Origin of the sequence: Pantoea sp. C2G6, from assembly GCF_051336815.1 — a bacterium.
GTDB lineage: Bacteria > Pseudomonadota > Gammaproteobacteria > Enterobacterales > Enterobacteriaceae > Pantoea.
Window position 1 is genome coordinate 1 of the sequence record NZ_JBGMNJ010000002.1, and the last position, 57671, is coordinate 57671.

The window sequence follows — 57671 nt, forward strand, 5'->3', positions numbered from 1 at the left end:
CGGTGCCGCACTTCCAGGTGGAAGGGATGGACGTCAACCTGTCGCTGGTTTCCCAGATGCCGAAGGCGAAATCATAAGGTGAGGGGAAATCAGGGATGAAAATTTATCGTCCGCTATGGAACGAGGGGGCTTTGCTCTCTCCTCAGCAGTTCCAGCAGCAGGCTGAATGGGAGTCTTTTCGCAGTGCAGGTGGATCGGCACTGGTATCTCCTTTTCCATGGGGAGTGGAAAAAATTGCGTTTAACGACGCTCTTCTTTCATCGGGTCTGATCCAGATTTCACAGTTACGTCTCTGGCTGGAAGATGGTTCGCTGATTGATGCTCAAAGAAGCGATTTACCTCCCCCTCCTCGTGAGCTAGATCCCGAAATGCTGGCTGGCATTGATGCGGTAACGGTTGTTATCGCACTACCTCATATGCAGCCGGGAGTAAACAATCTTGAACAGGAAGGCATGGTCGCTGATCGTCCGCTTCGCTACCGGGAGGAGTGGGTAACCCTGCCTGATGCCTTTGGCTCTGAAGAAGAGTCCATCGCCGTGGCTCGCTTCAATTACACCATCCGGTTTGCTCATGAAAGTAATGACGCCTGGAGTGTTTGCCCTGTAGCGAGATTGATTCGGGATGGTCAAAATGCATGGCGACAGGATCCGTTTTTCATTCCTCCTGTCGCGTCATTTGCTGCCAGCCCGCTTCTTCGTGAACGTCTGATGCTGCTTAATCGCCAGCTGCGCTCCCGACGTCAGCGGCTGATGACCATGCGCCGTGAAAGTAACGAAAGACTGGCCGATTTTGCGGTGGCCGATGTCTCGCTGTTCTGGCTACTGAATGCGCTTAATTCTCATGCCAGCGTCCTGACGGAATACGAACGATTTCCGGCTCGACCGCCTGAACAGGTATGGGCTGAACTCGCTCGCCTGGCGGGTAGCATGCTGACCTTTTCACTGGATCATGACCTTGACGCGATACCGGGTTATAACCACGCGGAACCGGCCAATGCTTTCCTTGCGCTCTTTGACCTGGTCACAGCGCTGCTGGAAGCAAGTCTGCCATCCCGCGTAATTGCACTGGAAATGTCCCGTCCGGATGGGCAGACCTGGAAGGCAAATCTTCACGATATTCGGTTGCGTGAAGAGGCCGACCTTTACCTTTCTGTTCGCTCAGATGTCCCTGCCTGGCAGATCGCCGAAAAATTCCCTTCACTCTGCCAGGCCGGTTCCCCTGATGAGGTCAGTACCATTTATGGTGCAGCACTCAAAGGTATTCCGTTGATCCCGGTAAGCAGGGTCCCTGCCGCATTGCCGGTACGTATGGAAAACCAGTATTTCGCCCTTGATATGGAGAGCGCTGCTGCGCATGAAATGCAGGAGCAGGGAGTATGTATGTTCTACGTACCGGAGTTGCTTGGTGCCCTGGAGCTTGAACTGTTTGCGGTATTGCGCTCATGAGACAGGAAATCGATATTGACCAGCTGATGGCGGAAACGTGGCTTACCGTCACTATGCTGAAGAAAGGTGCCGTTACCCACAATGGCAGCGCACTTTATGACAAATGTGTTAAGCAGGTCGAACAGGTGCGTGAAGCACTGGAGCGTGCCGGATACGACGACGCTAGTGTGGCGCATATCTCTTACGCCCAGTGTGCATTACTGGACGAGACGGTGATGAGCCGTAAAGCTGAAAAACCCGAAGATGGTGAAGAGGTTTCTTTTGATGAAGGACAGGCGGCCTGGCGCAGAGCACCGCTCCAGGCCCGCTTCTTTGGCTCACTTCGGGCAGGAGAGGCTATCTGGGATCGCATTGCAGAAGTTCTGCGTCAGCCTTCACCAAATATAGCGGTCCTGACCTGCTACCACCGCATGATTGCCCTGGGTTTCCAGGGATTGTATAGCCTGAAAGCGGTCAATCAGACACAGCGAGATGAAGTGGTCAGTGCCCTTTCTGAGCGTGTTTCCCCGCCTGATGGAGGACTGTCTCTGATTGTCTGCCGGTTGGGTAAACACCGGTGGAGTCTGATACGGTCTGTCTGGTTCTGGGTGTTACTGGCAGTGATCATCACGGGCGTAGTCTGGTGGGGAGGGCACTTGTGGCTTCAGTCCCTGCTGTCAGCACAAATACCGGAGCTGCATGGCTAATGCGTAAATCCGTCATTTTCCCGGTTGCTCTGCATACACTGGTGGGTGTCGTCACGCTGGGGTTGTTGCTCTGGTATTTCATCCCGGCTGGAAACGTGTTTAAGGGGCTGGCCACACTGCTGATTGCAATCCTGGCCTGTTGGACTGTATTGAAAAGCTGCCGCAGAGGGAAGACTGAGCACAATACCACGGCTGCTACGGTTGATCTGTCGTTACTGGACAACATGGGCCCCGTGGTTCTCGTGTGTGGTGATCGTCTGAATGCGCTGTTTCACGGAGAGCCTTTACGTAAAACAGGGCAGGGATGGTGGCTAAATACAGGAGATGTCAGTCGACTGACAGAGGTTGTCCGCAGTATCCAGGCGCAGTTTCCTCAGCAGGTTGGGCAGCTCTCGGTGATGTACGTTTGCAGGCCTGATATTCATCAGGATAAAGCCGTCCTGCGCTCCACGCTGAAAACGCTTCGACAGCAGAGTCAGCAGCTAAATTCGCTGGCGGGATTTGTGCTGCCGGTTGTGGTAAGTGCAGAGTTTTCCGGGCCTGAAACGCCATGGGTGATCGTTCGCGGTGACAAACCGATAGTGTGCCCGGAAAACAGTTCGCCACAGGCATGTATCGACTGGCAGCAGGAAAGTCAGAATATCGTGGTGCTCCCGGTGCTCAGCCAGGCATTTTCATTTATCCGCAGTATCCTGCTTGATGAGCTGGAGAAAACCGACCGGTTAACGCCGCCTGTAAGCGTATTTGCCGTGGGATTGCGTCTTGGCACTGTTAATCCTGAAGCCCATTCCCTCTGGACAGACTGGCTCTGTTCCCGTACCTGTTTGCAGTTTTCCCGACAAAATGTTCCGTCTGCTCCTGCCAGCCATTTCCCGGATGCTGTTCTGCCGCTGCTGGCACCATTTGCCTCCCCTGTACAGGGTGGTCATCGCACCCGTTGTCTGGTTCTGCTGATGTGCCTTTGTGCCCTGACAGCATTGGGAATATCTGCACTCAACAACCGTGCTCTGATCCGCCAGGTGGGTGCTGATTTACAGCGCTGGAACGCTATCCCAATGAATCACTACCGCCCTAAAGCAGAATCGCTGGCTGCACTGAAGCAGGATGCCCTGCTGCTGGAACGCTGGCAAAGGCAAGGCGAACCCGTCCGTTACAGCCTGGGTTATTACCCGGGACAACGTCTGTGGCTGGCGCTGCAACAGGCCATTGATACCTGGGTTCCTCCGCCCGCTTCCAGACCGCCGTCGATGCCGAAAATTGTGCGACTTGACAGCATGTCACTGTTTGATTCCGGTAGGGCGGCACTCAGAGAGGGGTCGACCAAAATACTTGTCAATGCTCTGGTGGGAATTAAAGCCAGACCGGATTGGCTGATCGTGGTCAGTGGGCATACCGACAACACCGGCAGCGTGCAGCTCAATCAGACACTCTCTTTGCAAAGGGCGGAAGCCGTTCGCAACTGGATGCGTGATACCGGAGACGTCCCGGAAAGTTGTTTTGCCGTTCAGGGGTACGGCGACAGCCGACCGATTGCATCAAACGATACGCCCGAGGGCCGTGCGCACAACCGGCGTGTGGAGATCACTCTGGTACCGCAGGCTGATGCCTGCCGTCTGCCAGGCACAAAACCAGCGTCACAGGATAAAAGTGACGTTTTAACTCAAGAAATGGAGAAGTAAACATGGCAATCCCCGTTTATCTGTGGCTAAAGGATGATGGCGGCGCGGACATTAAAGGGTCCGTGGACGTTCAGGATCGTGAAGGCAGTATCGAAATCGTTGCTCAGGAACACAACCTCTACATCCCGACCGATAACAACACCGGCAAGCTGACCGGCACGCGCATCCACACGCCGTTCCTGTTTACCAAGGAGATCGACTCCTCCAGCCCCTATCTCTACAAGGCGGTCACCACCGGCCAGACCCTGAAGTCTGCGGAATTCAAGTGGTACAGAATCAACGACGCGGGTCAGGAGGTGGAGTACTTCAATACCAAACTGGAGAACGTGAAGGTGGTGAAAGTGAATCCGGTGATGCACGACGTCAAGGATCCCGCTTTCGAGAAGCATAACCACCTGGAACAGATCGAACTGCGTTACGAAAAAATCACCTGGACTTACAAAGACGGCAACATCATTCATTCCGACTCCTGGAACGAACGCACCACTGCGTAATGTCCAAACGGGCTGGTATATGCCAGCCCGTCAGGTGATTTTTGCTGTCATTTCTCAGGGTGACCACAAAAGTTACTTTAAAACCAGACTCCTGACCTCGTGCGCTTTGGTCCCCTGATTACAGGGAAACAGCGAGGGGCGGTAGCGTGTCCTGAATCTGAATACAATCGTAAAGAGAGTGCCGACATGGAAAGTCAGTCTGCCGTTCTGCTACGCCGCTTAAATCACTTTTGTAAGAAACACCCTGAAGGTACCCCTGAAAACGGCCCGCAAGGTCTCTTTTTACGGACAGGCATTAGCGGGGGTAATAATGATTTGTGCAATACCGTGATTCTCATGACCTCCAGCCTGGGGCGTGATCTGCTGAGGCCATTGTTAAACCAACGACTGGTGGCGGCTGAAGCCGATCTGCATGAGTGGCTGCGTCCTATCCTGTCGGCCCTGAACCAGCAGCAACTAAGCCAAATGGCCGCAAAACAAAAACCATCTTCCGTCCGGCTTACCTGGGAAGAGGGAATGGTGCTGACATTTGGCGGGCAGTCAGAAGGAGTAATGCAATGAATAGATCTTTAATAAATAAAGGAGTCAGTCTGGTACAAAACCTGATTGGCCAGTCACGCTATCGCGTTGATGTACATGACTCTGCTGAATTTCTGGATGTGCTGCGTTACAGCGCGGTGGAGTCCCTTAGTCAACCCTGGCGGTATGACGTGGCTGTGACCTCTTCTTCGGCAGATATTGCCTGCGACACGTTACTGCTGAAACCGGCGTCATTTACCTTCCAGATCCCGATGTTTGACGGGACACCCGCGCTGCCGGTCCGAACCGTTTTCGGTGTGGTGGATTCATTTCGCCGTATATCGACATCAAATGACGATACCCACTACGCGCTGACCATTGTTCCCCGCATTGCGCTTCTCGGCTTTACGAAAGGCAACCAGATTTACCTCAACCAGTCAGTCACGGAAGTAGTTGAACAGGTACTGCGTAAACATGGGCTCGAAGAATCAGACTTTGATTTTCGACTGTCACGCGAATATCCGTCCCGTGAGCTTATCATTCAGTGGCGGGAAACTGACCTCGAATTTATTCAGCGACTGCTGGCTGAAGTCGGCATTTACTGGCGCTTTGAGATGGACAGCCGACTTGAGAAGGATGTGGTGATTTTTCAGGACAGCCAGCAGCAGTATGAATTTGGTGTCACTCTGCCATTACGGAACCAGGCTGGTATGAGTGACAGCGGTAAGGAGAGTATCTGGGATATTCAGATCGCATACAACGTGGTGAGCCGGAGTGTGACAGCCCGTGACTACAACTACCGCGAAGCGCAGACGCCGCAGGACAGCACTAAAAGTATTACAGGCAAGGAAGGGATCACCATCGGCGAAACGTACCATTATGCTGAACCTTTCCTGACTGAAGGAGACACCGAAAGTCCCGAAACGGGCGCATACTTTGCCCGCTTGCGTCATGAACGTATTCTGAACGCGCAGTATCGCGTCAGCGGGCACTCCTCCAGCCCTCATCTGGCTCCAGGCCAGGTTCTGGAAACGGATGGAACATTGCCCGAAGCGGTGAAGGAAGGGATTGTTATTACCACCATTCGCACCAGCGGTTCTCGTAAAAGTAGCTTTACGCTGTTATTTGAGGGGATCCCTTATAGTGAAACCGTCTGCTACCGCCCTGCATTGCTTCCTCGTCCGGTTATCTCCGGTTCGCTTCCCGCGCGGGTGGAAAGTACCCAGAAAGGTGATACGTACTCATGGCTTGACGCGCAGGGGCGCTACCGGGTAAAGCTCGATTTCGACCGCAACAGTACTGGGCAAGGCTACGCCTGTATGTGGCTGCGACTGGCAAAACCGTATGCCGGTGACACTTATGGCTGGCATGCCCCGTTACTCGATGGCACTGAAGTCGCGGTGATGTTTGACAGCGGTGATCCTGACCGCCCGTATATCGCTTACGCCCTGCATGACTCTGAACACCCTGACCCTGTCACCAGCGATAATCATACGCGAAACGTGTGGCGCACTCCGGCGAACAATAAGCTGCGGATGGAGGATAAACGTCAGGAAGAGCATATTAAGCTCGCGACGGAATATGGCAAGACGCAGCTCAATATGGGCCATTTGGTCAACGGTCAGCGTGAAAAACGTGGTGCCGGTTTTGAACTGCGAACCGACGAATTTGGCGCGGTTCGGGCGGCAAAAGGCCTTTTTCTGACAGCGGATGCCCAGGCAAAAGCCCAGGGGCCGGTACTGGAAATGACCCCTGCCATTAATCAGATTAACCAGGCCAACAGCCAGATGCAGGCGCTGAATAACGCCGCAGAAGCCGCCGGCGCTCTGGTCTGTGACATTAATAGTCAGATTAGTCTTGTGACTGAGAGAATAAGAGATCTTCAGTCTGCGGTTCTGCTGGGAAGTGCTCCGCAGGGAGTGGCATTGACTTCAGGTGAACACCTTCAGCTCAGCAGCACCCGCAACACGATGATCAATGCAGGCCAGCATCTTGATATTGGGGTGATGAAAAATCTGTCTGTATCGGTAGAAAAAGCCCTTGGGCTGTTTGTGCATAAAGAGGGGGCAAAGCTGGTCGCCAATCAGGGAGACATCGAAATTCAGGCTCAGCACAACACACTGTCTCTGTTTTCAGAAAAGCAGCTAACGGTAACCAGTAGTGAAGATGAAATCATTATCAGCACGCCGGAAACGCTGACGCTGAACGGTGGCGGGTCTTACCTGAGGCTAAGTAAGAACGGAATTGAACATGGCTCCGCAGGTGAGTTCATTATGAAGGCCTCTGACTATCTGGTACCGGGTACTGGCGCAAATCTGCCCAACGAAGCACCAAACTTCAGCCTGACGGATATTGTTCAGGAAAACAAAATCAGCAGCAAGTCTTTTAATGACTGAGAACAGAAAATGAAATTATTAACGCATAAATTGCTCCATGCTTTTATTTCTATATCCCTGTTTTTTTGTTCAAATTTAGCGTTTTCTACTGACTCAACAAGTCCGGAGGATATAGTGCATGACTTTTATTCACAATATCTAAAAGATGATTCAGGAAATGATGAGGCGTTAGTCAAAAAATACGTTTCTGACCAATTATCGAATAGCATCGAAGATTCTACAATGTGTAACTATGACTCTAGTGATTCGGTAACAGCATCAGAATCAGAATCAGAAAAAAAATGCTTACAGAAACGCGAGTGTAAGCAATATAAAGGAAATTACATTTGTGATTGGGGCGGTTTTTGGATTGAGTCCGACGTTAATTATTTTACGAAGTCTCAGGATGTTTACCCCTCCTGGAATTTGAATATTAAGACCAGAGCTATTATGAACGATGGAAGCAAATCCGTGATTGGGATTGTTCTGGGGAATGATTCTGATCTGAAAAAATCACTGAGAGTTTCCCTGGTAAAAATGAAGACTGGCTGGAAAATCATCAGCGTAACGGAATGAAAAGGCTGAATCCATGTGGAATAATAGTGCATCAGTTAGCTATATAAATAGACAAGTTGAATCAAAGAGTCTTGGGAAATGTGCTGCATATGTCAGAAGGGCCGTAGAGGCCGGTGGAGTCAAAATTAAGATTCCGCCACCAAGAATTGGAAAGTCCGCGTCGCTATCTGGCAGCCGTTCCTGAATGCGCTGAAGAAAGAAGCGCCCGAATGGAAGAAGTACAGCGAAGATTTTCTGGACAGGATGGCCTGGATGCAGGATGTCACGACGGAAAAGCCGGGGCCTTCATTGTGGCATATGCATCCAATTATGTTTTTAGGTTTGTTGAGGCCGCGAGCCAAAAAAATCGGAAAAATCACAGGAAAAGAATTTGTAAAATATGTTTTTGCAGAGGCTAAAGAAAATAAAGAAACGTCGCGCGTGCCCGCAGCAATAACAACAGCACAGGCTATATTAGAAACAGGCTATGGAATGTCGGCCCCTACTGACATCATGTCTAAAAAATATAGCTACAACATTTTTGGAATTAAAGCTCATGGTAACCCAGGCTATGTTGAAGACTATACTCATGAAGTGGAAAATGGGAAGCGAGTTAGGATAATAGATAAATTTCAAGCTTACGACTCTTATTCTGATAGTATTGATGGGAGAGTCGATTTCTTTAAAAAGAACCCTAGATGTCATTTCTTATTTAACAGTTCAGATCCTATTGAATGGGCGAAAGGTTTACAAAAGCCGGATATGCTACAGATCCAAATTATGCAAATTAATTGATTAGTGTTATGAAAAGCCAAGGACTCATAAAATGAAAGCTTTTATTATATTGTTGTTCTCTATTTCACCATTAATTTCCCACGCCGAGGATTTTTGTTCAAGTGTGGCTGCCAAGGCAGATTCAGAAAGAATAATTATTCCAAGTGGTGATTCTGGTTGTAAAGTGTCAGGGAAAGGACGTGCTTATTTCTATTCAGCCCCGAATGAAAAATGTAAAATAAAAAATTTATTTATAATTCCAGGGGATCTTGTTAACGCATCGGCAGATTATAATGACTATACATATATAATATATTTTAAAAAAGATGGTGACGGCGTGGAGGGGTGGGTGAAATCAAATCGGCTAGCACCAACGGGAACCGGTATTGGACCATCAGTAAATAATTAAAAATTCATAATCATTAAATTTCTCACACACATAAAGAGAACGGATTTAATGGGTTGAGTTTTAATGAACTACAATGCTAGCTTATATTAAAAGATAGGTGAGTTTTAACTATCATGCGAAGAGCTTTATGGTGCATTTCTCACAAATTGAATCTCGGCACATGCAGAATGTCCATTGAAAACCAAAAGGAAAATTTAAATGCGATCAGGGAGTTATTTTTGATATGTCTTCATTCATAAGAAGTAAATTAAAAAAGCATATTAAAATGTGGCTGGTTTTTTTAGTGTCACTATTTCCATTCAGTTCTATTGCTGCTATCAATTGCAGTGCAGGATGGGGGGATTATCCTTACAACTTACATCAAGAACCAGCACCTAAAAAAGCTCAGTCAAAGGGGCGGATTTACTTTTACTCTTTACCAAAAATCGATTGCAAGACGAGCACCTTCATAATTAATAATGATGAGGTGCTCAAATATAGAGAAAGCAATGGTTATTCCTACGTAAACTTTGTGAATAAAAATGGCGCTGTTGTTGATGGATGGGTAAAAATGAGTACATCATCCCAGCCAATAAAAAGAAAAATGAGTTAACATACAGTGGTTTTTCATGGAAATTAAATGGAAAGGAAATTAATATTTTAGGGAAGGCTATTCCCGAGTTAAATAAATGGGTCAAAGAGTCTGGACTTGAAGTGAATGAACATGATAACCACAGTTTCAATAATGGGTTTGAGTCCTGGACGTTAACGATTGAAAAAGAAGTTGTGACAATATCTCAGGCTAATGAAGTAATAAAAAAAAGATTAGGCTTTGATGATGCTTATGTTTCAGCAATCACTTTTATTGATAGTAAATACAAAACCTTCCGAGGCATAAAAGTCGGAGACAGCTGGGGTATGGTCACGGCGAAATATGGAAATGATAGCCAAAAAGATGCTGAAAGCAATTGCCGATTTTATCAATACTTTGATATGAAGATAAGCTTTTGTCTTGACCCATCTGGTGTTGTGCAGTCTATTTTATTTGAAAACTATCCCAGGAATTCATAGAAAGCCACTTTTGGCTCTTGATCAACAAAGCACCAGACGTCGGTCTGACGACATTCACTCTGAAAAAAACACTGCCACATTCAATCATTAGGAATTGAAGGTGAATTCGATAATTACTTGACAAGCACTCAATATTTCGACAGGTTCTGGGTCTAAGGTTGAGGTTAAGGTATTGCTTGAAATAATTGATAATAAATGGAAATAACCAGCGTATCGGAACAATAAGAACGTGGCCAATTTTAAAAGCACACGTCAACAGTTTATATAAATATCTATGGAGAGGTTTTATGTTGAAGAGGTTTTTTTTTATTTGCTGCTTGTTATTCGTGTCTGATATGGTCTTAGCTTCAGCGAATAATAGTTTGACACCTACACAAGTTGTCACGGGGTTTTATCATGATTATCTGGTCGCCTCTGAGATGTCTGATATGGAATTAGCTGATAAACTAACCCAAAAAGCCATTTTTGACTACACAACTGAACATCTCAGAACGCTGCGGGATGATGATGAATCAGGTGCTGATTATTTTGTAGATGCTCAGGATATATGTGAAGAATGGAAGCACAGTATTAATGTGGAAACTGTTTCAGAGAGCGACCATGTCGCACAGGTTAAGCTAACATTAGGATATGGTAAGGGCGTGTCCCTGTATGCCGTTAACCTGACAAAAGAAAAAGATAAGTGGTTAATAGATTCCGTTAAGCCTATATCCAAAAGTAGCATTTATTGTCCTCGACAAGCAGAGGGAGGCGAATAAATGCTGGATAAGAAAATCGCAGTTAGTGTTTTAAATACTCAAGCCCTGGTCAGGGCAAAAATTAACGCTGAGAATTTCAAAAATGGCATAGATAAAAAGCTTAAATATGGCGAGTCAAAATGTGCCCGTTATGTTAAAAAAGCATTGATTGCTGGAGGGGTATCTGCAAAAAACTCAGGAATTGAATCAGCTAAAAATTATGGCCCCTGGTTGATTGAAAATAACTTTAGAGTGGTGGATAACGTCACTACAGTGCGTAGTGGCGGTGTATTCACAATATCTGATCAGCAAGCGGGAGATGTTGTCGTAATCCAGGCAGCACCACATCATGTGCATGGCCATATGGCAATGTTTAATGGTACACACTGGGTCTCTGATTTTTTCCAGGAAAAGGGGTTTTATCCTGCTCAGGTATACCGAGACCAAAACATAGCCTATAAATTATACCGTTATTCAGACAATAATAGTGCAACCCAAAGCTCTCCCAAAACCCAAAAAGGGAAGATCAACATTGTCTGGCCAATTCACTCCAACAAACGGGGAGGCGAGTTTAAAAATCAGGAAGATATTCTCTCACATCTGGATGGTGAATCCACCGGACAATATATAATAGGCCGCAGCGGGATGTGGCATGGCGGGATCCATATCACCGAAGCTACGACGCCGTGGTGTGCGCTGAGCGGTAAATCTCCCTTTGAAGCGATAGATTTCCCGGTCCCCTTTAAAGGTGAACAGGCTATACGTTGCATGGCAGATGGGGAAATCGTTGCTTATCGTGTCTGCAAGGATTATCTGTCGCTTGCCTGGGAAGCCGGCCCGCTGAGTTTTTCCGGTTCATTCGTGCTCGTAAAACACTATATTCAACCGGGTGAAACGGAATCCAGCGGCCTGCATTTCTATACCCTTTATATGCATCTGGCCCCGTATTCTGCTTATGAGTCAGGCTCGGAAGTTCAGTGGATTACTCAGGATACACTTAAAGCCTTTTCCGAAATGGACTGGCTCACGGCAAAACTGACTTCAGATAAAACTTCTCCACAAATTGCCGGGCGCATGCCTAAAGGGGCAAGAGTGGAGTGGAACCCGGCAGACAGTAATCTTAACGCTACAGGAAATAACCATCGAAAATATGGACTTGTGACGCTGAAAGGTTTACCCGAAGAAACCAGCAGTACTCTCACGCTTGGTCAGCGCTATTGGGTTGTTGTTGATAACCACAACGTTAAGCCAGCGCCGGGAGCCGGTCCATGCTGGTGGCGACACTTGCTTCCCCCCGCAAAGGAAGGCATGGTATTCGATAAAACGGTAAGTCTCAGTTTACCATTCGCTATTAAGGCCGGTGACCCGATTGGGCACATGGGCTACTATCAGGCACCAAAGGAAGGCGGATATGAGGCCCGATACCAGGTTCATATCGAATGTACCAGCATGGATGAGAATCTGGAAAAATTCCTGACCAACCCAGAAAAAGTGGGAGAACAGAATCCTCTCTGGCTGAAGTATTCTCCTGGTCTTGCTCTGTACACAAAAGATGTTTCCACAGGAACATTCGCAAAGGATACGAGGGTGACAACCAGGACCGGGATCCTGCCACTGAAAAAGGTGCAAACGGAAGTCGATAAGTTGACCAGACAGGAATACTGGCAGCTGCGACCAGAAAATGCCTATGCGTTAAAAGGCCAGGCTGAGCCTCAACTTCTGTCACAGTATGATCTGGCAAAGCTGGGTTTCAGAACGGAAACCGCAGAGCCTGTCAGCTTTGATTACCTGGATGGAAAAAACCAGCCGACCGGATTTTTTCGGAGCCTTATTGACTCACTTTATCAGGCTGCCACAGCGGATACCCGAACCAGTCATGCCCTGGTGAAGCATAATTATCAGCGGCTGATGGATAAAATCGACAGCGGAAGCGACCGCTATTCACCAATGGAATACTGGCGTGCGCTGCATAATCCTGACTATCGAGACGTTATTCAGAAAACTATCGTAAAACATCCCAGCGACTGGTACTTCAAAAAGGGCGATGCTATCTGGCAGCCGTTCCTGAATGCGCTGAAGAAAGAAGCTCCCGAATGGAAGAAGTACAGCGAAGATTTTCTGGACAGGATGGCCTGGATGCAGGATGTCACGACGGAAAGGCTGGGGCCTTCATTGTGGCATATGCATGCAATTATGTTTTTAGGGACAATGATTAGCATAAAAAAACGACATTCGGGACTTTTCACTGTGCAGGATGGGAAAGAAGCTTTACGTAAAATATATGATAAATACGGTAAAGACATGTCTGTAATAGTTGAAAGAATGTTTCGTATCGAGACCAAACACTTTACTTCTGGTCAATATCAATATTGTGGTGCTCCTGGTATGGAGGTACATGGTGCTCCCCCAGCATACGGATGGAGTTCTGACTTTTTCTTGCAACATCCAGAATATCAACCGATTGGGATTTGGAGTAAAAAAGAAGGAAGAGGGTTAAGTGGACAGGGAGGGAATTCCCAAGTCACAGATAAGCCAAAGCAATTTGTAGTATTCGATTCTGTTGAGAGTTCGATGGAATATATTGTGTACTATATTAATAAGCACGGCGGAAACTATGCCCGATGGTACTCAACCCAAGACTCAGCCCAAAAACTATATAGAGAAGAGTGTGGTGCGATCAAACCCAGATTCACTAATGAATTTTCTGAGGTAAAGTCATGATCAAATTTAAAGCACTTTCTTTTGTTTTATTGACTTACTCTATCTCAGCATTTTCTAGCGTTACTAATGATGATTTTGATAGATGCTCACAATTTCTAGATAAAATAGTGGCTTCCAGTAATGCAACTTTGATAAAAGAGTTGAAAGTGGATAGGAGTCTCATTAAAGCAGATATTGATAGCGTCAATGGCAATGATATAAATGCTAAAGTTCAATTTAATAAAATGCAGTCAACTGATACTCCAGGCGAAGGCTTTCTTTTATGGGTGAAATATGATTACATCAAATTCAACTTGGAGGATGTTACTATTGATCCAGATAATCCGGAAAAATTAAAGTTTGATAATAGATACGCTTCAGTATACCTCAACTGCCTAAACAAAAAAGTAATTTACAGAGTCAATGGTGTTTCCAGATTACAGTTTTATAAAGATAATAAATTATCAATCCCAGAAGCTGGTGTTTTTATTTTGCCAGGAGAATATGTGGAAGTTGAAAGAAGCTCACGGGGTGCCTCGTATGTTAAATATCAAGCAAAAGACGGGGCAGTATATTATTTATGGGTGGATTCTAGCCGCATACAAAAACTTACTCCAAGTGAAATTAAAAACTAAATATTTATTTCTCAAGGTTATTTCATATATTTAACGGTGGCCAGATGAAAAGCAGCGGATTGAAATTATTAAAACCATGCTATCCATCTTATTATATGGTTTTTGTTTCTACTCCTATGATAACTATTTTTTTTCGTTCTGTCCAAAACGGCTGAGAAGGAGTAAGCATATGTAGATTATTCTATTTTTTTATTTAAGGCTGTATCGAAAACCAGACTTTACTTCAATAGCGCATCAGGTAAATAATGCAAGATTAGCAATTTATTTTTAGTTGATGGTAATGTTTTTTCAGGATATACCATACTTAATGGATGTTTGTTTTCATCATATTTCAAAAAAATGGCGATTCAGTCGATGGGTGGCTCAAATTATCAGATTTGAAAAATACTGGATATACAAGTGTTCCTTAAAGTGAAGGATAACCTATTTGTGAATTTATCCCAGACATCATTATAAAGAACAAACTGACTACAGCGCCTGAAGAATGCATAAACATCAGCGAAGATAATACTGGCAATAAATGCTATAATTTTGCTATAACCAAAAAAGCACTTGAAGAATGTAAAAACGTTCAGTTCATACCTTTTAGCATCTTAGTAAAAAAGGGGGCTCAAGGAATCAACACAAACCAAGGGTGTAAAGTCGATAAACTCCACCCTATTGAATAAAATTTAAAAACCTTAATCAGCTAATATACAACTTGTCATAAAAAGGGATAATACACCCACATCATTCTTAAAGCGCTGAGTTTTACGATAGATTGTTTCGGTAATCGGGAAAGAAGTCATGCACTGAACCCAACGATGCATGAGCTGATTTTTGGTGTTCCAGTTTATAAAAGCACCAAGTAATGAAGCATCTCAATTTAAGTTTGTGTTTTTTATTATTGTTATTTGCAGGCAATTCAATTGCTGCAAATAGCTGTACAGCAAGCAAAGCGGATTACCCTTACAATCCATATTAAGAACCGGTACCTATAGAAGCTAAGTCAAAGGGACGAGTTTATTTTTACTCTTCACCCAAAAACGATTGTAAGACGAGCACGTTCATAATGAATAATGATAAGTTGCTCAAGTATAGAGAAAACAAAGAAGATTGCTTCGCAAACTTTTTTAATAACAATGGTGCAGTCGTTGATGGATGGATAAAGAACGAAGAAATTGCCTCTGGTGATGAACAGAATAATGAGCTAATTTACGGTAATTTTGCATGGGCAGAAAATGGCCAAAAAACCGTTCTTTTAGGAAAAGTCACTCCTGAATTAAATAAATGGGCTAAAGAGCCTGGTGTAAAACTCCCTAATCCCGACAAAAACGGTTTTAGTAATGGGTTCGAATCCTGGAATTAAACAATCAAAAATGAAGTTGTGGCAATATTTCAGGCCAATGAGATAATAGAGAAAAAATTAGGTTTCGATGATACGTACGTGTCAGCGATCACATTTACTGATAATAAATACAAAACCTTCCAAGGCATAAAAGTCGGCGACAGTTGGAATATGGTGACTTAAAAATATGGAATGGATAGTCATAAAGATACTGAGGACGGTTGCAGATTTTATCAATACTTTGATATGAAGCTAAGCTTCTGCCTAGACTCATCGGATATTGTACAGTCTATTTCGTTTGAAAACTATCCGACAAAGTCATAGCAGTTATTGCTGATTCATCATACATAAACACGGATGATGCATACTGGCTTAAGGTAGAGCCTTAATAAAGACACATACTTCAAAGCGATAAAAGGACTTTTAATGAAGGAATGCCTAATTATGAAGTGTATCTTCATAATCTCAATTTATTTATACTCAAGTATTGCATTTGCGAAAGACGATTGTGAAAACTATGGAAGAAAATCTGAAACATCGCAAACTTACATTAATCCGGATAACAATTCTTTTGAAGTGGCTTCAACAAAGCGGATTTATTTCTTTAGTTCCCCGAATAAGGCTTGCAAGATTAATAATCTTTTCTTGGTGCCAGGAGATATTATAACCGGGCATACAGAATACAACGACTATGTTTCTGCTTCTTATGCAAAAAATGAGTCATGGTCAGTCACTGGATGGCTTGACAAATCACAACTAAAACACATCGACATAAAAAACAATCACCCTATAAAAAATCATTGTGAATTAGTTTCCGATTTAGCTGCGACACAGGCTTTTAGCGGAGGGCTCATGATACCAAGCAATGCATTCTCAACAGCGGCTAAGAAAAAGGTTATGCTCTATAATGCGCCTGACCGAACTTGCCCAAAAGAAAACACCTTTATCATTAAAGGTGAAAATGTATATGCTCTCAAAAAATATGCAGATTTCATTTTGGCGCAGTATGTGACAACTTCGGGAAAAGATGTTTTCGGCTGGATTCCCCAATCAGAACTAAAAGAATTTAATCCAACCATCACACTTCACAACAACACTCAAATTAACATTGTTGACTTTATCGTCATAAAAAATAAGAAATGGATTGGGGTTGGTTCTTTCTATAGCAATAAAACTTCTGGCATAGATGAAGACGAGATAGGTTCTTCTTTTATAGGGGATTTCCCTAATGCTGTTGGTGGGTTATATAAATACACAATGCATAGTTATAAAGATATAAGTTTGGTTTCCTCAAATGCTAATTATGATAAGAGACAATATACAATTGATGATGACTATATAATCTCGGCAATCAACTTAAAAACCCCAACGTTTTCTACGTTACGCGGAATAAAAGTTGGCGACCCTGCTGATAAAGTGTTTAAAGCCTATCCTGCGAATCAGGCACAAATAACGCCTAAAAAAATCAGTTATACACTAGGTGATATGTATCTGGATTTCACACTAAAAGATAACAAAGTAGCATCAATTAACATGGGGATATCTATCCCTGAAGAGGAATAAAATGCTTCAGATAATCAGAAAAGGCGATAAAACTACCCACGGCGGCTCGGTACTGACCGCTTCCGAAACAATGAAATTTGGCGGTATCGGCGTTGCCCGAAAAGGCGACAAAGTCTCCTGCCCAATCGAAGGTCATGGCCCAACAACCATCGTAGAAGGTAATCCTGATTACCTTGATCATGGTATTCCGGTTGCATTTCACGGTCACAAATGCGCCTGTGGCTGTACGTTGATCAGTTCATTTTCCGCAGCCAGGGTTGCCTGATTATGCCCGTCTGGCTGGATGCCATCCCCGAAAAAGCACCAAAGATAGCGCGTCCTTGCACCCGTCGCTGGTTGTGGTTCCTGGCTATTGCCATGCTGGGAGGCATAGCACTCACATTCTGGTGCTGGACATCAGAGCGTACCGGATTTGTCTTCTGGTTCACCGCACTGGGTCTTCCATTTTGCACCTGGGGGCTTATTTTCGGTTTACGCCGGTTTGCCTATAAAGCTGAACAGGTCGGTGCGGAGTCGCATAATCTGGAGCGTGAAGCACTCATCGACAGCGAAATTCTGCGCGGTCAGCGCTGTGCCTGGATCCTTGGTACGCAAATTCAGGTTCCGTCCGGAAATAAAACTGGCGAGTTGCTGGATGCAATGAAAGTCGCGGCCCCCGTTATCAACTTCTCCCGCCCCAGGGGAAGTGACAAACCGGTGAGGTATGCGGCATTAACAGAATATCAGACAGATTTAGCCAGGGCTCTGAAAGCTGCGGTTATAAAACTATCCACCCGTGTGGAGGGGATTGTTCAGCCGCTTCCGCCAGCGCTGCCATGCTGGTTGATGCTGGACTGTGACAGCGACCTGTATCCCCTGGTTGAAGAGCAGCTTAAGGCCGAGCTCTTACTGAAGACGGGCAGGATATTTCGTCTGATGACAGGAAAAGGGCTGGGTGCGTTTGATGCCTGGCTGGACAAGCGATGGGACAAGCCAGGCATTCTTGTTGCCATCACGCTGTCGTTACCTGCGTCCCCCCAGGAAGAAGATGCAGATGCCGTCTCGATGGTGATATTCAGCAATCGCAAAGCCCACGCCTGGCCGGATGCACTCCGGCTTCATCGCCCGGAAAGAGGAACTGAATCCACGCTGACCAAAACGCTTAAACGTGCATTGCTTTGGGCCAACATCGGTCCCGACGCACTCCGGGGCAGCTGGATTTCTGGTCCAGATCTGACAGCAGGTAGCGGCTGGAACAATGCCTGCGAGGCGAGCGGTGTTGAGTTTAGTCTTTCTGAAGACAACTTCAGTATCGACCCTGTGCTGGGCTACACCGGCCATGCGGCTCCATGGGTTGCCATCACGCTCGCCGATGCAGCCTTTGAACAACGAGGGGTGCAGGTTATTGCCTCCCAACCCGCCGCTGACAAAGACGACGTCTGGATCGCCGTCATCACTAAAGAAGAAGTTTGCAAGGGAACGCCTAAGAATGGCTAAGGTAAAAGTTAAAACACTTATTGGTTCCGTTGTGACTGTCGCATTTTTTCTGACGGTCATACTGGCATTTCTGTTTTATGCCTTCCCAGAAAATGTGGCTTCAGCCATCGGGTTCGGTCCGTATGAGGGTCAACGCATACTCACATTCTGCGCCATACTGGTCGCCGCGATGTTTTTACTCGGCTGGCTGGTAGAGAAGTCTTTCGACTTCGCCGGTAAATCCGGGTTGTATTTTCACTGGGGGCAAAAAAAGGCTCAGCTCGCCGCCCCGGTGATGAACACGATTGCCAGTGAAGAAGAGGACAATGAACCGATCTTCAGTGAAGACGCTGTGTCCGAACACCTGTACTTTCGCTATGGACGCCGCTGGCAACGTAAAGTGCGGCTACTTCTGGTGATGGGCAAGCAGGATGAAGTCCATAAGGCGGCGCCGGGCCTGTGTCATGACCTCTGGCAGGAAGGCGACGGCAACGTGCTGATTTATGGTGGTGAAGCCCAGTCGCTCCCGGATGAGACCTTTCTTTCCAGACTGAAACGCCTGCGTTCTGGCCATCCGATTGATGGCATCATTCAGGTAATAAACACTTCAGCCCTCCCGACAGATACCGAACGGGATGCTTTTCTGCGCTGTCGCCAGAAAGCTGATTACCAGCTGGGCTGGCAGACCCCGGTATGGCTGTGGCTGACGGACAACGCTCAGCAGCAGCGGGAAACCGCTGCAACAGGGGTTATATTCGGGCCAGGAGGAACAATAAAAGAGGCGGATGAGGCGATTACTACACTGACGCAACACCTGCAAAAAGTCGGAATGGCACAGATCCTGAACGATCCGGCACATGATGGTCTGCTTCAGTTGTCCTACCGCCTACGGCATGAACTGAAAGCCAGTCTCACCGTTTTGCTCAGTGGATTGATGCAGGGATCTGCGGCCTGGCGTTTACGTGGTGTGATGTTTAGTCCTGAACTGGCCCTGGCCGGTTCGGTACCCAACACCCACCTTACTACACCGACGTGGAAAGCCGTCATTGATGACTGCGACGCCGTCAGCAGCAGGAAACTGGGCTTTGACTGGCTGAGAATGCTGCGGTTAAGCCTGCTTTCCCTGATTGTCTTATGGGGGGCCGGTACACTGCTGTCTCTCATCGTTAACCGTGCCCAGATTTATCAGGCGCAGGAAACGGCGAGGCAGGCGGCGGATTCTGCAAAACCACTGGCCGAACGTCTGCATAACCAGCTCGATTTACAGCAATCCATCGCCCGTCTGCAACATCGTGAAGCGACCGGCGCTCCGTGGTACACCCGCTTTGGCCTTAATCAGGACAGCGACACGCTGGCCGCGCTCTGGCCGCTGTATGCGAAGAATAATGCGAAGCTGATGAGGGATGCCACCGCAGACCATCTGAAGCAGCAACTGAACGCCTTTGTGCAACTTCCTCCAGCGAGTGATGCCCGCACACAGGGCACACAGCATACCTACGACCTGCTCAAAAGTTATCTGATGCTGGCGCGGCCGGACAAAGTGGACGCGGGCTGGCTGGCAAAAAATGTGCTGTCTGCCTGGCCGAAGCGTCCCAATGTGCCGGATGGCACGTGGCAGGAAATGGCACCGAAACTGCTGGGTTTTTATGCGCAGAACCTCCCATCACACCCGGAATGGAAGATTAAACCTGATAGTGAGTTAATCAGCACGGTACGTCAGATTCTGCTCAAGCAGATAGGGCAGCGTAACGCCGAATCCGGGCTGTATCAGGACATGCTTAAGCGCGTTGCCAGCAACTGGCCGGATTTAACGCTTGCGGATCTGACCGGTGCTACCGATGCCTCAACGGTATTCCGCACTGACGAAGTCGTCCCCGGAATGTTTACGCGCCAGGCCTGGGACGAGCAGGTACAGGATGCGATTAACGAGGTAGTTAAAACCCGACGAGATGAAATCGACTGGGTACTATCAGATAAAACCCATCAGACCGGGAGTGATATTTCCCCGGATGCGTTGAAGGCCCGCCTGACGGAGCGATATTTTACTGATTTTGGTAATGCCTGGCTGAACATGGTCAACAGCATTCAGTGGCAGGAAGCTACGTCACTATCTGAAGCGATTGCCCAGCTCAATCTGATCGGCGATGTACGTCAGTCGCCTCTGGTGGCACTGATGAACACGCTGGCCTGGCAGGGAAAAACAGGACAGAAGGGCGAGGCACTGGCCGATTCGATAGTGGATTCAGCAGAAAAACTGATCGGTCAGAAGAAAAATGCAAAACAGTTTATTGAACAGGCACAGGGGCCAAAAGGTCCTCTTGATGGGGTATTTGGCCCATTACTGGGGCTGATGGAAGGTAAAGAAGGCAGCGGTAGCAACGGCAATCTCAGTTTCCAGTCCTGGCTGGCTCGCGTTACCCAGGTAAGGCTAAAACTTCAGCAGGTCACCAGCGCCCCGGACCCGCAGGCCATGTCGCAGATGCTGGCCCAGACCGTGTTTCAGGGGAAAGCCATCGACCTGACCGATACTCGTGATTACGGCAGTCTGGTTGCGGCGAGCCTGGGTCAGGAGTGGAACGGGTTTGGCGAGTCATTATTTGTACAACCACTGGATCTGGCCTGGCGGCAGGTGCTGGCCCCGGCGGCGGCGAGTCTGAATGCACGCTGGCAGTCGGCGATTGTCGATCAATGGAATAAGGCCTTTGCGGGACGTTATCCGTTTAAAGCCACCGGCAGCGATGCCTCACTGCCATTGCTGGCGCAGTTTCTGCGCAGTGACTCAGGTCGAATCGCTACCTTTCTGAAAGCGAACCTCAGTGGGATCCTTCATCAGGAAGGTAATCGCTGGGTCGTGGATCCTTCCGCAAGCCAGGGGATGGTTGTCAGCCCGGATTTCCTCCGGGCTATTAATCAGCTGGCAGAGCTTTCTGATATCGTGTTCTCTCAGGGCGATGCAGGTGTTCACTTCGAACTGATGGCGCGTCCTTCACGGGATGTTGCCAGAGTGCAACTGACTCTCGATGAGCAGAACCTGGATTACTTCAATCAGATGGAAAACTGGCAGAGTTTTAGCTGGCCAGGAAATACATATTATCCGGGGGCGAACTTAAGCTGGCGCAGCATCAACAGCGGTATGCAACTCTATGCCAGTCACCCGGGGCCTTGGGGGTTCATTCGCCTGCTGGACAAAGCCCTGCTCACACCTATCGATACAAGCCGCATGCAACTGGTATGGATCACAGCAGACGGCAATCCGCTGAAGTTTGTAATGCGCAGCGAACTGGGCGACGGGCCGCTGGCGTTACTGAAACTCCAGGGATTCTCGCTACCTCAATCTGTCTTCAATGTCGCCGCTGGCGCAGAAAAACCCCAGTAGTCATAAGGGGAAATACAGCCGGCGCTGGCTTTCGCAAAAGAGATGGAAGGCTAATCTCCCGGTTATTTTCAGCAAAAAAGATAAACGACGTGAGGCTGAATTCCCGGCCTGTTGTGTGAAGTCCAGGTCCACCGCCTGAATCATTTACGCATGAAAGCGGGTCGCAGCAACCCCGTTAAAGCCCTTCTGATGCCACTGACTTGCGGGCCCGGCAGTCCTCGACTCTGTACGTGCCATGGTGCTCTTTGGCTAATTTTCTCTTTAATCATTTTCAGGAATTTTGTGCATGGATGATTTAACCCTGCGCTATTACGAAGCAGAGATGCGCTACCTGCGTGAGGCGGGTAAAGAGTTTGCCCGTGCCCACCCGGATCGGGCAGCGATGCTTAATCTGGATAAACCTGGCGCCCGCGATCCTTATGTAGAACGCCTGTTTGAAGGTTTTGCCTTCCTGATGGGCCGTCTGCGTGAAAAGCTGGATGATGACCTGCCGGAACTGACCGAAGGGCTGGTGAGTCTGCTGTGGCCGCACTATATGCGGACTATTCCGTCGCTGGCCATCGTTGAGTTTTCACCTGACTGGCGTAGTCTGCGTCAGGCCGAAATGCTGGCTGAAGGTTTCTCCGTTCTGTCACGTCCTGTTGGGCCGCATAAAACCGCCTGTCAGTACCGCACCACCCGCGATGTTCCACTGCAACCACTCCACCTTGCTGATGTACGCCTGCACACCGAAACCGATGGCCGCTCGGCGATCCGCCTGCGCTTCGAATGCCCCGAAAAAGTGGACTGGAGTAAGGCCGGAATCGACAAAGTCGCCATTTTCCTTAACGCAGAGAGCCCGATCAGTTCCGCGCTGCATCTGGCAATGACTCGTCGTCTACATGCTATCTATGCCCGCCATGCCGGGACGCATACCGAACGTCATCAGTTTAATGGCTGGTGTAAACCCATGGGCTTTGATGACAATGATGGTTTGTGGAAGAAAGCGGATACCGCCTTCAGTGGTTATCAGCTGCTGCTGGAATATTTCAGCTTCCGTCCAAAGTTTATGTTTGTTGAACTGCGTGGGCTTGACACTATCGGGCTCACTGCAAGCAGCACCTGGTTTGAAATCGACCTTGTACTCAGTGAAGCATGGCCTTCCGATCTGCCTTTCGAGACAGAAAACTTCCGTCTGCACTGTGCGCCGGTTATCAATCTCTTTGCCCTGGAAGCCGATCCGCTGACGCTTAACCCGCTGGATAACGAATACCTGCTCAGGCCGTTGCGTCTTCAGGATGGCCACACCGAGATTTACAGTGTCGATAATATTCATGGTGCAGTGAAGAATGGCAAACATCCCTATGTGCCGTTCACCAGCTTCCGGCACCGGGGCGGTATGATGCGGCACGATGCCCCTGAGCGTTATTTCCATACTCGCGTAAAACGCGGTCCTTCTGGTCTGTATGACACCTGGTTAATTCTCGGTGGCCGTTCGTTCGAGCTGGAGCAGCTGTCCGAAAAACCGGAATCCCTCTCGATGCGAATAACCGGTACAAATGGCCAGCTTCCACGTAAGGCACTGGAAAGTACCCTGCTGGACAGGGTGGTCAAAGCGGGCAAAGTGCCCGTCAGAGTTCTGAATGTTTCCGCGCCGACGATGCCACTTTATCCCCCGGCAAACGACCGTTTCCACTGGCGGGTGATGAGTCACCTCGGCTCAAACTTCCTCAGCATGATGGACAATCCTGAGGTCCTGCGGGGAACGCTGGCGCTCTATGACTGGACCGACGATGAAATGAATCGCCGCAGACTTGAAGCGATAGTCGCCGTGAAGCACACCCTAATCCGCCGTTTTGAGAAAGGCTTTATGCTCCGGGGCGTGGATATTGAGGTCACGCTGAATATGGATAATTTTGCAGGCGAGGGTGATGTAAATCTTTTCGGCGAGATGCTGCACCGATTTTTCGCGCTCTATGCCGATATTCACCTCTTTAACCAACTTACGCTGGTACTGCAACCGACAGGGAAACGATTGAGATGGCGCGAGAATCACAGCCAGCACGTACCGGGCTGACGTTAGCCCTTAACAGAGACATCTGGCGGGCCAATTTTTATCGTTTCTGCCAGCTGCTGGAACAGGAAAATCCGGCCGCGCCAAAGCTGGGTACCACCAGTCACCCGGGCAATGACCCGGTACGCTTCCGGCCCTGGCCTGGCATGGGGTTCCCGGTCAGTACCCTTAAAGCGGTTGAGACCGATGAAGACCACCCGACATTGCCCCCAACGGTTCGCACGACATTTCTGGGGGTTTATGGCGTGGATTCTCCTCTGCCTTCGTCCTACCTGGATGATATTGCACAGCGCCGTGAAGGGCATGAGGCGGTTACTTCGTTTCTGGATATTTTCAGCCACCGCATCACGACGCAGTATTACCGGATCTGGCGAAAATACGCCTATCCCGCCACCTTTGAGGCGGGAGGGCGCGATGCCACATCACAGTGTCTACTGGGGCTGGTCGGACTCGGTATACCGGGTACAGCTGAGCAAGTGGCAACGCCGGTTTCGCGCTTCCTGGCCTTGCTGGGTACTATGCGCCTCCCCACCCGTAATGCAGAAGGCATTCGGGCCCTGGTGAGCCTGTTAGCCCCGCATACCCGAGTCATCATCACCGAACCCGATCCGGTTAAGGTCCATATTCAGAGCCGCAGTGGTCTGGGTAATGGAAATCGTGTTCATCTTTCGCAGCGCGCCACACTGGGTAAAACGGCAAAAGAGGCATGCAGCCGGGTACTGGTGACACTGGAAACGGATGACCCGGATGAAGCCGTGGGCTGGTTGCCCGGTGGTTTACTCCATACCGATTTGCTGGCCCTGATGCGCGTCTATCTCGGTTACCGTAGTGATGCCCGACTACGCCTCACGGTGCCTGTGCGGTTGTTGCCTGAACCCCGTCTTGGCAAAAGCCGGCGTATACAACTGGGCCGTACCGGTTTACTGGGTCTGAAAGCAGGCAAACTCAGCAATAATCGTGAGAGCCTGACCGTCAGCCTGGGTTGCTTTAAAGGGTTGCAATGTTCGGTGTTACCCCCCGCTGAAGACGGACATTATCGCTTCGACTCATCACGCACTCCCTCTCTCAATAAAGGAACTTTTGAATGGCAACAGTAAGCCGCTGGTGGACGCTGACGCTTATTGCCTGTGGCCTGCTCGCAGGCTGCGGCCTGACGCAGACCGTCAAAGACGGTGCGGTCAGCATCACGAAATCCATCTTCTACAAAAAAATTAAAACGCTGCATCTGGATTTTACTCCGCGTACGGCCATTAACGCTGATAGCGCGCAGATCCCGCTGGCGACGATGGTGCGGGTTTATCAGCTCAGGGATCGTAAAGCGGTTGAAGCCGCCGATTACCAGACGCTGCTGCGCAATGCCGATACTGCGCTTAAGGACGACATACTGGCGTCAAAATCGCTGCTGGTGATGCCCGGCGGCAGCGTGACCCTCAATATGCCTATGGATGAATATGCTCAGTTCGTGGCCGTGGTGGGGCTGTTTAACCGGCCGGATCAGAAGGAGAATCGCTGGCGACTGGTGCTGACCCGTGACGACCTGGACCCGGACAAACCCCGCACGATTGAGCTGGGTGACGGCTGGCTCAGCCCTGTGCCGGTAAAGGAGTGACGTGATGGATAACTGGTCAGCGCTTTTTGACGGACAGACCCGCTACGTTCTGGATATCAGTGACAGTGCGGTAAGGCCGGATGTGCTGCGTTTTCGCGGCAGGGAGGCCCTCAGCGAGCCGTTCAGCTGGGACATCGAGTTCACCTGCCGGCAGGCGGACATTCCCCCGGAACAGGTGCTGATGAAGCATGCCTCTTTCAGGATGCGTAGCGGCAAAAATGTCCACGGCGTGGTGACCGGTCTGGAATGGCTGTCCACCTCCCGGGACCAGTCACACTACCGGCTCACACTCAGCTCCCGCCTGGCGCTGCTGGGATACACCCGGCAGTGCGCCGTGTTTCAGCATCAGTCCGTCCCGGAGGTGGTGGAGCAGGTGCTGCGTAAACACGGGCTGGAGGGCGCGGATTTTGAGTTCCGGCTGGAGCACACCTACCCGCCGCGTGAACTGATTACCCAGTGGCGGGAAACGGATTTGCAGTTTATCCGGCGCATTCTGTCTGAGACGGGGATTTACTGGCGCACGGAGATGGACGACGTGCGCGGTCTGGATACGTACATCCTGGCCGACAGCCAGCTTAACTACCGGTTTGATGTGTGCCTGCCGTACCGCGAGCCGTCGGGTCTGTTTGACGGGGCGGCAGAATCGGTCTGGGGAGTGCGGACCTGGCACAGCGTGGCCACCGGCACCGTCGCCACGCGGGATTACAACTACCGGACTGCGACCATGCCGATGGATGCGACGGTCAGCGTGCGCAGTGATGCGGTCACCACCGGGGAGCATTACCGCTACGCGGCGCCTTATCGTGACGCGGGTGACGACACCAGCCCGGAGCCGGAAACCGAATCCGGCGCGTTTTATGCCCGGCTTCATCACGAGCGGGAACTCAGCCGGTCGGCCCGGATTCATCTTTTCAGCAATGCTGCACACCTCACGCCCGGACAGGTGCTGGAGCCGCAGGGTGATGTCATCGCGGCCCTGAAAGAGGGCATCATCCTGACCCTGGTGACCTTCCGGGGCGCCCGGGACTCCCGTCTGCACGTGTCAGTCCGGGGCCAGCCTTACACCGAGCGTTACTGCTTCCGTCCGGTAGAGATCCCTCGCCCGGTCATCCCAGGTACGATTCCGGCCCGGATCGAAAGTCGCGAAAAGAACGACATTTACGCTCACCTGGACGGGCAGGGGCGCTATCGGGTGAAGCCGGACTTCGACCGGGAGGGGACGGAAGCCGGTTACGGCTACCTGTGGCTGCGGATGGCGAAGCCGTATGCCGGTGAAGCGCCGGGCTGGCATACGCCGCTCACCGACGGGACCGAAGTGGCGATTGCGTACAGCAATGGTGATATTGACCTGCCGTACATCGCGTATGCGCTGCACGACTCAGAACACCCGGACCACGTTACGCGCGACAACCACACCCGCAACGTGCTGCGCACCCCGGCGAACAACAAGCTGCGGATGGAAGACAGGCGTGGTGAGGAGCACATCAAACTCGCCACGGAGTACGGCAAAACGCAGCTCAGCAGCGGGCACCTGGTGGACAGCAAGGGGCAACTTCGCGGTAAGGGCACAGAGCTGCGCACCGATGAGTGGGGAACCCTGAGAGCAGGGAAGGGACTGTTTGTCGCTGCGGATGCCCAGGCGAAAGCGCAGGGTGATGCTCTGGACAGGGATGCCGCGCTGAAGGAAATCGACAGGCTCAATCAGCAACTGCAACAGCTGGAAATGGCGGCAGAACAGGCGCAGGCGCTGAAGGGGGATGTCGACAGCCAGATACAGATGTTTGAGCAGCGGCTGAAACCGCTCAATGAAACGTTGCTTTTCTCGGCGCCGGAAGGGATGGCCATGACCAGCGGGGAGCACCTTCAGATGACCGCGACGAAAAACGTCGCGGTCAGTGCAGGAGGGGACACCAGCATTGGCGCCATGGGCAATATGACCGCCCTGGCCGGGGAAAAGCTCGGGCTGTTTGCCCGGACCGGGCAGCTGAGCCTGAAGGCCAGCGAAGGGCCGGTGGAAGTGCAGGCGCAGAACGCCAGTATGCGGCTGTCTGCACAGAAGAAGCTGACGCTGAGCTCGGCGGGTGATATTTCCTTTGCCGGGAAGAGGCGCATCACGCTGATCGGCGGCGGAAGCTATCTGCGGCTTGAGGCCGGGAAGGTGGAGTACGGTACGACGGCATCTTATTTACGTAAAGTGAAGAAAACGATGGCGGCGGGGGCTGCGTCACAGCAGCCGGAAATGCCCTGGCTTGCCGACCCGGTTAAATCCTCTGCCAGTGCGCTGATGCAGTATCTGTATCACGACGATGTCCCAGTAGTGGGCGCGCCTTTCAAAGCGACTCTCGCTGATGACACTGTCCGGGAAGGTAACCTTGACGGTGCGGGATATCTGCATCTGGAAGACGTCCCACCGGGGAGTGTGCAGGTGGAGTTCGGGCCGGATACCCGGAATTATTTACGTAAAAATAAGACAGATAATCAGTCGTTTGTTGGGCCATCTCTCAGCGAGACAGACATTGACTCACTGATAGCGAAACACAGCGGAGGTGTAGAATGAGTGGGGTGAGCGTTGCCTGGTTTAAGGAAACCAGCCTGGAAACCGGACAGTGGATCTGGGGTACGCTTCAGGGGGCATTTAATGAAAAACAGACCATCGGGCAGATCATCGTTGATGCGGCGATCGGCATGATCCCGCTGGTCGGCGATGTGACGGCAGTGCGCGATTTAATTGCGGTTTCCATCGGGCTGGCAAAAGAACCAAAGAAACGGGAAAGCGTGGCTGAGTGGGTGTTTCTGGTGATCCTGCTGTTTGCGCTGATCCCGGTGATTGGCGGCGTGATAAAAGGCGTCGGACGTCTGGCCCTACGTGTGACAACAAAAGTGGCAGAGAATGTGGAAACGCTTGCCGAGGTTATCAGGTTTCTGAACCGCGTCGGCGAAGGTGATGCGGTGAAGTGGCTGAACAAATTGAACGTGGTTGAGTACCAGGCGCAGCTTGTTGAGAAAATGAGTGATTTTTGCAACACGATGATCACCGCCATCAATCAGATCCTGAAGGCCCGTGTGGGACGAATGCTGCCGGAGAAGTGGCAGGCGGATTTAATCCGGGTGCGGGATGGCTTCGTGGCGCTGCAGCCGCTGGCGTCGAAAATGATCCCGCAGGCGCTGAAAGAGCTGGATGCAAAACTACGGGTGTTGCAGGCGCAGGTGTACAGGGGCGAAATACATAAGATAACGACGGGAATGGGGCGGGTTGAAATCCGGCGTGAGGCAGAGGCGTATCTAATCGAGCGTTCGCTGCGGGAGGCGCCGAAGCAGGGAACGCGGTTTCCGAGTATACATGCGGAGGAATTTCACCAAGCTAGACTCCGGCGTAAATATTCGAAGGTGGGGTATCCGGATATTGTTAGCTGGAAAGGAGAAAACCCGGCATTCGCTAAAGGACAACAGGTCTTTACCGATATAGCTTCTTTCAGCGGTGAAATTACTGCCAAGAGCGCACGGGAGATGGCGGGCAGTACGATTTTTCGAGCCTTTGGCAATGAAACCACATTGGCAACAAATCCCGGCGGCTCTCGAGCGGCCGGGGGATTCTGGGGTTACCAGAAAGTCCCGGGCAGTGCGGAAGAGTGGCGGCAGTTATCGGCGGTGCTGGATGAATGGAACGGCAACGGTTTTCTGGTGGTGCTGCATCTGCCGGAGGACCTGTCCACCCGCATGCCCGGTACTAATGCCTGGCATGGCAAAATTGCCGAACAGTTCGGGAACGATATTCCCGCCCAATATCTTCAGGGGGGCGGTGAGCAGGTAATTATTAACCTGGACGAGATGCTGAAAAAAGAGCTGAACCGTATCGGGGAGCAGGTGAAAGCGACCGGGCAGCCTGCCAGCACTGAAATTAATGGCGTGAAGGCTGAATTTTATCCCACTCACTGGAAAGATGTTGAGGGGGTTCATGGCTATACCCGACCGGAGGGAATTGAACCGCCCTATGCCACCTATACCCGCGAACTGCATGATGATGAACTGCGCGGCAAGGTGGTGGACAGAACGATAATTAATGCCTCCCGGATTGAGCGGCAGACCACTACAGGAGGTGAAAAATGATGACTCTTGAAAAGAAATACCCGATGAGCGATGAGCAGGTCAGGCGCAAGCTGTTCTGGTTGCTACAGCGGCTGAGCAGCTACAGCCTATGGTTGCGCAAACGAGATGCCTGGGCGTGTTTTACTCAAAAATTTGAAGCGGCGCTGAAAACCTGGCCAGAGGAGATAACGAAAGGTTTTCATCCGAAGGTGATTGTCTGGGCATACGATGCCCTGCGTCTCTATGATGAAGGGCTACCGGAACTGGCCGTGGGAAACCGGCAGGTATGGCAAATGAACACGGGTGAGTTCGATCAGCTTTTTCGGCCGGTTAGTTTAATAAGAACTTACTTTTACTGGCCCTGTCATGATGAACGAGGCGGGCAACGGGAGCCCTATCCGCCAGCAATTGAAAATATTAATAAGTGGCGGGTGGCGGCAGAATACCGGGGCGATAATTTATTATATCCGCCACATAATAATGTCTGTAATTTTTTTGATGCAGCGACTTTACTGGAACCAGATAACTATATTTACAATTTAACCCGGCTGGCCTATCCGGTATTCCCTGAGAATCTGCCTCCAGTGCCTGAACGCAGCGATATCATTATTAAAACCGATGACCCGGTGCCATGTGATGGAGTCTGGGAGCCGGTCAGAATTATGTACAACCATAAATTGCTGGTGATAAAAAACGGCATCAGCGGTTTTAAAAACCTCGGTGCCTATAACTATTTTATTCGTGGGATGAATGCCCCCCGACAGGTTTATTACGACGTATTGATGGAAAGTGACACAGAAATGCTTATCACCGATGATCCCATTCGCTACCGCGATGTACACTGGCGACTGGTCTGGGAAGATACACGCTACTGCGACGGTAGTATCCCGGATGAGTCAGAGTATTTTCTGGATGATGAGCCGGGTGAGCGTATTACCTGCCGGAGTGGTGAACAATGCCCTTGCTCAGGACAATGGTCCACGCTGGCCGGAGGACACCAGCAATTTATTAATGTACAGGCAGGAGCACTGATGCCGGAAGCGACAAAATATCAGAGCGATATGTATGCACCTGAAATAAAGCTCCCCGCGACATGGAGTCTGTTACGCCGGGATGATGGCGGCAATGTTTTTATCAAAACAGAGAAAGAGTAAATAAATTTGGGCTGGAAGGTCCTGATTTTGAATTCAGACTGGAGCGCACCTACCCGTAGCGTGAGCTGATCACCCAGTGGCGGGAAACAGATTTGCAGTTTATCCGGCGCATTCTGTCTGAGGCGGGCATTTACTGGCGCACGGGGATGGATTATACCCGAGAAATGGACAGGCCGACAGCCAGCTGAACTACCGGTTTAATGTGCAGTTGACCTATAACGAGCGTTATTGTTTCCGCCCGACAGAAGTAATGTGTCCGAATATACCGAACATGCCTTCCGGCCGGGAGAAGAGCGACACATACTCTCATCTGGATGAGCAGAGGGTTATGAGATGAAGCCGGACTTCGACCGGGAATCATGGCCTGCTGCCGACAGGCATTTTTACCGGGGGAGCAGCCGTGCGTTCTTAATATGAATATGCCGCAGCGTGACGAGCAGAAACCGGGGAGTCTTTTACCTCGGTATTAAAAAGACGGCAGGGAGTCGGCTGATATATAGCGTCACCTGCCACTACAGGAAAAGCCGTTCTGGCAACCAGCTGTTCAAAATAATCAGCCTGTTAATAGAAAGCGAAAGGAATTCGTTTATGGCAATGTTGTTTACATTTGAATTTTTAATTGGTTTTGTGGTGTTTTTTGTTGCGTACTGGCTGTTGGTCCCCTGGATTAAAATTCAGAATATCGCCTTGCTGCTGGCGGGATATTTTTTTGTCGGCCTGATGGGGCTTTACCCCTTAATGGTCTTACTCTCCTGGAGCCTCTGCGTCTGTTTACTGTTGACGCTTGCCAGCCATCATAAATATCGTGATAAAACCGGGATGGTGCTGGGCATAATGCTGGCCACCTATTTTATCGTCTTTAAATACTTTATGCCGGTCAGCGACTGGCTGCTGACTTTATTTCAGGCGCACGGGCTCAATATCCCGCCACCGGCCATCACGATTTTGCTGCCACTCGGGCTGTCGTTTTATCTGTTCAGCTCGGTAAGCCTGGTGTTATCGGTGGCGCGCGGAGAGATAGCGCACCCTGGCGTCATTAATACGCTGCTGTATATCAGCTTTATTCCTACGCTGATAGCGGGGCCGATCAACCGGGCCGGCAAGCTTATTCCACAGTTCAGCGGACAGATGCGGACGGTGCTGGAATATAAGCGTGCGCTGTGTCTGATTACGCTGGCGCTGATCAAACTTTTTCTGCTCAGCAGCTGGCTCAACGATCGTTTTGCTGACCCGGTTTTTACTTATCCAGAAGGGCAAAACGGCTGGGATACTCTGCTGGCGGTTTATGGCTGGGCATGGAATATCTATTTTAACTTCTCGGGATATACCAACCTGGTCACCGGCATCGCGCTTTTGCTGGGCTTTCGGATTTCGCCAAACTTCGCTCATCCCTATCAGGCCGCCTCACTCAAGGAATTCTGGCGCGACTGGCATATCAGCCTCTCTGAATTTATCCGTGATTATCTTTATTTCCCGCTTGGCGGTAACCGAAAAGGTTTCACCCGCACCCAGGTGAATGTGATGGTGGCGATGGTGATGTCCGGGATCTGGCACGGAGCTGGGCTGACCTTTCTGGTGTGGGGAGCGCTGCACGGAGCCGGGCTGGTTATCTATAACTTTTGGCAGAGGTGGGGCGTGAAACGCTTAGGCTGGCAGTTGCCTGATCCCCTTGCCCGGCTGCTGACCTTTCATTTCGTCTGCCTGGCGTGGATCTTTTTTGCCGCAGCCAGTTGCGGCGATGCGGCCGTTATCCTCGCGAATATCGCACATAGCTTCCAGACTGCCCCCTCTTCTGAACAGGCCTGGGCGCTGTGCGCCTTTACCGGCGTGATTCTGGTCTATCCCGAGCTGGTCAGACTAAGCACAGAGGGCGAACGGGTGCTGTGCAGCCTGAGAAGCTATGCGCTGCCGCTGGTTATTGTGCCGCTGCTGGCACTGGCGTTTTTCTTTGCACCATCAGGCTTACCGGGGTTTATCTATGCCGCATTTTGATTACGCTGACACCATTGAGAAAATGCTGCGGGTGACCGCTATTGTGCTGGTATGCGCCAGCGGCTTGATCTGGCTGAATCAGCATTCGCTGAATCAGTACTGGGCCGTGCACTTCCACCGCGAAAGTCCGTGGCGCTCGCTGGTTTCTCCTCTGTGGAAGCAGGGCGCGTCGATTATGCGTGCGGCAGAATCGGCCAAAACAACCTTTATCGATTACCGGGAACAGGATCCCGCGAAAATCCTCACACCGTTGCCTGAAGCGGTCGAAACCACAGAGGCTGCAACCCCGCCAGAGCAGATCACGCCCGCCGTCGCCGATGAGACAGTGGCGCTGCCAGGGCCACAAAATGAACGGCAGCTCAGCAAATGGCTGCTTACCCGCACTCCGAACTCTACCTTGCCGTCTGGCGAGGATGAGCCTTCCGTCGTCAGCCGCGCTTTATATGATCCCCAGGGTAAGGCGGTGCTGGGGGCGGGCAAAAAAGTGCTGATGATTGGCGACTCGATGATGGAGGGCGTTGCGCCGAGGGTACTCAGCCAGCTGCAAAAAGATCGCGGCATCGCCGGACTTAACCTCAGCAGACGTAACACCGGGCTCGCTTATCCGGGCTATTTCAACTGGCCTGAAACCACCCGTAAAGCGCTGGAAAACGATCCTGACATTGGTCTGCTGGTCGTCTTTCTGGGACCTAACGATCCCTGGAGTATGCCTGACGGGCCCGGGAAGCCCTACCTGAAATTTAAGAGCGAAGCCTGGGAGAATGAGTATCGGAACCGGATCAGAAGCATCCTGGCTCTGGCGCAGCAGCACACGATACCGGTTATCTGGCTACTGCCGCCAAATATGCGTTCTGACAAGCTCAGTCAGAGCATGGCCTGGCTGAACAGACTCTACAGCGCAGAGGTGAAAACCGCGGGCGGGATCGTGCTCAGCGTGAATGAGGTGTTTGGCTATAAAGATGAGGTCTATTCCCCTGTGGCGCTTATCGACGGTAAAACCACCTCCCTGCGTGCCCCGGATGGGACGCATTATTCCCTGGCAGGGCAGAAACTGATTGCGCAGGCAATTCTGGAAAATATCGCTATTGAACAATCTCAGAGTGACAATATTAATGAAGAATAGACGCACCTTTCTGGCTGCTATATCTGTCGGGCTGGCAATGACTGCCACACTGACATCCTGCAAGGAAACGGCTGAGCCGCCCATAAAAGTTAAGACGGAAAAACCGCTCAGCACCGGGCAATTGCTGAACTATGACGCTCGCGGCACCGCAAGGCTGGCGCAAAAACTGCGCAACAGTGCGTCTGAACTGACGCATATTGTGGTGATTGGCGATTCGCACACCGCGGCCGACTTTCTCTCCGGGCAGATAAGGAGCCAGTTACAGAGCCAGTATGGTAACGGCGGTGCGGGGTTTATCAGCCCGCTGGCGGTCCGCGGCAATCGTTACAGTAACGTCCGGTTCAGTAAAGCGAGCGGCTGGAAAGCAGAAAACAGCCGGCGCAGTCAAAACAGCGCCTTTACGCTGGGCGGCAACATTGCGACTCCGGTTTTATCCAATAATCGCATCCGTATTTCGCTGACGGATGGCGAAAGGTTTTCCCGGATACAGGCGCTCTATCGTACCCGGGGAAATGGCCGCCTCTCTCTGCAAAACCAGAGTGTTGCGCTGGCAGATACTCAGGGAGAGTGGCGACTGTCAGACCCGGCAACCGTTCCCGCGTCGTTTTCAGTCTCGGCAACAGGAAAAGAGGTCCAGCTGGGCGGCTTCTGGCTGACCGCGCCGCAACGTAAAGGCGTGATCGTCAGCGCGCTGGGTATCAACGGCGCGCAGATTTCGATGGCGGATAAATGGCCCGCCGACTGGGCTGGTGTACTGCGTCAGCTGCATCCTGATCTGGTTATTCTGGCCTATGGCACCAACGAATCTTTCGATACTGACCTCTCGCTTGATACCTACCGTCAGACGCTGCGTCGGCAGATAAGAAAAATTGCCCATTCATCGCCTGAAGCAACCATTTTGCTGATTGGGCCGGGGAGCAGTATCAAAAGCCGATCGGGTCGTGACTGTGCCCAGCGCCAGTCCGCTGTGCTGGAACCGATTATCGGGGTACAGAAAGAGGTGGCACAGAGCGAAAGTGTCCTGTTCTGGAACTGGTTCGATTTTATGGGCGGAGCCTGCTCCATCGAACAGTGGGCCAGGCGGGGGCTGGCTCGTCCTGATCTTATTCATCTGAGTGCCGAGGGCTACCAGCAGAGCGCCAGCGGACTCTGGCGGGCGCTGTCCGGCCAGCTGTTCTGACTCAATGATTTTATATTCATACAGTTTGCAGAAGGGACTTAATATCCTTCACGGACCCTTTCGATAGCGTATAACAACGCCCGTTGTGAAAATCTCTTTCTTTGTTGGTATGAGTAAATCCGACTGAATTCTTTTCTCGGAAGCCATAAGTTAACTATCTATTTAGCGAGCCGGTAACCCAATGACTCTTTATGCTATTAAGCCGAAGTTTCAAGATTAACGAGGCCGTTTAATACGTCCAGGGTGCTACTGGCTAACGATTGTCCGGCAGGACAGTTTAAGGATGCATTCTCCGTAAAAAAACAGCATAACATCTATCTTAGGCTTTTTTCGATTCTTAGGAAATAACGCCTCACGATCTCCTCTGTTGCCAGTCTGAGTATGCCGGAAGGTCTTTGAATCTGAATAACGCGATCAGGCTGAAGTACTGACGAGGGCGAGCTATTTGAAATAAATCGGTAAACCCTGAGAGGTCATCAATGGGAGGTAAGCGTTTGAAGTTAAGTATTGAACCCGACTTTAAAACACGCAGGCAGGCTAAGATCTGGTGTCCCCTGCAGGAATCGAACCTGCAACTAGCCCTTAGGAGGGGCTCGTTATATCCATTTAACTAAGAGGACAGCGGCGCGCAGTATAGCGCAAACTGGCGTAGAGATTCACTAGATCACCGTGCGATTGCTCATTCCATCAGCAATCCCGCTTTTGCACGCTTCTGAGAGGACGTTTTCGTTTTCATTGACCCCCGTTTCCTGACGGCTCACTGCGGTAAAAAACACCGCGTCATTTACAGTGAGTATGCCGGTGAGTAACGTACAGAGCGTTAAAGCGACATCCCGCCGTTGATCCTGCCTGCACGTTTTATCGGCAGGCAGGTCAGCGTACCCGCAACAGCGCAGGACTCCCTGTACTGGGACAGGATCTCTTACTCATACTCCATATAGATAATAATGGTGCCAACCACCGTGCCGGAGGAAGCGGTCGCCTTATCAAAGATTTTGTATCTGGCACCTATATCAATAGAGGTCAGCGATGAAACCAGATCTTTGCCAGATGTCATCGATGCCAGTGACGTGGATGCGGTGTCATAGCCGCTACTGAATTTTAACGGATCAGAAAGATCGTTAAACAGCTGGAAGCCAATCCCTTTCGAGGTGGAGGCGGAGTTTCGGATAATGTAGTTAGTCGCATCAGCAATATCGTTACTGTAGGCTCTGAGATTGAACGTTTTTGTCGCTTTGCTATTCACGCTGCCGCTACAGGAAACCGGAATGCTGAAATGCGTATCGGAATAGTTACCTGATTTAATCGTATAGAGAGTGGTTGAAGGCAGCGTAAACTGCTGATTCTGAATGCTGCATGTGGTACTGACCGGCACAAAAGCAACATTAAACGACGCAAATCCCTTGAGATCGGTATAGGACATACCGGCTGCCGCGCTTTTTTTTGAAATCAGTCCCCGAAGTGCGGCGGGGGTTGAGTAAGTATTGCTGCCATTCGATGAGATAAAATACAACACCGGAATTTCGGCCGTACCGGTGGTGACCGCGGCGTCATAAGCTGTCCCTTCTACCACTTCCGCATTAAGGGTTATATCGGTATTAAATTCTGACGCGGGGTAGTCCGTGGTGATAAAGGCGCTGAAATTTTTGCTGGCCAGCGGGATCGTGGCAGTAAATTTTATGAAAGTATTTACGTCGCCCGTGGTAAATCTGACGGTATATCCACCCTCAATACCGTTACGGTAATAGAGTGTTTCACCGCCGGTGGCGCATTGTAATTTAAACCCGGAAAAGTTGGTGTTACTGGTGACTGAATAGTTATTCGTCAGTGACAGCATACTGGCCAGTTCAACATCATTGATAGATGAGGTTGCAACCGCGCCTCCATTAGCTGCTATATTCCAGCCATTACAGTATGCCAGTGCCTGATTAATCGTACCGATCAATAACCCGATAACCATCGTCACTGCTGTTAACAGATTGATTATAAACTTTTGCATATATTTACTCCGGTTAAAACGGCATTTTTGATAACGCAGGACTGCTGCTTATCGGTACGGGCCAGAATATAGTCTGGCAGTACATCGGCTCTGACATAAATCAACCCGCCCTGAGCCACATAGCCTAATTCAGTGCCTTTGCGGTCAAACAGAGAGGCACCAAATGCCAGCGGCGTACCATCTGCGTTACTGGCCTGTAAGGAGAAGGTTTTACGGGTATCGGTCACATATTTGATATAAGAGATACTGCCTTTCCAGGGCGCGATTTTTTTAATATTCCCCTCGATGTCACTGGCTGAATCAGCAGTGAGATAAAAGGTGTTTTTACGCCACGGGGTAGCGAAGGGCACCAGCGCTTTACCGCTGCTATTGGTAGAAATGGTCGCGTTGCCATTTACCTTTGCGCCTGCGACGCCCGGCGCATCGATAATAACAAAGTGATTGCCGGTCTGCGGCGACGTCAGTAATCCATGCTGCGACAACAGTATGGTTCCTGAAGCCCCGGCACCATACTGCGTATAATGTTCGCCCTGTGTCAGGTTTCCGGTAAACGTTGACCAGGGTGAAGCATACGAGAAATAGCCGCTGGATGAAGCACCATCACGGTTTCTGTTATTCACCAGCAGGTTATATCTTAAAGCCTCGGATACTCTCTCATTCCAGCCCAGGGAGGCGCTGGTCTGGCTTCCCTCAACACTGGAAGAGGCGCTGACCGTACCATTGTGACCAAACACGCTCCACGGAATGCTTAGCGTTAAATTGGCGTACTCTTCTTCGCGATAGATCGCTTTGCTGCGATTCTCTTCATACATCTCAGCATTGGTATAGATTCTTTTTCCTGCATTCACTGACCAGGCTATTTGATTGTAAGTATTGCTCCATCCGACACTAAACTGACGGGAGACTTTATTGGTATTCCAGTAACTCACCGCATAGAGGCCCGCGTTGACACTGCCATAACCAGCTGGCAGGCGTTGATCAATGGCCAGATTCAGACTGCTCTTTTCCCGCGCACGATACCCGATCCGATCGCTGATAAACTCAGCGGCAGAATCAGCCTCACTTAGCGTCGTAAAATTTTTATCGCTGTAAGAAGCGGCTACCGTCACTGATGTGCGGGTTTGAAAATGTTTATTCAGCGCAACTTTGGCTTTGCCGCCCTGCTGCTTCTCCCCGGCCGGATTGGCCTGCGTATATTGATAGCTGGTGGTCAGGGTCCCGAGCCAGGGAACAAGAACACTGCCGCCGAGCAGCCCGGACTGATATTTCCCGGCTGCGATCCCACCGGTAACCATTGTCAGATAATTACTGATGCCCTGGGTGTATTCAGCCTGAACAAAATCCCCATCTTTAAACAGGGAATCGCTTTTAAACTGGCCCGCATAGAGCGCCCAGTCGGTTGAGCCGCTTCTGAGCAAGCTGCCAGAAGATGAATAAGGAATAATCGTGGTGGTTTTGCTGCCATCAGCATTCTCAATCACCAGTGTAAGATCGGAACGGGAACCGGTCGGCATCAGATCCGCAAACTCAAAAGGGCCTGCCGGGACACTTTGCTGAAAAACGACCCGGTTATCCTGCAACACCTTCACAGTGGCGTTAGTCTGCGCCACACCGCGGATAACCGGCATGTAGGTGCGATAGCTGTCAGGCAGCATAGCCAGATCTTTGGTCAGGCTGACGCCGCGAAATTTTACGCTGTCGAACCAGGGCGAACTGGTGTAGTTATCGCCTGCTGTTACCGTTGAACTTATCGCGGGCAGCGATTTTTCAAGATACCGCGAACGGTTCATCCAGCGTGAACTGGCCTCATTACGGTAGTAATAGGTGTTGTCACGCAGATGCCAGTCGGCAACGTTAAACCCGCTGCTCAATGTCAGATAAAGGTTAGACTGATTGTTATTATCGTTGTAAGTACCACCGGAATAGATCGCGTTGTAAGTGGTAAATAATCCGGTAATGCCCTTATCCCACTGCTCTGGCGGCATCCAGTTGCGGTCGTGAGCAATGATACGCGCCTGTGGCACCGTGATCTCCAGCTGGAAAATATCCTGGCGAAATTTTAGCCCTTTATCCGTGACAAGCTCTTCCAGGTTAACCCAATCCTCAAGCAGAGGCGCCAGCTGTTTTTTTGGTACAGGGGTATCAGTTTTAATATCCAGCGTGCTGAGATCTTTTCTCAGAATGAAGTAACGACCTTTTCCTTCAACCCGCAGCTGATGATTACCTTTCCACTCTTTATTAACGTAAATATCCACATTGTAGATACCTGAAGAGATGCCGTTTTTCTCCTCAGACCAGGACTGATTTGATGCGCTACCGAGCATAAATCCCTGATTAAATTCTTCATCGGCGTGGCTGCGGGCACAGGCAGCAACACCAATACAAATTAGCGTTGTCTTTAAAAGAGTCAGTTTGGTTTTCATCAGCGGTTAATATCAATCGTTCGTAATGTTCCAAAATCATCAATCAATGTCAGGTAAACCTGTCCCGGCGTGGATAAGCCCGCGGTTTTACCTACCGAAGCACAGCTAAAGGGTGCAGCCAGCACTGTCTTTTGCAGCAGATTATCTTTTTTGCTGCCGTTCCTGACTTTGCTCAACCCGGCAACGGTGACGTAATAAGGCGAGGCGTTTTTGATGCAGAGCCCATTATTGTCATCAGCCAGTTTCAGGTAAGACTGCCATTTATCCTGAGCAACGCTCAGATTTGCCGGACGGTAAAAAACTTTGACACGATTTCGGATAGCGAACTGAATATAACTGCCGCTTTTGTCTTTAGGGTTAGGGGGGATGTCGATAAAATTCAGCCAGAACAGGCTTTCACGATCTTTTGGCAACGAGGCGGCCAGATCGTTTTTAACCACGGTCAGGATCTGACCATCATTGGCACCGATGCGAACCACGGAAGGTACCACGGCCAGTGCCAGCCGGAGATTTTCAGGTTTCTCATCAGGATTGCCATTGTCTATCCATGACTGAACGAGGTGAGCCTCGGCGGATTTATTGACGAGCTGTACATTGACGCTTTTCTTTTCACCGTCATAAATAACACGGGTATTATTCATTACCACGCTGGCGCTTGCGCCGAACGAAAGAATGCACAGCAATGTGCCTAAAGAAACGACTTTCATTTACAGTCCTCATTTTAGACATCCTTGTCTGAGTCAGCTATCCCGGTTTTTAATTAATCGTAATTGAAGGTATAAGTGGCGGTTGTCACCACTGAACCCGCTTTCACTGCTGAGCCGCCGTAGTTGTAATAGTTGGCGTAGTAGTTAATGACGCCAGTTGGTGCGGTGTCATAATTGGTTCCGTCACTTGAGGTGGTTTTCAGACCGGTATCAAGTGCAGAATTCAGCGCAATCAGCTGGCTGCCATCTTTAGTGATGCCAATGCCCACACCGTCTGAGGTGCCGGTGCTGTTTTTCAGGTAGGTGTTGTCATCTGATACGTTACCGCCTGAGAAGGTGATTTGCAGCGTTTGCGCCGCAGCACTGGTTTTGGTAAAGCCTGAGCAACCGTCTACGTTCAGCGAGAACTGCTTAGCGTTAGTGCTGATTACGCCAACGGCGGTACCCATATCGCTGCTGGTTACCGGGTTTAAATCCACGGAAAAATCGCTTCCGCTATTGGTGGTGACATTACAGGTTGCATCGGTGACCGCACCGTAAAAGGTGATGGTGCCACCGCCCACGTCAGAGGTCGTTGAGGTGGCGAAAGCGACCTGGCAGGTCATTAACAGGGCAATACCTGCGGTGATGCTATTGAGCGCTAATTTTTTCATTTTTATAATCCTATTTTGAGTCAGCTTAATGTTTGTGATTGCTGCGTTAATTAAGTTGCTCTTGACGTGATGACACAGGATTAATTACCCGGTCCTGGTTTACTGCTAATTAACAGGAGTATGTTGACGCCACAATAATCAGTATTCTTTTATTCAAGTTTAATCAGGTTATGCCGTTAATATAGCGTGTGATTAAACAAGTTCTGGAATCCGGGGTTGCATTGTGGTGTCAGGAATTAATTGCTCCTGTCACTGGCAAATGTAACAAAAAAACAGCATGGGTAATATATATCGCAGTGGATATATATATTTTCAAATGGCATTGAGCGTTACCCGCAGGGATTCCCTCTGTGAATAATAATGTTATATTAATAACATTATTATTACATTGGTTGTCATATGCAGGGTATTTGAACGTATATTTACATCTGGAGCGCTTAATTTACGTTCAGGACGGGCTAAACGTAAATAACAATAGCTCTCATTGCATCATTATTCCTTTGCTGAAGAAATGACCAATGAAAGTTTTTGCTTAAAGAGGGGGGAGGTGCAGCGTGCAGCGCAGATAAATCTGCACTGCACGCTGTTTAAACGGGACTCAGCTATTCAGCGCCTTCCTGCTCTTCACGCTGACGGCGCTTCTCCTGTTTTTTCTTATCTGCCTTCGCTTTGGCTACAGCGGCTTCGCTCATGTCATTGCGGATCTGCGCATGGCTGATCAGGGCAAAAATCAGGGTGCCGCCGGTGATATTGCCGAGCAGGGTCGGCAGGGCGAACGGCCAGAAGAATTCATGCCAGCTGATGCTGCCATTAAATACCAGATAAAGCACTTCCACCGATCCCACCACAATGTGCGCCAGATCGCCCAGCGCAACCAGCCAGGTCATCATCACGATAACAACCAGCTTCGCCCCGCCAGCAGAGGGGAACATCCAGACCATGGTGGCGATAATCCAGCCGGAAATCACCGCGTTGGCAAACATTTCTCCCGGCGTATTTTCCATGACTTTCAGGCTGATTTCAGTAAAGGCCTGGCGGGTGGCATCATCAAAAATGGGCATTTCAGTGAATGCCAGCGCGCCCAGCGCGGTACCTATCAGGTTGCCCAGCAGCACAATGCCCCACAGACGTAACAGCAGTGCGCCATTACTCCAGGTGGGTTTGTGCATTACCGGTAATACGGCTGTTACGGTGTTCTCCGTAAACAGCTGCTGACGCGCCATAATGACGATTACGAAACCAAAGGTGTAGCCGAGGTTTTCAAACAGGAAAGCACCCGGTACGCCATCCAGATGGACCTTGAAAATACCCTTTGCCATCAGCGAGGCGCTCATAGAGAGGCCAGCGGCAATCGCTGACCAGAGCAGCGCCATACCGTCACGCTCCAGCTCTTTTTCACCATCCTGACGGATCTCTTCATGAATGGCGGCAGCGCGTGAGGGTAACGCCTCTTCATCTACCTCAATCTCTGTGCCTTCTTCTTTTTCATCGCTCTCAACATCATTCGGACCCTGCTCATTATCTGATGAAGGCTTCATATTTTCTCCTGGTGATAGTGCTGTGGCGTAATAAGCGTAGCTGCTTTTTTTTGGCCGAGAATGTAACGGCCAATGCGAATAAGCGTAACAACGTTTTACGTACCTGCATTTTTATTCTGACAGAGGGCGATATCGCACAAATAACCCCCTGACGATCTGGCTGAAAGGGCGCACAGACTTCGGCCCACAGCAACATTATGGTAATATTCCGGCCACTTTCAGGCTGGTGCGATCCCCCCTTCATGTTGGAAATCATTACGCTCTCTTGTATTCGCGATGAACGCTCACTGTTTCAGCAGCTCTCATTTCGCGTCTCCGCAGGCGACATTGTGCAGATTGAAGGTCCGAATGGGGCCGGTAAGACTTCGCTGTTGCGCCTGCTGGCGGGATTAAGCCGTCCTGAACAGGGGGAAATACGCTGGCAGCAGCAGCCCATTCAGCAGCAGCGGGAAACCTGGCACCAGGCGATGCTCTATCTGGGTCATCAGCCCGGCGTTAAGTCGGTGCTCTCTGCACTGGAAAACCTGCGCTTCTTCCATCCCGATTGCAGCGACGCACTGATCTTTACGGCGCTGGAAGAAGTTGATCTGACGGGCGACGAAGAGGTGCCGGTCGCCCAGTTGTCAGCAGGGCAGCAGCGTCGGGTGGCGCTGGCGCGTTTGTGGCTGAGTAAAGCCCGCTTATGGATTCTGGATGAGCCGCTGACCGCCATTGATAAGGCGGGCGTTGAAAAATTAATGATGAAGTTTACTCAGCATGCCGATAACGGAGGCGCGGTGATCCTGACAACGCACCAGGATTTGCCCGCTCACGCCTCGCGCGTCCGTCAGATCCGCCTCGGCGATATGGAGAAAAACTGATGCTGGTTCGCCTGATTCAGCGTGAATTGCGCATCACCTTTCGTGGCGGCGCCGACTGGGTGAACCCGCTGTGGTTCTTCCTGATTGTGATCACCCTGTTTCCGCTGGGCATCGGACCCGATCCTCAACAGCTGGCACGCATTGCGCCCGGCGTCACCTGGGTGGCTGCGCTGCTGGCTTCGCTGCTGGCGCTTGAACGCCTGTTTCGTGACGACTTCAGCGACGGTTCACTGGAGCAACTGCTGCTGATGCCGACGCCGCTGCCGGTCACGGTGATGGGCAAAGTGGTGGCGCACTGGCTGGTGACGGGCGTGCCGCTGATTATTCTGTCGCCGCTGGCAGCGCTGCTGCTGTCGCTGGATGGTAAAGGCTGGTGGGCAATGGCGTTAACCCTGCTGCTCGGCACGCCAACCCTGAGCTTTCTGGGGGCGATTGGGGTAGGGCTGACGGTGGGCTTACGGCGCGGTGGGGTCCTGCTTAGCCTGCTGGTGCTGCCGCTGGCGATTCCGGTCCTGATCTTTGCCAGTGCGGCGATGGAGGCGGCCAGTCAGGGTCTGCCGATTGGCGGCTACCTGGCCATTCTCGGCGCGCTGCTGGTGGGCAGCGCAACGCTCTCGCCTTTTGCGACGGCGGCGGCGCTACGGATTACGTTGCAATGATTGCCGGTAGAAACGCGGCAACACTTTTTATCGTTAATGTGAGCACTTGATATGTGGAAAGCGTTACATCAACTGGCCCGACCCGAACGGCTCTATCAGCTGGCGGGACGCCTGTTGCCGTGGTTCGCCATCGCTGGCCTGGCGGCGTTGCTGCTCGGCTGGATCTGGGGGTTCGGCTTCGCCCCCGCTGACTATCAGCAGGGCGACAGCTTTCGCATCATGTACCTGCATGTGCCCGCCGCAATGTGGTCGATGGGGATTTATGCCTCAATGGCAATCGCCGCCTTTATCGGCCTGGTGTGGCAGATGAAGATGGCGGATCTGGTTGCCGCCGCGATGGCCCCGGTAGGCGCGGTCTTTACTTTTATTGCGCTGGTCACCGGATCGGCGTGGGGCAAACCGATGTGGGGCACCTGGTGGATCTGGGACGCGCGCCTCACCTCCGAACTGGTGCTGCTGTTCCTCTATATGGGTGTTATTGCGCTCTATCACGCCTTTGACGATCGCCGCACGGCTGGCCGGGCCGCCGGGGTGCTGATTCTGGTTGGTGTGGTTAATCTGCCGATCATCCACTTCTCGGTGCAATGGTGGAACACCCTGCATCAGGGCTCGTCGGGCATCTTACAGCAGGCGATTGCGCCGGTGATGCGTACCCCGCTGCGCTGGTCGATAGTCGGTTATCTGCTGCTGTTTATCACGCTCACCCTGATGCGGTTACGTAATCTGATTTTATTCACCGAACGCCATCGCCCGTGGGCGATTGATCTGGCCAAACGAGGAGAAAAAGCATGACGCCGGCATTTTCCTCCTGGCACGCCTTTTTCGCGATGGGCGGTTACGCCTTTTATGTCTGGCTGGCGGTCGCCTGCACGCTGCTCCCGATTGCCGGGCTGACGCTGCACACGTGGCTGCTACGCCGTCGCTTACTGGCTGAGATCCGCCAGCGGGAAGCGCGGGAACGGCGCGTACGGGTAGCGAAAACCAAAAAAGCCGCGGCTGAAGCGGCAGGAGAGACTCTGTGAATATCCGTCGACGTAATCGCCTCTATGCAGCGGTGGCGATTCTGGCTGGTCTTGGCCTGGCGACTGCGCTGGTGATGTATGCGCTGCGTTCCAATATCGACCTGTTCTATACCCCCGGTGAAATCCTCTATGGCAAAGGCGAGTCGCATGAGAAGCCCGAAGCGGGGCAGCGATTGCGGGTGGGTGGTATGGTGATGCCCGGCAGCGTCCGGCGCGATCCAAAAACCCTTGCCGTCTCGTTCAAACTCTATGATGCCCGTGGCGTGGTCAGCGTCAGTTTTGAAGGCATTCTGCCGGATCTGTTCCGGGAAGGGCAGGGCGTGGTAGCGCAGGGCGTACTGGCATCTGGTAACCAGATTGTCGCCAAAGAGGTGCTGGCGAAACATGATGAGAAATATACGCCGCCGGAAATTGAAGACGCGATGAAAAATAATCACAACGGGCCGCAGTCGCTCTCTCTGGCGGGAAGTAAAGCCTCATGATGCCGGAGATTGGAACCTTTCTGCTCTGCCTGGCGCTGAGCCTCTCCCTGCTGCTGAGCAGCTATCCGCTGTGGGGTGCGGTGCGCCAGGATGCCCGTCTGATGGCGATGGCACGCCCGCTGGCCTGCGTGGTGTTTGTCTGCATCGCCGCCGCCTTTGCGCTGCTGATCTGGGCCTTTATCAGCAACGATTTTACCGTTGCCTATGTTGCCACTAACTCCAACAGTCTGCTGCCGGTTTATTACCGCATCGCCGCCACCTGGGGCGCGCACGAAGGCTCGCTGCTGCTGTGGGTCCTGCTGCTCAGCACCTGGACCTTAGCGGTGGCGATATTCAGCCGTGATATGCCGCAGGATGCGCTGGCGCGCGTACTGGCGGTAATGGGGATGATCAATTTTGGTTTCCTGCTGTTTATCCTGCTGACGTCGAACCCGTTTGGCCGCACGCTGCCGGACTTCCCGATAGAGGGACACGATCTCAATCCGATGTTGCAGGATATTGGTCTGATCTTCCATCCACCGCTGCTCTATATGGGCTATGTCGGTTTCTCGGTGGCGTTTGCCTTTGCGATTGCCTCGCTCATGGCCGGACGGCTCGATACCGCCTGGGCGCGCTGGTCGCGTCCCTGGACCACCGCCGCCTGGGTCTTTCTGACCATCGGTATCGTGCTGGGATCGGCCTGGGCCTATTACGAGCTGGGCTGGGGCGGCTGGTGGTTCTGGGACCCGGTAGAAAATGCGTCGTTTATGCCGTGGCTGGCGGGCACCGCCTTGATGCACTCGCTGGCGGTGACTGAAAAGCGCGGCACCTTTAAAGCCTGGACCGTGCTGTTAGCGATCACCGCGTTTTCGCTGAGCCTGCTGGGGACTTTCCTGGTGCGCTCCGGGGTGCTGGTCTCGGTGCACGCTTTCGCCTCCGATCCGGCACGCGGCATGTTTATTCTCGCCTTTCTGGTGATTGTGATCGGCAGTTCGCTGCTGCTCTATGCGATTAAAGGCGGTCAGGTGCGAGGCCGGGTCCAGAATGAAACCTGGTCACGCGAATCCTTTCTGCTCGGCAACAATGTGCTGCTGATCGCCGCCATGCTGGTGGTGCTGCTCGGCACGCTCCTGCCGCTGATACACAAACAGCTGGGCCTCGGCAGCATCTCGGTGGGGGAGCCGTTCTTTAATACGCTGTTTGGCTGGCTGATGGCACCCTTCGCCCTGCTGATGGGCATCGGGCCGCTGGTGCGCTGGCGGCGCGATGAGCCGCAGAAGCTGGCCAAACGGCTGGCGCTGGCATTGATTGTCACTCTGGCCAGCTCGATGATCCTTCCCTGGTGGTTGCAGGACCGGATTGCGGCGATGACCGTGGTGGGTCTGCTGATGTCACTCTGGATTATCGTGCTGACGCTGATGGAGCTGCATGAGCGCGCCACCCATCGTCATCGGTTGCTGGCTGGCCTGCGCCATCTGTCGCGCAGCCACTGGGGCATGGTGCTGGGTCATCTCGGCGTCGGCGTTACGGTAATTGGCATCGCCTTCAGTACCCAGTACAGCGTGGAGCGGGATGTGCGCATGAAGGCCGGTGACAGCGTGGATATTCATCACTATCACTTTGTGTTTCGTGGGGTACAGGAGCTGCTGGGTCCGAACTACAGTGGCGGCATGGGGATTATCGACGTGACGCGCAACGGCAAACCCGAGGCGACGTTGCAGGCAGAGAAGCGCTTCTACACCGCCGCACGAACCATGATGACTGAAGCGGCGATAGATGGTGGCTTCAGCCGCGATCTATACGCGGCGCTGGGCGAAGAGCTGGAGGATGGCAGCTGGGCCGTGCGCATCTATTACAAACCTTTTGTCCGCTGGATCTGGTTCGGCGGCGCGCTGATGGCGCTGGGCGGGCTGTTCTGCCTGCTCGATCCCCGTTATCGTGTACGCAAGAAAGCGGGACGTGAGGAGCTGGCATGAACAAGAAAATCCTGTTTATCCCGCTGGTGCTGTTTCTGCTGCTGGCGGCGGCGCTGCTGTGGCAGTTGACGCGCAATGCGGATGGTGACGATCCGACCCGTCTTGAATCTGCGCTGATTGGCAAACCTGTGCCACTGTTCCGGCTGGAAGCGCTTGATCAGCCGGGCAAAACCTATGACCAGCGGGTGCTGACAGATGGCAAACCGATGTTGCTGAACGTCTGGGCGACCTGGTGCCCGACCTGTCGCGCTGAGCATCAGTATCTGAATACGCTGGCGCAGCAGGGCATCCGGGTGGTGGGGCTGAACTATAAGGATGACCGCAACAAGGCGGTCAACTGGCTGAACACCCTGGGTAATCCCTATGCGCTGAGCCTCTATGATGGCAATGGCATGCTGGGGCTGGATCTCGGCGTCTACGGCGCACCGGAAACCTTTCTGATCGACGGCAACGGGATTATCCGTTATCGCCATGCGGGCGATCTCAACGCGCGCGTCTGGAACCAGGAAGTAAAACCGCTGTGGATCAAATACAGCGGGGAGGCGGGATGATGAGAGGGTTGTTACTGATTTGCACGCTGCTGTTAAGCGGTAGCCTGTGGGCCACCATCGATACGTTGCAGTTCGATTCCGTGGCGCAGGAAGAGCAATATCGCGATCTGACCGCCTCGCTGCGCTGCCCGAAATGCCAGAACAACAGCATCGCCGACTCTAACGCGATGATTGCCGCTGATATGCGGCTGAAAGTCTATCAGCTGATGAAGCAGGGCCAGAGTCGCCAGCAAATCATCGATTATATGGTGGCGCGTTACGGCAACTTCGTCAGCTATTCGCCTCCGGTCACGCCATCGACGCTGATTTTATGGGTTGGCCCGGCACTGTTCGTACTGCTGGGCGGTTGCATCATTATCCTGCGTAGCCGCCGGCGTCAGAGCAGCAGCGCGCTGGATGAACATGAGCAACAGCGTCTTGAAGCGCTACTGAAGTCAGACAGGAAGCCGTAATGAGTGCATTTTGGATCACCCTTATTGGGCTATTACTGGCGGCCTGCACGCTGTTTATGGCGGCGGGCTGGCGGCAACGTCAGGCCAGCGCAGGCGATCGCGATCGTCTTAATCAGCGCTTCTATCACCAGCGGCTGAGTGAACTGGTGCAGGACGAAGAGCAGGGCGTGGTTGCTGAACGGCCGCTGCTGGAGCGGGAGTTACAGCAGACGCTGCTGGATGACATCCCGCCCGCACAGCGATTGCAGCGGCACAGCAGCCAGCGCTGGGTCCTGCTGCCGGGTCTGCTTGTGCTGATTATTGTTTCGCTGGGCACTTATCTGAAAACTGGCGGCCTGACGCAGCTCACCGGCTGGACGGAGGTGCAGGCGGCCTATCCTGCATTGCGTGCCCGGCTGATGGACCCTGGCGCGAAACCTTTAAGCATGGAGGAGCTGGCGCGGTTAGAGCTCGGACTGCGTACCGCTCTGCAAACCGAACCGGGTAATCTGGACGACTGGGCGATGCTGGGGCGGCTCGGCATGGTGCTGAATAAAGCCGATATTGCCAGCCAGGCGTTTGAACGGGCACTCCAGCTGGCTCCCAACGATCTGGCGCTGAAGCAGGATTATGCGGAAGTCCTGACGCGATCTCCCGATCCGGCGGATAACCGTCAGGCCTCTCTGCTGCTGCAAAGCCTGCGAAAAGCGGATCCGCACAACCCGCGCACCCTCAGCCTGCTGGCGTTTAATGCCTACGGACAGCAGCAGTATGATGAGGCGATTGCGGCGTGGCAGACCCTGCTGGATCAGCTCCCGGCGGGTGACGCCCGGCACGCGATGATCGCCCGCAGTATTGAGCAGGCCAGAACGGCCGCCGGGCAGCAGAGCAGCCAGCTGGCGCTGAAGATTAGCCTGGCGCCGCAGGCAGAAAAAATGTTACCGCAAGGCGGAGTGTTGTATATTTCCGTTTCTGACGGTGTTTCACCGGTGCCGGTGGCAGTCAAGCGGATACCGCTGAGCCACTTCCCGTTATCGCTGACGCTGGATGACAGTAACGCGATGATGGCAGATCGCCTGCTTTCGGCGCAGCATCAGGTGGCGGTGCGGGTGCGCATTGCCCGCGACGGCAGCGCCAACCCTCAGTCGGGCGACTGGCTGGGCCAGAGTGCGGTGACGCCCTGGGATGGCCATCAGCCGATCGCGGTAGAGATTAATCAGCAGCTGCCCTGAATCTGATCAGGTTCAGAGAATGATAAGTGCCATTGCCTGCTGCCTCTGGCACAAAGTTAGCTATGCTCATGGGTAAGCGATCCGACACCGGGCTGCAACCTGAACGATGGCTTGCCCTTTTTCATCCGCACAGGGAGATTGGAATGAATTATCGCCTGACCAGCCTGGCTGTCGCCAGCGTCCTTCTGGTGGGTTGTGCCAGTTCAAAGCCAGCAAATAGCGATCCTGCCCAGCGCAGCGATCCGTTTGAAGGCTTTAACCGCACGATGTTTAACTTTAACTACAACGTGCTGGACCCCTATGTGCTGCGTCCGGTGGCAGTCGCCTGGCGCGACTATGTGCCGGTTCCGGCGCGTACCGGTCTGAGTAATTTTCTCGGTAACCTGGAGGAGCCCGCCAGCATGGTCAATGCCATTCTGGTCGGTGACGGACGTGACGCAGGCGTTCACTTTACCCGTTTCTTCCTGAACAGCGTGCTGGGACTGGGTGGTTTTATCGACGTTGCCGGAAAAGCCAACCCGCAGCTGGCGCGTGAAGAGCCGCATCGCTTCGGCACCACTCTGGGTCACTATGGCGTGGGCTACGGTCCTTATGTGGAGCTGCCCGCCTACGGTAGCTTTACGGTGCGTCAGGATGGCGGCGATTATGTTGATACGCTCTATCCGATCCTCGGCTGGCTGACCTGGCCGATGTCGATTGGTAAGTGGACGCTGGAAGGGATCGAGACCCGCGCCCAACTGCTGGATTCAGATGGTATTCTGAAACAGCAGAGCGACCCTTACGCCTTTATCCGCAACGCCTATTTCCAGCGTCATGACTTCCTGGCACGCGGCGGTAAGCTCAAGCCGGAAGATAATCCTAACGCCGCAGCGATTCAGGATGACCTGAAGGATATTGACGCGCAGTAATCTCAGCGCGACTCGCAGCAGTTGCTTTGCGGTTGCTGATAAAGGCTGGCCCGGTCTGCTGTAAGACCGGGCCAGCACTGGAAACCGCTGCAAAGCGGAAATATGCAACAGCCGATTCTTTATCATCCCATCTTCACCATTTATGGCGCTGCGTGCTTTTCTATTCTCTTCCTGATTAATACAAAGCGATCTGATTTCTTCCGCTTCAGGCTGTTATTAACTTTCATCCCCTCGATGTGGGCCGTTGTTTGACAGATTTACTGCCTGAGAATAACGCTGTATTTGAGTTAAATGCGGGTATAAAATTTGGTGGAATTTTTGGGTGTGAAAAAACGCTTTGTTATCAGTCGTATAATTTTAGAGTGTTCCCCGCGTGAGCGGGGATAAACCGCCAGGCGAGTTTATGGACCTGCCACCAGCGGTGTGTTCCCCGCGTGAGCGGGGATAAACCGGCTCTCTGTTCGTTATCGGTGCTCGTCCTAAGGTGTTCCCCGCGTGAGCGGGGATAAACCGGATGCGATCAATACGGACAACAAAGGTGCATCGTGTTCCCCGCGTGAGCGGGGATAAACCGCCTCGTCCGGCATATCTACTCCTTATACGGCCGTGTTCCCCGCGTGAGCGGGGATAAACCGTACGTCTCCGATCGTAACGTCAACGTGAATGAGTGTTCCCCGCGTGAGCGGGGATAAACCGGGAAGCATCGGCTGTGAGACACTCCCTGTTGGGTGTTACCCGCATGAGCGGGGATAAACCGAACACGTATTACTGTTTTTTTTGCTTGCAAGTGTGTTCCCCGCGCGAGCGGGGATAAACCGAATTTGGCAGGCTAACCGGATGGAGCACCCCAGTGTTCCCCGCGCGAGCGGGGATAAACCGGGGAGTTCTATAAACTCACCGGCGCAACGGATGTGTTCCCCGCGCGAGCGGGGATAAACCGGGTAAATATATGAACAGGAATAATTCTACAATTGTGTTCCCAGCGCGAGCGGGGATAAACCGCACCCAGGTTTACACCCGTATCTTTGCTTTGGAGTGTTCCCCGCGCGAGCGGGGATAAACCGGATATATTCGCCTGGTAGGTCTGGATGCGGTCGTGTTCCCCGCGCGAGCGGGGATAAACCAGATGTTGAGCAGATTGGCAGCATCGTGAGCAGGTGTTCCCCGCGCGAGCGGGGATAAACCGAACTGTGGGCGGGCGTTACTGGCGGAGACTATGTGTTCCCCGCGCGAGCGGGGATAAACCGAGGCCTCTAGCAATATGATTGCCGGTATCTTCGTGTTTCCCGCGCGAGCGGGGATAAACCGTTTGAAGCCTCATCCTCTGCGATTACAGCAACGTGTTCCCCGCGCGAGCGGGAATAAACCGTAACCGCAATCAATGGAGGTGGCGGTAAATTTGTGTTCCCCGCGCGAGTGGGGATAAACCGAGGGTGACTGTGCACAGACCGCGAAAATGTTGGTGTTCCCCGCGCGAGCGGGGATAAACCTCTCTATATCTTCCCCAGACTTTGTCGTTGTTTTGATGTGCAGTAAAAAGTGGAAAGGAAGGTAAGCAGTAGCCATGAAGTAGGTAACCACAAAGGAAATATGAATATCGAATGATACGGATACGGTCAGACGCTGACGAAATTACGCTTCCCCGATCATTCACTCACTTCGTCTGGTCATAACTCTGCGGCGCGCGTTATGGATTAACGCCGGAAAGGTTTGGGTTTTGACCTGCTGAACTGAGCCTGCTGCCGCTCCTCGGGCTTTATTTGCATCTTCCAGCACAAGATCAATAAAGCTCCCTTTTACGCTGAGTTCAGACCGCTAATTCCCCAGGCTTCGCCCTCCTGATGAGCATCACAAAAACCGGCTGATTTCCGGTGTTCTGGGAGAAGCCCGACAGGACTCAAAGATACCGGGCGTTTTACCCTGGCCACTCACTCGTGCGCTCTGCTGTTACCACAGTACAGAGTAACAGGTGTCTATTCGTTATCAGGACCGCGTCTTCATATCCCACGCCGGTAACTGAATCCTGCTGAGGTGTTTCGCTCCAGGCCGGGCTTAGTGCGTAAACTCCCCGTTCAGCCCGACGACCACGGCTTGTTCAGGCTACTAACTATTCTGAAGTGAATGCAACCATTGTTTAAACGTCTGTAGGTTTTTGTAGATCGGCTCATCTTGCCCTAAAATTGTAGCCATATCTTTTGTTTGATATTGCATCCAGTATTTGTCAAATTGCGTTTCACCAGATTCGCCATACTCCCTAAAAAACAGTCCTTCTCCGTTTAAAAGCCTCTTGATTAAAGTTTCGGAGCCAATGTTTTTTGTATTCCCACTTCCAGGCCGATCTACTGCCAGCTTCCATTTTTCCTGGAAAAAGAAATCGAACCTTCTGGCAACGGAAACTATTGATTCGAAATTATCCAGATTATATGAGTTAAGCTCATCAACTAAATAAGAGTCTATAGTCTCCCTGTAATCAGAAATACTATTAGGGTAGTGAGCGGCCAACAAGTTCCAGTTATCGTCGCTCGCATTGTTCATGTAGGTTATCAGCAGCTTACGCTTAGATGCGGTTAACTTAAAACCATTATCAGTTAACAGGCTTGTTATACTGTCTATGTCGCTGCGCGAATAGATAACACCTAATACATAGTGTTTCTTATAGGTTTCGTAAGGAAACAGAACATTCTTATATGAGGTTCTGTTTCTGAAGTATCCAGTAAATGCACCCAGCGTCATGCCATTGACGGATTCATCTGTTATTCTATAAGTTGTTTTTAAGTCGACGGCATATTTGTTTCCTTCGGCATCGATGAAGGTAACGTCGGGGTAATAATTTTGATGCGGAGGAAGCCTTATTGTTAACTTATTCTCTTTAGCAAAGCGCAGCAGGCATGGGAATATCATTATCTCAATTACTTTAGAGATAACCTTAGTGTCAGTCGTGATAGAATATATGTTTTTATAGGTATCAATAAAGCCTTTAACAGACCAGTCTGTAGTTCCAGGAACGGTTAAAGCTTCTTTAAGTTCTGGCAAAAAATCTACAAATTTCTCATGAAAATCCATTTTAAACCCCTACAATTAGCACTTCTCTGACATCTGTTTTTTTGGATAACGCATATTTATAATCCACATGCTTCACATCTACACATTTCCCTATCGAGCGCAAAAAGGCCACTATTTCATCAATGCCAGGAATACCATCTTCTCTGTAAGAAATAGCGATTTTTCCATCCTTAAATTTTTCTATGCAGCTAAAAAATTCTTTTGATATAAGCTTTCTATCCTCCCATGGAGACTTAATCTTTAGCATCCCCCTGTTTTTACTATTAAAATCGACTCTTGGCGCCCAGTCATCATAGAGAGTCAGTCCTTCAAGAAAATGATAGAAGTCCATGTACATAGTAAGACTGCCTTTTTGTGGGACATAAGGCGGATCCAGATAGACTAAATCAGCTTTAATATCACCGCTAATGAGATTGGCAACATCATTATTAATAGCCTGGTTTGTTTTTTTATTATCAAAAACAGCAAGGTTTGCCTGTTTAATGAAGTTCAGAAAATGAACGTCGAAAGGTTTGTCCCATGTGGCTTTATTTCCGAAACTTCTTTTTACATCAGCTGTTCTGACGTTGAGGTTATTTCGGTGAAAAAGATTGTAAGGCCTTTTGGATAAGCAGGCCTGGAATAAGGCCCAAAATAAAAGAGATCTTTTGTATTCATTGTCAACTCTATGGATGTTTTGAGTGACAGTATCCAGCCATAGGTTTTCATCCTTTAAATAATATATCCCTTCAAAGTTATCGCTGATGAAATTTTTATATGAAAAGGCTGGATCTCTCTTAAAAACAAACTGAATATCTTCTTCATTAATGGTTACAGAACGGTTTTCAATGAATGCTTTCGCTATTTGATAATTGAAATTCATCTTATCGTTAGCAATAACAGACTTCCCCATTGCTTTAAACATATAGGCGACAGAGGATGTACCGGAAAAGGCATCAAGGACGGTGTCAAATTCTAAGGGAGCTAATGAAGCCGCTATCCATTTGGTTAGTTTGTATTTGCTACCCTGATAGCGGGTTTTGGGGAAAATCCCGGCCTGAAAACTGTCGTGAGAAAATAAATCATTGAAAGCCAAGCTCATATTTCACCAAAACTCTTTATTATATAAAGCACCCATTACCCGAATGCTTGTTAAAAATTGAACAGTCGTATTAAATTATCATTGTAGTAGCATTTTTGCTTAATACACCCTGTTAACAACTGCGTCATGCCCACAGAATTTACCATAACATCTCTCCAACGACATTAAAACCACATCTCCTCACTTAAAAGCATAGCTCTACGTCCCGGACTCCAGCAAAATAATCAGGCGAAAAGGGGGGTGGGTTAAAGCCTGACCACCGCCAGTCAGGTGCTGGCTCTGTGCGGTCTTACCCTGTGCAACGGCTACCCGATAAGCGTGCCACAAAGCGGTCTCCCCGGTGAAGTACGTTTGCCAGGGTCTGTCCCAGCATCCACACCATCAGGATCGAAACAGAACGGCCTGACGCTGATCGCTCCGCTCCCGTTTTTTGCTGCACCAGGCATGCTCTGCGCCTGAAAAGGCTAAACCACTATTTGCCAGCAGCAAAAAAGGGCGACTCACCAGAGTCGCCCTTTTTGATCGTCTCAGCTCATCAGAACTTATAGTTAAAGTTAGCGCCGTAGAGCCAGGCTTTACCTTCGGAATTGAAGGTATAAGGGCCTTCTTTCACGGTGACCTTCTGCCCATGCATATAAGAGATACCCAGGTCTACTGAGGCGTCGTCGTTAAAGGCGTAGGAGGTACCGGCGCTCAGCCATAAACGATCCTGATCCGGGATGGAAATAGTGCGTTTATCAGCCGGAACCGGACTGTCATCAAAGGCGATACCGGTACGGAACGTCCAGTTTTTGTCGTAGAAATAGGTGGTGCCGAGCGCGATGCGGTAGGCATCGTGGTAGCTTTCATCTTTATAGAACAGCGTCTGCCCGTTGGAACCGGTCGCTTTCAGCTCCTGGAACTGGCTCCAGCTGGTGTAAGCCATGCTGTAGTGAACCGCCCACTGCGGCGCCACTTTATGCCAGCCCGACACTTCCCACATCTCCGGCAGATTCAGGGTTAACGCACCCGGAATGGTGGTGCCATTGGTACCAAAAGGCACGCCCGATACTTCCGGGTTATTCACCGCATTCAGCCGGGAAGAGAGATTACTTTTGTAATCACCATCAAAGTCGACTTTCACTTCCGAACGATAGGTAAAGCCGAAGCGGTTATTTTCATCCACTTCATACAGGATACCGGCGTTCCAGCCGTAGCCCCACTCATCACCTTTCAGGTGGGCAACCTGGGTATCGGCCGGAACGCCCAACCTTGCGCCAGATTCGCCCGCGTAACGCTCAATCTTCGCTTTGGCGTAAACCGCGTCAAAACCCACCCCGACACTGAAATGCTCATTCAGCCGGTAAGCGGTGCTGAGATTAAAATTGCCGGTCATCAGGTCAGTTTTACCGCCATAACCACCGGCGGTATAACCATTATTAAACTCTGTTGCTAAGCCGTAGTTGGACGTGGCAGACGCGCCAATCCACCACTGATCGTTAATAGGCTGAACGTAATGGATGTTTGGCACCCACTGATTCGGGGCAATATTGCTGGCATCCAGACTGCGGCCGCTCGGGCTGCGACCACTGATATTCACATCCGGGTCGATATAGACCGCCCCGATGGAAAACGCCGGACGATCCATTAACGCCATCGTCGCCGGGTTACGGCTGGCTGACGCTGCCGTATCGCCCATTGCGCCTTCGCCTGAATATGCGCGACCTAAACCAATCGTAGAAAATTCATTTAACTGAAACCCAGCTGCGTAAACGTGTGAAGAAACAAGCGCTATTGCAGCTGCCACGGCTGACTTTGCAAACAGGTTTTTATGGTTCATGACCACAACCTCATGTGAATTATTATTTAACGCTATAACGTCGCGTAACAAAGGACGGCGGATTGTAGGGACTGATGTAAAACGCACATATCAGACCAGTGCGGAGAGTATAGGTCCGACCTGTGTGCATGTTGCAATATTGTTTTTAAAATATTTCAGGGTTGATCGCTTAAAATTCGATCTGCATAACAAAACTGCCCTGATTCTGCACAGCATACCGATTCCAGTTTGTTCTGGATCAATTTTTATTGTGATATTCGTCGCTTAGCGCCGGGTTCGTGGCGCATTGCCAGGCCAGCGGGTAAAATTCTGGTCGTAAAATTGCTCATCACCCCCAGATTGCTGGTCAGGAGAATAAAATGACTGATGCCATTAAAAAATGCAGTGCGACGGAAACCGCAGCCTGTTGTTGTGTCGATGTCGGCACCGTAATGGATAACACCGATTGCACCGCCAGCTGGTCAGAGTGGTTTGCCCGCCGTGCCGATGCCGAGGCTAAATTAGCGCAGCTGACCCAACGGGCGCGTGAGGTGGAATCAGAACCCTGTCTGATTGAGTCGCGCTTCAGCGAGGTGGACCATGGCGTGCAGCTGGATATCGATTTTACCTTCAGCTGTCAGGCTGAAACCCTGATTTTTCAGCTCGGTTTGCGCTAAATTCCTCAACGCCGCTTTCACTGCGGCGTTTTTCATTTTCGTGTTTCTCTTCGCACTTTTTCCTTTCCGGTATTGGCGGCTCACCCGCTTGTGGTTAACACTGATCAGGTCAGACCTCTTCAGGCAATGATGCCACAGCCCCGACCACAGGTGAGAACAATGAGTAAAGCGCAGCCGCTGCTGACACGTGAGGGTGAACGCATCGCCATCACCCACGGATTACGCACCCCTTTTCTCCGCCAGGCGACCGGCTTTCATGGCATTCCGGCCGTTGAGCTGGGACGAATGGTGGTCAGTGAACTTATGGCGCGCAGCGAACTGCCGGTTGAGGTGATAGAACAGCTGGTGTTTGGCCAGGTCGTGCAGATGCCGGAAGCGCCTAATATCGCAAGAGAAATTGTACTGAGCAGCGGGCTGAGTGTGCATACCGACGCCTACAGCGTCAGCCGCGCCTGCGCCACCAGTTTTCAGGCCGTCGCTAATCTGGCAGAAAGCCTGCTGGCAGGCACGGTCTCGGCGGGCATCGCCGGGGGCGCGGACTCCTCCTCTGTGCTGCCAATTGGCGTCAGTAAAACCCTGGCGCGGGCGCTGGTCGATCTCAACAAAGCCCGCACTCTCGGGCAGAAATTCCAGATACTGCGTCGTCTGCGTCCGCG

The 57671-nt window shown here is 51.1% G+C and carries 49 protein-coding genes, 1 tRNA gene, 1 pseudogene and 1 CRISPR repeat array (1 of these 52 running past the window's edge); of the genes and pseudogenes, 42 read left to right on the forward strand and 9 right to left on the reverse strand.

The window, feature by feature from the left end; translation table 11 throughout:
• The 30 genes and pseudogenes from ACCW71_RS03590 to ACCW71_RS03735 all read left to right on the forward strand — a co-directional run.
• The coding region (locus ACCW71_RS03590) for a hypothetical protein (RefSeq protein ID WP_436370156.1) at window positions 1–77 on the forward strand (77 nt) is incomplete at its 5' end.
• Between the two features lie 18 nt (window positions 78–95).
• A complete protein-coding gene (gene tssK, locus ACCW71_RS03595; RefSeq protein ID WP_436369721.1) occupies window positions 96–1445 on the forward strand; it encodes a type VI secretion system baseplate subunit TssK in 1350 nt (449 codons plus the stop codon).
• Window positions 1442–2131: a type VI secretion system protein TssL, short form gene (tssL, locus tag ACCW71_RS03600; protein WP_436369722.1), complete on the forward strand. Its 690-nt coding sequence runs from the start codon at window positions 1442–1444 to the stop codon at window positions 2129–2131. The genes tssK and tssL overlap by 4 nt, the downstream gene beginning before the upstream one ends.
• Window positions 2131–3810 (forward strand): OmpA family protein, encoded by a 1680-nt coding sequence (locus tag ACCW71_RS03605; protein WP_436369723.1) that lies wholly within the window; start codon window positions 2131–2133, stop codon window positions 3808–3810. Before tssL ends, ACCW71_RS03605 begins: the two co-directional genes overlap by 1 nt.
• A gap of 2 nt (window positions 3811–3812) precedes the next feature.
• The gene (gene hcp, locus ACCW71_RS03610; RefSeq protein ID WP_436369724.1) at window positions 3813–4304 is read left to right on the forward strand and encodes a type VI secretion system effector Hcp; all 492 of its coding nucleotides are present in this window, start codon (window positions 3813–3815) and stop codon (window positions 4302–4304) included.
• A gap of 186 nt (window positions 4305–4490) precedes the next feature.
• Entirely contained in the window at window positions 4491–4865 is a 375-nt protein-coding gene (locus tag ACCW71_RS03615; protein ID WP_436369725.1) for a hypothetical protein, read from the forward strand.
• On the forward strand, window positions 4862–7219 hold the full coding sequence (locus ACCW71_RS03620) for a type VI secretion system Vgr family protein (protein WP_436369726.1): 2358 nt from the start codon (window positions 4862–4864) through the stop codon (window positions 7217–7219). Before ACCW71_RS03615 ends, ACCW71_RS03620 begins: the two co-directional genes overlap by 4 nt.
• A gap of 9 nt (window positions 7220–7228) precedes the next feature.
• Window positions 7229–7774: a DUF3828 domain-containing protein gene (locus ACCW71_RS03625; RefSeq protein ID WP_436369727.1), complete on the forward strand. Its 546-nt coding sequence runs from the start codon at window positions 7229–7231 to the stop codon at window positions 7772–7774.
• A gap of 309 nt (window positions 7775–8083) precedes the next feature.
• Window positions 8084–8548 (forward strand): glycoside hydrolase family 73 protein, encoded by a 465-nt coding sequence (locus tag ACCW71_RS03630; RefSeq protein WP_436370158.1) that lies wholly within the window; start codon window positions 8084–8086, stop codon window positions 8546–8548.
• Between the two features lie 31 nt (window positions 8549–8579).
• Window positions 8580–8936: a hypothetical protein gene (locus ACCW71_RS03635; protein WP_436369728.1), complete on the forward strand. Its 357-nt coding sequence runs from the start codon at window positions 8580–8582 to the stop codon at window positions 8934–8936.
• Window positions 8937–9159: 223 nt separating this feature from the next.
• Window positions 9160–9528: a hypothetical protein gene (locus ACCW71_RS03640; RefSeq protein WP_436369729.1), complete on the forward strand. Its 369-nt coding sequence runs from the start codon at window positions 9160–9162 to the stop codon at window positions 9526–9528.
• Entirely contained in the window at window positions 9477–9986 is a 510-nt protein-coding gene (locus ACCW71_RS03645) for a hypothetical protein (protein ID WP_436369730.1), read from the forward strand. The genes ACCW71_RS03640 and ACCW71_RS03645 overlap by 52 nt, the downstream gene beginning before the upstream one ends.
• 287 nt (window positions 9987–10273) lie before the next feature.
• A complete protein-coding gene (locus tag ACCW71_RS03650; protein ID WP_436369731.1) occupies window positions 10274–10744 on the forward strand; it encodes a DUF3828 domain-containing protein in 471 nt (156 codons plus the stop codon).
• On the forward strand, window positions 10745–13444 hold the full coding sequence (locus ACCW71_RS03655; RefSeq protein ID WP_436369732.1) for a hypothetical protein: 2700 nt from the start codon (window positions 10745–10747) through the stop codon (window positions 13442–13444).
• Window positions 13441–14058 carry a hypothetical protein gene (locus tag ACCW71_RS03660; RefSeq protein WP_436369733.1) on the forward strand — a complete coding sequence of 206 codons (618 nt, stop codon included), beginning with the start codon at window positions 13441–13443 and terminating at the stop codon, window positions 14056–14058. Before ACCW71_RS03655 ends, ACCW71_RS03660 begins: the two co-directional genes overlap by 4 nt.
• Window positions 14059–15109: 1051 nt before the next feature.
• On the forward strand, window positions 15110–15406 hold the full coding sequence (locus ACCW71_RS03665) for a hypothetical protein (protein ID WP_436369734.1): 297 nt from the start codon (window positions 15110–15112) through the stop codon (window positions 15404–15406).
• Window positions 15407–15829: 423 nt separating this feature from the next.
• Window positions 15830–16948, forward strand: coding sequence for a hypothetical protein (locus ACCW71_RS03670; protein ID WP_436369735.1), 1119 nt, complete (start codon window positions 15830–15832; stop codon window positions 16946–16948).
• Between the two features lies 1 nt (window position 16949).
• Window positions 16950–17213: a PAAR domain-containing protein gene (locus ACCW71_RS03675; protein WP_436369736.1), complete on the forward strand. Its 264-nt coding sequence runs from the start codon at window positions 16950–16952 to the stop codon at window positions 17211–17213.
• A gap of 2 nt (window positions 17214–17215) precedes the next feature.
• Complete coding sequence (locus ACCW71_RS03680; protein ID WP_436370159.1) at window positions 17216–18424, forward strand: hypothetical protein; 1209 nt, start codon at window positions 17216–17218, stop codon at window positions 18422–18424.
• Entirely contained in the window at window positions 18417–21779 is a 3363-nt protein-coding gene (locus ACCW71_RS03685; protein ID WP_436369737.1) for an ImcF-related family protein, read from the forward strand. The genes ACCW71_RS03680 and ACCW71_RS03685 overlap by 8 nt, the downstream gene beginning before the upstream one ends.
• A gap of 286 nt (window positions 21780–22065) precedes the next feature.
• On the forward strand, window positions 22066–23835 hold the full coding sequence (gene tssF, locus ACCW71_RS03690; protein WP_436369738.1) for a type VI secretion system baseplate subunit TssF: 1770 nt from the start codon (window positions 22066–22068) through the stop codon (window positions 23833–23835).
• Window positions 23799–24929: a type VI secretion system baseplate subunit TssG gene (tssG, locus tag ACCW71_RS03695; protein WP_436369739.1), complete on the forward strand. Its 1131-nt coding sequence runs from the start codon at window positions 23799–23801 to the stop codon at window positions 24927–24929. Before tssF ends, tssG begins: the two co-directional genes overlap by 37 nt.
• Window positions 24917–25441, forward strand: a complete 525-nt coding sequence (tssJ, locus tag ACCW71_RS03700; protein WP_436369740.1) for a type VI secretion system lipoprotein TssJ — start codon at window positions 24917–24919, stop codon at window positions 25439–25441. Before tssG ends, tssJ begins: the two co-directional genes overlap by 13 nt.
• Window positions 25442–25445: 4 nt before the next feature.
• Window positions 25446–27998: a type VI secretion system Vgr family protein gene (locus ACCW71_RS03705; RefSeq protein WP_436369741.1), complete on the forward strand. Its 2553-nt coding sequence runs from the start codon at window positions 25446–25448 to the stop codon at window positions 27996–27998.
• Window positions 27995–29548 carry a hypothetical protein gene (locus tag ACCW71_RS03710; RefSeq protein ID WP_436369742.1) on the forward strand — a complete coding sequence of 518 codons (1554 nt, stop codon included), beginning with the start codon at window positions 27995–27997 and terminating at the stop codon, window positions 29546–29548. The genes ACCW71_RS03705 and ACCW71_RS03710 overlap by 4 nt, the downstream gene beginning before the upstream one ends.
• Window positions 29545–30681, forward strand: a complete 1137-nt coding sequence (locus ACCW71_RS03715) for an Imm72 family immunity protein (RefSeq protein ID WP_436369743.1) — start codon at window positions 29545–29547, stop codon at window positions 30679–30681. Before ACCW71_RS03710 ends, ACCW71_RS03715 begins: the two co-directional genes overlap by 4 nt.
• Before the next feature lie 11 nt (window positions 30682–30692).
• Window positions 30693–30904: pseudogene (locus ACCW71_RS03720) on the forward strand (contractile injection system protein, VgrG/Pvc8 family); the annotation flags it as partial.
• A 365-nt stretch (window positions 30905–31269) separates the two neighbouring features.
• Complete coding sequence (locus ACCW71_RS03725) at window positions 31270–32673, forward strand: MBOAT family O-acyltransferase (RefSeq protein ID WP_436369744.1); 1404 nt, start codon at window positions 31270–31272, stop codon at window positions 32671–32673.
• Entirely contained in the window at window positions 32660–33796 is a 1137-nt protein-coding gene (locus ACCW71_RS03730) for an SGNH/GDSL hydrolase family protein (protein ID WP_436369745.1), read from the forward strand. The genes ACCW71_RS03725 and ACCW71_RS03730 overlap by 14 nt, the downstream gene beginning before the upstream one ends.
• A gap of 121 nt (window positions 33797–33917) precedes the next feature.
• Window positions 33918–34976: a GDSL-type esterase/lipase family protein gene (locus ACCW71_RS03735; protein ID WP_436369746.1), complete on the forward strand. Its 1059-nt coding sequence runs from the start codon at window positions 33918–33920 to the stop codon at window positions 34974–34976.
• A gap of 545 nt (window positions 34977–35521) precedes the next feature.
• On the opposite strand, the gene ACCW71_RS03740 is transcribed toward ACCW71_RS03735, so the two are convergent.
• From ACCW71_RS03740 to ACCW71_RS03765, 6 genes are all read right to left on the reverse strand, one after another.
• Window positions 35522–35596, reverse strand: a tRNA-Arg gene (locus tag ACCW71_RS03740).
• Window positions 35597–35898: 302 nt separating this feature from the next.
• Entirely contained in the window at window positions 35899–36975 is a 1077-nt protein-coding gene (locus ACCW71_RS03745) for a hypothetical protein (protein WP_436369747.1), read from the reverse strand.
• Entirely contained in the window at window positions 36960–39398 is a 2439-nt protein-coding gene (locus ACCW71_RS03750; protein ID WP_436369748.1) for a fimbria/pilus outer membrane usher protein, read from the reverse strand. The genes ACCW71_RS03745 and ACCW71_RS03750 overlap by 16 nt, the downstream gene beginning before the upstream one ends.
• Window positions 39398–40105, reverse strand: a complete 708-nt coding sequence (locus ACCW71_RS03755) for a fimbrial biogenesis chaperone (RefSeq protein WP_436369749.1) — start codon at window positions 40103–40105, stop codon at window positions 39398–39400. Before ACCW71_RS03755 ends, ACCW71_RS03750 begins: the two co-directional genes overlap by 1 nt.
• Window positions 40106–40158: 53 nt before the next feature.
• Window positions 40159–40758 carry a fimbrial protein gene (locus ACCW71_RS03760; RefSeq protein ID WP_436369750.1) on the reverse strand — a complete coding sequence of 200 codons (600 nt, stop codon included), beginning with the start codon at window positions 40756–40758 and terminating at the stop codon, window positions 40159–40161.
• Window positions 40759–41360: 602 nt separating this feature from the next.
• Window positions 41361–42296 (reverse strand): formate/nitrite transporter family protein, encoded by a 936-nt coding sequence (locus ACCW71_RS03765; RefSeq protein ID WP_436369751.1) that lies wholly within the window; start codon window positions 42294–42296, stop codon window positions 41361–41363.
• Window positions 42297–42538: 242 nt separating this feature from the next.
• On the opposite strand from ACCW71_RS03765, the gene ccmA reads away from it, so the two are divergent.
• The 10 genes from ccmA to mlaA all read left to right on the forward strand — a co-directional run bounded on the left by ccmA (window position 42539) and on the right by mlaA (window position 50396).
• The gene (gene ccmA, locus ACCW71_RS03770) at window positions 42539–43156 is read left to right on the forward strand and encodes a cytochrome c biogenesis heme-transporting ATPase CcmA (protein ID WP_436369752.1); all 618 of its coding nucleotides are present in this window, start codon (window positions 42539–42541) and stop codon (window positions 43154–43156) included.
• The gene (gene ccmB / locus ACCW71_RS03775; protein WP_436369753.1) at window positions 43156–43815 is read left to right on the forward strand and encodes a heme exporter protein CcmB; all 660 of its coding nucleotides are present in this window, start codon (window positions 43156–43158) and stop codon (window positions 43813–43815) included. Before ccmA ends, ccmB begins: the two co-directional genes overlap by 1 nt.
• Window positions 43816–43866: 51 nt before the next feature.
• The gene (locus tag ACCW71_RS03780) at window positions 43867–44607 is read left to right on the forward strand and encodes a heme ABC transporter permease (protein WP_436369754.1); all 741 of its coding nucleotides are present in this window, start codon (window positions 43867–43869) and stop codon (window positions 44605–44607) included.
• Entirely contained in the window at window positions 44604–44837 is a 234-nt protein-coding gene (gene ccmD / locus ACCW71_RS03785; RefSeq protein WP_436369755.1) for a heme exporter protein CcmD, read from the forward strand. The genes ACCW71_RS03780 and ccmD overlap by 4 nt, the downstream gene beginning before the upstream one ends.
• Window positions 44834–45319 (forward strand): cytochrome c maturation protein CcmE, encoded by a 486-nt coding sequence (ccmE, locus tag ACCW71_RS03790; RefSeq protein WP_436369756.1) that lies wholly within the window; start codon window positions 44834–44836, stop codon window positions 45317–45319. Before ccmD ends, ccmE begins: the two co-directional genes overlap by 4 nt.
• Window positions 45316–47274 (forward strand): heme lyase CcmF/NrfE family subunit, encoded by a 1959-nt coding sequence (locus ACCW71_RS03795; protein WP_436369757.1) that lies wholly within the window; start codon window positions 45316–45318, stop codon window positions 47272–47274. The genes ccmE and ACCW71_RS03795 overlap by 4 nt, the downstream gene beginning before the upstream one ends.
• The gene (locus ACCW71_RS03800; RefSeq protein WP_436369758.1) at window positions 47271–47825 is read left to right on the forward strand and encodes a DsbE family thiol:disulfide interchange protein; all 555 of its coding nucleotides are present in this window, start codon (window positions 47271–47273) and stop codon (window positions 47823–47825) included. The genes ACCW71_RS03795 and ACCW71_RS03800 overlap by 4 nt, the downstream gene beginning before the upstream one ends.
• Window positions 47825–48277, forward strand: a complete 453-nt coding sequence (locus tag ACCW71_RS03805; protein ID WP_436370161.1) for a cytochrome c-type biogenesis protein — start codon at window positions 47825–47827, stop codon at window positions 48275–48277. Before ACCW71_RS03800 ends, ACCW71_RS03805 begins: the two co-directional genes overlap by 1 nt.
• On the forward strand, window positions 48277–49488 hold the full coding sequence (gene ccmI, locus ACCW71_RS03810; protein ID WP_436369759.1) for a c-type cytochrome biogenesis protein CcmI: 1212 nt from the start codon (window positions 48277–48279) through the stop codon (window positions 49486–49488). Before ACCW71_RS03805 ends, ccmI begins: the two co-directional genes overlap by 1 nt.
• A 143-nt stretch (window positions 49489–49631) precedes the next feature.
• The gene (mlaA, locus tag ACCW71_RS03815) at window positions 49632–50396 is read left to right on the forward strand and encodes a phospholipid-binding lipoprotein MlaA (protein WP_436369760.1); all 765 of its coding nucleotides are present in this window, start codon (window positions 49632–49634) and stop codon (window positions 50394–50396) included.
• A gap of 362 nt (window positions 50397–50758) precedes the next feature.
• Window positions 50759–51887: direct repeats of the CRISPR family, unit length 29 nt; unit sequence GTGTTCCCCGCGTGAGCGGGGATAAACCG.
• A 612-nt stretch (window positions 51888–52499) separates the two neighbouring features.
• Here mlaA and ACCW71_RS03820 read toward each other — a convergent pair.
• The 3 genes from ACCW71_RS03820 to fadL all read right to left on the reverse strand — a co-directional run bounded on the left by ACCW71_RS03820 (window position 52500) and on the right by fadL (window position 56359).
• A complete protein-coding gene (locus ACCW71_RS03820) occupies window positions 52500–53459 on the reverse strand; it encodes a type II restriction endonuclease (RefSeq protein ID WP_436369761.1) in 960 nt (319 codons plus the stop codon).
• A gap of 1 nt (window position 53460) precedes the next feature.
• A complete protein-coding gene (locus ACCW71_RS03825; RefSeq protein WP_436369762.1) occupies window positions 53461–54540 on the reverse strand; it encodes a DNA adenine methylase in 1080 nt (359 codons plus the stop codon).
• A 535-nt stretch (window positions 54541–55075) separates the two neighbouring features.
• The gene (fadL, locus tag ACCW71_RS03830) at window positions 55076–56359 is read right to left on the reverse strand and encodes a long-chain fatty acid transporter FadL (protein ID WP_436369763.1); all 1284 of its coding nucleotides are present in this window, start codon (window positions 56357–56359) and stop codon (window positions 55076–55078) included.
• Between the two features lie 359 nt (window positions 56360–56718).
• On the opposite strand from fadL, the gene ACCW71_RS03835 reads away from it, so the two are divergent.
• Window positions 56719–57015 carry a YfcZ/YiiS family protein gene (locus ACCW71_RS03835; protein WP_436369764.1) on the forward strand — a complete coding sequence of 99 codons (297 nt, stop codon included), beginning with the start codon at window positions 56719–56721 and terminating at the stop codon, window positions 57013–57015.
• A 159-nt stretch (window positions 57016–57174) separates the two neighbouring features.
• Window positions 57175–57671, forward strand: partial view of an acetyl-CoA C-acyltransferase FadI gene (gene fadI / locus ACCW71_RS03840; protein WP_436369765.1) — the 5' portion only. It continues 814 nt past the right edge of the window; the window shows 497 of its 1311 coding nt (coding positions 1–497); it begins with the start codon at window positions 57175–57177; the stop codon falls past the right edge of the window.

What these genes read in the sequence shown, in the direction of transcription:
- tssK (WP_436369721.1), top strand. Translation starts at nt 96, where the DNA reads ATGAAAATTTATCGTCCGCTATGGAACGAGGGGGCTTTGCTCTCTCCT.
- tssL (WP_436369722.1), top strand. Translation starts at nt 1,442, where the DNA reads ATGAGACAGGAAATCGATATTGACCAGCTGATGGCGGAAACGTGGCTT.
- ACCW71_RS03605 (WP_436369723.1), top strand. Translation starts at nt 2,131, where the DNA reads ATGCGTAAATCCGTCATTTTCCCGGTTGCTCTGCATACACTGGTGGGT.
- hcp (WP_436369724.1), top strand. Translation starts at nt 3,813, where the DNA reads ATGGCAATCCCCGTTTATCTGTGGCTAAAGGATGATGGCGGCGCGGAC.
- ACCW71_RS03615 (WP_436369725.1), top strand. Translation starts at nt 4,491, where the DNA reads ATGGAAAGTCAGTCTGCCGTTCTGCTACGCCGCTTAAATCACTTTTGT.
- ACCW71_RS03620 (WP_436369726.1), top strand. Translation starts at nt 4,862, where the DNA reads ATGAATAGATCTTTAATAAATAAAGGAGTCAGTCTGGTACAAAACCTG.
- ACCW71_RS03625 (WP_436369727.1), top strand. Translation starts at nt 7,229, where the DNA reads ATGAAATTATTAACGCATAAATTGCTCCATGCTTTTATTTCTATATCC.
- ACCW71_RS03630 (WP_436370158.1), top strand. Translation starts at nt 8,084, where the DNA reads ATGTTTTTAGGTTTGTTGAGGCCGCGAGCCAAAAAAATCGGAAAAATC.
- ACCW71_RS03635 (WP_436369728.1), top strand. Translation starts at nt 8,580, where the DNA reads ATGAAAGCTTTTATTATATTGTTGTTCTCTATTTCACCATTAATTTCC.
- ACCW71_RS03640 (WP_436369729.1), top strand. Translation starts at nt 9,160, where the DNA reads ATGTCTTCATTCATAAGAAGTAAATTAAAAAAGCATATTAAAATGTGG.
- ACCW71_RS03645 (WP_436369730.1), top strand. Translation starts at nt 9,477, where the DNA reads ATGGGTAAAAATGAGTACATCATCCCAGCCAATAAAAAGAAAAATGAG.
- ACCW71_RS03650 (WP_436369731.1), top strand. Translation starts at nt 10,274, where the DNA reads ATGTTGAAGAGGTTTTTTTTTATTTGCTGCTTGTTATTCGTGTCTGAT.
- ACCW71_RS03655 (WP_436369732.1), top strand. Translation starts at nt 10,745, where the DNA reads ATGCTGGATAAGAAAATCGCAGTTAGTGTTTTAAATACTCAAGCCCTG.
- ACCW71_RS03660 (WP_436369733.1), top strand. Translation starts at nt 13,441, where the DNA reads ATGATCAAATTTAAAGCACTTTCTTTTGTTTTATTGACTTACTCTATC.
- ACCW71_RS03665 (WP_436369734.1), top strand. Translation starts at nt 15,110, where the DNA reads ATGAATAATGATAAGTTGCTCAAGTATAGAGAAAACAAAGAAGATTGC.
- ACCW71_RS03670 (WP_436369735.1), top strand. Translation starts at nt 15,830, where the DNA reads ATGAAGTGTATCTTCATAATCTCAATTTATTTATACTCAAGTATTGCA.
- ACCW71_RS03675 (WP_436369736.1), top strand. Translation starts at nt 16,950, where the DNA reads ATGCTTCAGATAATCAGAAAAGGCGATAAAACTACCCACGGCGGCTCG.
- ACCW71_RS03680 (WP_436370159.1), top strand. Translation starts at nt 17,216, where the DNA reads ATGCCCGTCTGGCTGGATGCCATCCCCGAAAAAGCACCAAAGATAGCG.
- ACCW71_RS03685 (WP_436369737.1), top strand. Translation starts at nt 18,417, where the DNA reads ATGGCTAAGGTAAAAGTTAAAACACTTATTGGTTCCGTTGTGACTGTC.
- tssF (WP_436369738.1), top strand. Translation starts at nt 22,066, where the DNA reads ATGGATGATTTAACCCTGCGCTATTACGAAGCAGAGATGCGCTACCTG.
- tssG (WP_436369739.1), top strand. Translation starts at nt 23,799, where the DNA reads ATGGCGCGAGAATCACAGCCAGCACGTACCGGGCTGACGTTAGCCCTT.
- tssJ (WP_436369740.1), top strand. Translation starts at nt 24,917, where the DNA reads ATGGCAACAGTAAGCCGCTGGTGGACGCTGACGCTTATTGCCTGTGGC.
- ACCW71_RS03705 (WP_436369741.1), top strand. Translation starts at nt 25,446, where the DNA reads ATGGATAACTGGTCAGCGCTTTTTGACGGACAGACCCGCTACGTTCTG.
- ACCW71_RS03710 (WP_436369742.1), top strand. Translation starts at nt 27,995, where the DNA reads ATGAGTGGGGTGAGCGTTGCCTGGTTTAAGGAAACCAGCCTGGAAACC.
- ACCW71_RS03715 (WP_436369743.1), top strand. Translation starts at nt 29,545, where the DNA reads ATGATGACTCTTGAAAAGAAATACCCGATGAGCGATGAGCAGGTCAGG.
- ACCW71_RS03725 (WP_436369744.1), top strand. Translation starts at nt 31,270, where the DNA reads ATGGCAATGTTGTTTACATTTGAATTTTTAATTGGTTTTGTGGTGTTT.
- ACCW71_RS03730 (WP_436369745.1), top strand. Translation starts at nt 32,660, where the DNA reads ATGCCGCATTTTGATTACGCTGACACCATTGAGAAAATGCTGCGGGTG.
- ACCW71_RS03745 (WP_436369747.1), bottom strand. Translation starts at nt 36,975, where the DNA reads ATGCAAAAGTTTATAATCAATCTGTTAACAGCAGTGACGATGGTTATC.
- ACCW71_RS03750 (WP_436369748.1), bottom strand. Translation starts at nt 39,398, where the DNA reads ATGAAAACCAAACTGACTCTTTTAAAGACAACGCTAATTTGTATTGGT.
- ACCW71_RS03755 (WP_436369749.1), bottom strand. Translation starts at nt 40,105, where the DNA reads ATGAAAGTCGTTTCTTTAGGCACATTGCTGTGCATTCTTTCGTTCGGC.
- ACCW71_RS03760 (WP_436369750.1), bottom strand. Translation starts at nt 40,758, where the DNA reads ATGAAAAAATTAGCGCTCAATAGCATCACCGCAGGTATTGCCCTGTTA.
- ACCW71_RS03765 (WP_436369751.1), bottom strand. Translation starts at nt 42,296, where the DNA reads ATGAAGCCTTCATCAGATAATGAGCAGGGTCCGAATGATGTTGAGAGC.
- ccmA (WP_436369752.1), top strand. Translation starts at nt 42,539, where the DNA reads ATGTTGGAAATCATTACGCTCTCTTGTATTCGCGATGAACGCTCACTG.
- ccmB (WP_436369753.1), top strand. Translation starts at nt 43,156, where the DNA reads ATGCTGGTTCGCCTGATTCAGCGTGAATTGCGCATCACCTTTCGTGGC.
- ACCW71_RS03780 (WP_436369754.1), top strand. Translation starts at nt 43,867, where the DNA reads ATGTGGAAAGCGTTACATCAACTGGCCCGACCCGAACGGCTCTATCAG.
- ccmD (WP_436369755.1), top strand. Translation starts at nt 44,604, where the DNA reads ATGACGCCGGCATTTTCCTCCTGGCACGCCTTTTTCGCGATGGGCGGT.
- ACCW71_RS03795 (WP_436369757.1), top strand. Translation starts at nt 45,316, where the DNA reads ATGATGCCGGAGATTGGAACCTTTCTGCTCTGCCTGGCGCTGAGCCTC.
- ACCW71_RS03800 (WP_436369758.1), top strand. Translation starts at nt 47,271, where the DNA reads ATGAACAAGAAAATCCTGTTTATCCCGCTGGTGCTGTTTCTGCTGCTG.
- ACCW71_RS03805 (WP_436370161.1), top strand. Translation starts at nt 47,825, where the DNA reads ATGAGAGGGTTGTTACTGATTTGCACGCTGCTGTTAAGCGGTAGCCTG.
- ccmI (WP_436369759.1), top strand. Translation starts at nt 48,277, where the DNA reads ATGAGTGCATTTTGGATCACCCTTATTGGGCTATTACTGGCGGCCTGC.
- mlaA (WP_436369760.1), top strand. Translation starts at nt 49,632, where the DNA reads ATGAATTATCGCCTGACCAGCCTGGCTGTCGCCAGCGTCCTTCTGGTG.
- ACCW71_RS03820 (WP_436369761.1), bottom strand. Translation starts at nt 53,459, where the DNA reads ATGGATTTTCATGAGAAATTTGTAGATTTTTTGCCAGAACTTAAAGAA.
- ACCW71_RS03825 (WP_436369762.1), bottom strand. Translation starts at nt 54,540, where the DNA reads ATGAGCTTGGCTTTCAATGATTTATTTTCTCACGACAGTTTTCAGGCC.
- fadL (WP_436369763.1), bottom strand. Translation starts at nt 56,359, where the DNA reads ATGAACCATAAAAACCTGTTTGCAAAGTCAGCCGTGGCAGCTGCAATA.
- ACCW71_RS03835 (WP_436369764.1), top strand. Translation starts at nt 56,719, where the DNA reads ATGACTGATGCCATTAAAAAATGCAGTGCGACGGAAACCGCAGCCTGT.